This is a genomic window from Andreprevotia lacus DSM 23236 (assembly GCF_900176275.1).
In the GTDB taxonomy this organism is placed as follows: domain Bacteria; phylum Pseudomonadota; class Gammaproteobacteria; order Burkholderiales; family Chitinibacteraceae; genus Andreprevotia; species Andreprevotia lacus.
In genome coordinates, this window is record NZ_FWXD01000003.1 from 55047 (window position 1) to 112444 (window position 57398).

Genomic DNA, 57398 nt, shown 5'->3' on the forward strand with positions numbered 1-57398 from the left:
ACGCTCTACGGTTTCGCCCAGCACTTCTTCCTGCACGCGGAAGCCGAATTGTTGCGACACGATGCTCAGCGGCGCCTTGCCCGGACGGAAACCGTCGATCTTGGCAGTCTTGGCCACGCGCTTCAGGCGGGCATCCACTTGCTTGGCAATTTCTTCACGCGGAATGGCAAAGCTCAGACGGCGCTCGAGCTGGCCCAGGGTTTCCAGTTGTACTTGCATGTTCGTTCCTTGACTTGTCCGGCCGTCTCGCGTGACGGGATGGATGAGAAAACGGGAATCAATCAACAGGCGGTGCGGCGATAGCACCCAGGCGGGACGCATCGACCAGGCCGACGCGCTGCAATCTTGATGCTGGTGCGAGCGGAGAGACTCGAACTCTCACGCCTTACGGCGCTGGAACCTAAATCCAGTGCGTCTACCAATTCCGCCACGCTCGCACAATCATGTATCGCCAAGTCGACCAAACCGCTGCCTGACTCGGGAAAAGGAGGATTATAGGGAAAGCCTGACCAGATAACAAACCTGCCTCTGGTAAAGCAGGCGACGAGCGGTCAGTTCAGCAGCAGCCCCATCTGCGCCAGCGGCTGCGGCAGCGCATAAAGCAGGTAACGTTCCTTGTCATCGCCCGGCCGTGCCACCACCAGTTGCGGCTGCAATGGCTGGCTGAAATGCGGCGCCCAGCCGTTCTCGCTCTGCACCAGCAACCAGCGGCACTGGCCTGCGGCCGGCTGGGTTTCCAGCCGCAGGGTTTGCGCGCGGCCATAGTGCGACAGCAGCGCACGCTGCGGCTCGCCCAGTCGCAAACTGGCCACACAACCATCCTTCAGCGCCAGATGCAGCGGATGACGCAGCATGCGGAACGGCAGGCGATAGGCCATCTGCTCGTCCAGCGCCGGCAGATAGACCGTGCCCAGCATGCCCCAGATGCCCGCCAGCAACACCGCCCAGCGCCACAAGCCCCCGGACAGGCGCTGCGTCGGCGCCTGCTGCCACAGCGCGTACAGCCCCAGCAGCAGCAAGCCGGCCGCAACCCAGGCCAGCGGCACCCAATGCGGCTGCCAGCCGCCAAAGCGGCGCGACACCACTGCATAGACCTTGGCCGGCGCACCAGTCGCCAGCGCATAGCCGCCCAGCAGCAGCAGGCCGAGCACCAGCAATGCGATCAGTGCCCACAACACGCGCCCCGGCACGCGCAGCGTCGCCGTTTCGCGCACACCGGCCACGGCCAGCAGCGATAGCGGCACCAGCAAGGGCATGCCATACAGCTCGCGCGCGTCGGATGCAGCGCTCAGTACCGAAAAACCAATGATGAAGAACACACCCGGCGCCACCAGCCGCAGCAACTGTTTGTCGCGGAAATAGCACCACGCGCCGTAGAGCACCAGCGGCCAGGCCGGCAGCGCATACCAGGGCAGCAGCTTGAAATAGAAACCATGCGTGGCGCGCGGCCCCAGGTGATTGGTGCCAAAGAAGCGGCCGAAGTTGTTGTCCCACCACCAGGTGTGGAACAACTCGGGGCTGCGCTGATAGAGCGCGCTCATCCACAGCGCCGGCAAGGGCAGGAACACCAGCAGTGCAATCAGCAGGGTGAGTGCATGGCGGCGAGTACGATAGGCTGGTGACAGCGCGGGCAACAGCAAGGCCGTCAAGCCGACCACGCCCGGCCCGATCAGCCCCTTGGAGAGCAACGCCACAGCCACGCCCGCCCCCAGCAGCACGCCGGCCAGGCGCGGCCGGCGCGGCGCCAGCACCAGACCATAGGTCGCCCAGGCGATGCCGGCAAACAGCGCGGTATCGGTAATCAACTGGTGCGCACGCACCGGAAAACCGAGGCAGCCCAGCAGGATAATCACCGCCCAGCGGCCATAGCCGCGCCCGAACAGCTCACGCGCAGCCAGCGCAATGCCCAGCATGGCAAGGCCGATGTACAGACCAGTGGCCAGCCGCATCGCATCAACCGGCGCCAGCAACCATCCGCCCAGCGCATTGTTCAACAGCGCGGCGGTAATGAAATACAGCGGCGGCTTTTCCATGAACGGCTCGCCGGCCAGGGTCGGCACTACCCAGTCACCGGTATTGCTGATGTGGCTGATCAACCCGAAGGTATAAGCGCCATCGGGTTTCCACGGCTCACTGCCGAACAGGCCAGGCAGCAGCCAGACGAGGGCCAGCAGGCAAACGGCCCACAGCGGCGGCGAGGCCAGCAGTTGACGAGTATTGGTGAGGGACATGTAAAGAAAACGTTAAGCAGCGCAAACGGCGCAACGATAGCAGAGTCGCGCGCCGGGCGCGCGCGGCAAAGTTGCCACGAAGCGCGGGCGTACCGGCTCGTGGCAACACGCTGGCAAAGAAATGAAGGTCAGTGCTGATCGGCCAGCTTGCGCAGCACGCGCGATACGGCCGCGAAACCGAAGCTGCCGGTGACCGCCACGCTGGCGCCAAAGCCGCCTTCGCAGTCCAGCCGCACCGCACCCTCGCCCTCTACCCCCATATGCTGGGGCTTGTGCGCGCAGACCGTGCCATCAAGCTGCGGGTACAGCAGCTGCTCGGTCGAATACACGCAATCGACGCCAAATTTCTTGTCACCCTTGGGGAAACCGTATTCGCGCCGCAACAAGGCACGCACCTTGGACGCCAGCGGGTCCTGGATGGTGCGGGTGAGGTCATCAATGCGGATTTGCGTCGGGTCGGTCTGACCACCGGCACCGCCGGTGGTAATCAGCTTGACCTTGTGGCGCTTGCACCAGGCAATGATGGCCGCCTTGGTCTTGACGCTGTCGATGGCGTCGATCACGTAATCAAAGCCACGACCAAGGTAGTCATCGAGATTTTCCGCCACGACGAAATCTTCGACCGCGTGCACTTCGCAATCCGGGTTGATGGCGAGGATGCGTGCCTTGAGCACCGCCACCTTCATGCGGCCGTAGTTGCCCAGCATGGCCGGCAGCTGGCGGTTGGTGTTGGACACGCACACGTCATCGAGGTCGATCAGCGTGATCTTGCCGACGCCGGAGCGCGCCAGCGCCTCGGCCGACCATGACCCCACACCGCCAACGCCGATCACGCACACGTGCGCGGCGCGGAAGCGCTCCAGCGCCGCACGGCCATACAAACGGGCAATGCCGCCGAAGCGGCGCTCGTACGACTGTTCCATGCTCAAGCCGCGCCGATCAAAGCTGCTCGGCCCACAGATCGTGCTCGTCCGCATTGGTGATGCGCACTTGCACGAAATCACCCGGCTTCACGCCCGGTGCCGGGTCGAAATACACCAGGCCGTCGATTTCCGGCGCATCGGCATAAGTACGGGCCACGGCGCCTTCTTCGTCGATCTCATCGACCAGCACGGTGTACTCGCGGCCGATCTTGGCCTGCAGGCGTGCCGCCGAAATGGCCGCCTGCTTCTCCATGAAGCGGCGCTTGCGGTCTTCGGCAATGTCTTCCGGCACATGGTCAGGCAAGTCGTTGGCGGTGGCGCCATCGACCGGCGAATAGGTGAAACAGCCGACGCGATCAAGCTGCGCTTCATCCAGGAAGGCCAGCAACTCCTCGAACTCGGCCTCGGTCTCACCCGGGAAACCAACGATGAAGGTCGAGCGTATGGTCAGGTCCGGGCAGATGGCACGCCATGCCTTGATGCGCTCGAGTACGTTGGCGCTGTTGGCCGGGCGCTTCATCAACTTGAGGATGCGCTGGTTGGCGTGCTGGAACGGGATATCCAGATACGGCACGATCTTGCCTTCCGCCATCAGCGGAATCACTTCATCGACGTGCGGGTAGGGGTAGACATAGTGCAGGCGCGCCCAGATGCCCAGCTTGCCCAGTTCTTCGCACAGCTCGGTCATGCGGGTCTTGACCGGGCGGCCGTTGTGGAAGCCGGTCTTGTACTTCACATCCACGCCGTAGGCGGAGGTGTCCTGCGAAATGATCAGCAGTTCCTTCACGCCCGACTTGGCCAGGTTTTCGGCCTCTTTCAGCACGTCATGAATGGGGCGGCTGACCAGATCACCACGCATGCTCGGGATGATGCAGAAGGTGCAACGATGGTTGCAGCCTTCGGAAATCTTCAGGTAGGCATAGTGCTTGGGCGTCAGCTTGACGCCGGCCGGCGGCACCAGGTCAACAAAGGGGTCATGCGGCTTGGGCAGATGCTGGTGCACGTGGTTGAGCACCTCGTCGCGCGCATGCGCGCCGGTCACCGCCAGCACCTTGGGGTGCACTTCGCGGATCATGTCGCCATCTTTCTTGGCACCCAGGCAGCCGGTGACGATCACCTTGCCGTTTTCGGCCAGCGCCTCGCCAATCGCATCCAGCGACTCCTGCACGGCGGAGTCGATGAAGCCACAAGTGTTGACGACCACCAGATCGGCATCGTCATACGAAGGCGAAATCTCGTAACCCTCGGCACGCAGCTGGGTAATGATCTGTTCGGAGTCTACGAGGGCTTTCGGGCAACCTAAGGATACGAGCCCGACACGGGGAATCTTGTTCACGGCCATCTCTCTGCCATGGGAAAACCCGATAGTATACAGCGGTTTAGCACAAAACCGGCAATCGATCTTCCGTACGGAGCACACGGCGGCAGCTTTGCAAAGGGATCAAGCGCTTGCGAGGGCCGCGCCCCTGCAGCACGCCACCGCACACATCATGCATGCCGGCATGAAACCTGCTCATGCCCAAGCGGTGTTATTGCCCGGGCATGGCGCCCAAGCGCAATCAGCAGGATAATCCACACTGGACACACGCACAGGCGCGCAGCATGGCTGCGCGCATACAAGGCTTCAGAATGAGCAAACCCGGCATCACCCCCGAGCAACTGCTGGCCCTGCCGGCATCCGAGCGCATCCGCCGCCGCCTGCAGTCGGCCGGCGTGCGCTACCACGCCAATGACAATATCTCGGCCTTCATCGAAGGGGGCGAGCTGGATGAGCTGCAAGCCGAAGTGCAGGACAAGCTGCGCGGCGTACTGGAAAGCCTGGTGATCGACACCCAGAGCGACCACAACACGCAGGACACCGCCAAGCGCGTGGCCAAGATGTTCATCCGCGAGGTATTCCGCGGCCGCTACGATGCCATGCCGCCGGTAACCGAATTCCCGAACATCGAACGCCTGAACGAGCTGATGATCGTCGGCCCCATCACCGTGCGCAGCGCGTGCTCGCACCACCTGTGCCCCATCCTGGGCCGCGTCTGGGTGGGTGTGATGCCGAACGAGCACTCCAACCTGATCGGGCTGTCGAAATATGCACGACTGATCGAGTGGATCATGAACCGGCCGCAGATCCAGGAAGAAGCCGTCTCGCAGGTGGCCGATCTGCTGCAGGAGCGCCTGCAGCCCGACGGACTGGCCATCGTGATGGAAGCAGATCATTTCTGCATGCACTGGCGCGGCGTGAAGGATACCGATGCCAAGATGACCAATAGCGTGATGCGCGGCTCCTTCCTGCGCGACTCGACCCTGCGGCGCGAATTCCTCGCGCTGATGCCCAAACGAGGTTAAACCCCATGCTCGTCCGCTTGATCTACGCCAGCCGCGCCCAGGAAACCATCAGCAACGAGATGGTGGATGCCATCCTGCAATCGGCCCGCAAGCACAATGCCACCAACGGCATCACCGGTGTACTGGCTTATGGTAACGACGTATTCCTGCAAGCGCTGGAGGGCGGACGCGAGCAGGTCAACCTGTTGTACCAGCGCCTGGGCCGCGACGCGCGCCACACCGACCTGACCGTGCTCGACTACGGCGAAGTCGACGCACGCCAATATGCCGGCTGGAGCATGGGGCGCGGCAAGCTTGATCGCGTCAACCTCACCCTGCTGCTCAAGTATTCGCCGCTGCCGGTGCTGGACCCCTACAGCATGAACGGCCCGGCCGTGGCGGCACTGCTGCAGGAGCTGGTGTCGTCGGCCTCCTTCGTCTGCCGTGACTGAGTGAGCTGCCGGAAAACAAAAAGGGCATACCGCGGTATGCCCTTTTTGATGCCTGCGCGCCTTAGCTGCTGCGCTTGCGCGGCGCCTTGGCCGGCGCCGGGCTCGGTTCCTGCACGCCGGTAGGCGGTGTGGACGGCTGCGGCTCGCCCGGTTGTGGCTCGGTCGGCTTGGCATAGCCCGGCATGCCGAAACCGGTAAACAGGTGCTTGGCGCGGTCCTGCAGCTGCTGCTGCATGTCCACGAACAGGTTGGTGCTGCTTTCCAGATAGTTGCCCATCATGCTCTGCAGCGCCGGCCCCTGGAACTTCATGAACTCGCCCCACAGATTGGCGTTACCCAGCATCGGGTTCTCGCCATTCAGCGCGTGCTTGGCCTGATCCTGCAAGCGGGTCTGCATTTCGGCAAACAGTTGCAGGTTCTTTTCCAGATAGTTGCCCATCAGGCCCTGCATGGCGTTGCCGTAGAAGCGGATGATCTGCGTCAGCACTTCATAGCTGAACAGCGGCATGCCGCCCGCCTCTTCTTCCATGATGATCTGCAGCAGCACGCTGCGGGTGATGTCCTCGCCAGTCTTGGCGTCGGCCACCTGCAGGTCTATGCCTTCCAGCACCAGCTGCTTCACGTCGGTAAGCGTGATGTAACAGGAGGTGGCGGTATCGTAGAGCCGGCGGTTGGGATATTTCTTGATTACTCTTTTTTCGGCGCTCATGCCACGACCTTTGCGTACACGGATTGACTCTTAGCACGATAGCCGCCGTTCGTCGGCAACGCAACAGCACATGCTGCAACGCAACAAAAAAAGCTTGACGAAAGGATGAGGGCTTTCCACAATAGCCTCGTATTGTGCAAAGCAACATCGGCATCGTTCCACGCCGACAACCCCATCGTTAGGAGAACTGTCATGTCGCAAATTCAACAACAAGCCCAACAACAATTCAGCGATTTCGCCACCGAAAACGTTGAAACCTACCTGCGTTTTGCCCGCATCGGCCTGGATTCGGCCGAGCGCCTGCTGAAGCTGCAACTGGAAACTTCCAAGACCGCTCTGGAAGAATCGGCCAAGGCCGCCAAGGCATTCGCCGGCGTGAAAGACGTGCAGGAAGCCCTGGCACTGCGCAGCAAGCTGGCCGAAGCCAGCGTTGACCAAGCCAGCGTTTACTCGCGTCATTTCTACGAAATCGCTTCGCAAGCCCAAGCCGAAGTGTCGCAACTGGTTGAAGAGCGCACCACTGCCTTCAACAAGAACGTGGTTGCCGGCCTGGACCGCTTCGTGAAGACTGCCCCGGCTGGCGCTGATGTTGCCGTCGCTGCCGTGAAGTCGACCGTGCAAGCCACTGCTGCCGCTGTGGACAGCCTGACCAAGGCCGCCAAGCAAGTTGCCGACTTCGCCGATGCTTCGGTGAAGGCTGCCACCACTGCCACTACCGACGCAGTGAAGGCCGCTGCCAAGAAGACCGCTGCTGCTGCCTAAGTAGCCACGGTGCAAAACAAAAGGGAGCCGCAAGGCTCCCTTTTTTATTGCCATAGGCACTGGACCGCTCAGCCAATGGCACTGCGAAATTGCTGATCCTTGTTCAAATTGCAGGACACCGACTCCACCCCTTTAATCTTGACCCTGCTGGAGGAGGCGCTCAGCGCATCCACGCCAAGCCAAATCTCCCACCACGGGCAAAGCGTGGCCATGCTATCCAATAGCTCCGCTCTTGCAGCGCCCCACTCATCTGCCTGCAATTCGGAGAAAAACTCGACCAGATAGGTATGATTCACCCAGGTACGGTAACGCTCATCGCGTCCCTGCACCTCCAGTGCACGCGCTACTTTGCGGCGGCAATTGGCCGGATCGCTACCACGATATTGCACCGTCCATTGCACCAGCATGCCCATATACAACCTACCCCCTGCGCGGGAAACAGGCCGCTCAAGCAGCTGTATTCAACGCAACTGCAGCGAGAATCAGCACCTTGAAGGCATCTTCATCGATCTGATCACCCTCCGGGATATCAATCGCACGCCGCGCATTGCCATCCAGACTGGCATTGAACAGCCCGACCGGATCGGGCAATGACGCCCCCTTGGGAAAGGTCAGCTTCACCGCCTTCTTGTAGACCTCGCCGGTGCAGAGGATGCCGCCATGCGACCATACCGGCACGCTCCACTTCCATTCCTCGACCACGGCAGGGTCTGCAGCGTGGATCAGCGCACGCACGCGGGCCAGCACGTCACCGCGCCAGTCGGGATATTCGGCGATGCGTGCATCGATCAATTGAGCGGCCGGCAGTGCCGGGGCAATTGCGGCTTTTTTCAAAACTGCAGCTCCTTGTTCAGAAGACTTTCACAGCACCAAGCCACCTCGGGCGACGGCAGCACTATTCAGTCAGATTCGTAGCGCTCCGCCAGCCACTCTTTTTCAGTTACACCATCCGAATATCGAGTGTGTGCGCGAATATAGCGGCAAAGCGCCTCATCAGGTATTGCCAGCCAGGCAATGAAAGCGGGCAAGGATGCGCCAACGCAATCCACTTCGTAGCCATCGTGGTCAAATTCGTAAACCTTGCCAGCGTGCTCGCCGCGCACCACCAGCATGAAGTAGGTCGCCGCACGGGGAACACGCCCGAATACGATGGAATCATCCAAAGCAAACGGCATGACTTCATCCAGCTCATCGCCCTCAAGCCACTCCAGCCAATCCTGCACACTGTCCTTCAGGTCGTCCCACTCTTCCGGTGCGGCCAACAAAAAAGCGGTGGGATATTCATCCGATGACACACACAGTGTCTCAGCCACATAGAGCTCAAGGCTGCCAAACTCGGCATAGAAATCATGCAAGGCCGGCTGCTCTGGATAGTCCCGCTGCAAACGTGCCAGCTCTTCGCCGGTCAGGCGTTGCAAAACCCGGTGCGAGACTCCCGCAATCAACTGGCCGGGCTCATGGCCCCGCCCACAAATCATGCGCTGATTCTCACGCCGGAACAGCGCATGCAACTCGGCAAATTGCGACATCACCCCTCCCATGAACTCGACCATGACAGCGCGATACGAATCATTGCCACGCGCTTTGACTGCCCGGCAGCCTAACAGATTTAGATTGAATTTCGTAAGCAATAAAAAAGCCCGAGGATAAGCTCGGGCTTTTTTCGGCCAGGTAGCCAAAGCTACCACTTGCCATGCGGGCAATTACTCCGCGTCGACTGCCGGCGCAGCTTCTACCGGTGCAGCAGGTGCTTCGTCGTTCAGCACAGCCTTGATCGACAGGCGTACGCGGCCCTTTTCGTCTTGCTCCAGCGCCTTCACGCGCACGACCTGGCCTTCCTTCAGGTAGTCGCTCACGTTCTTGATGCGTTCGTTGGCGATCTGGCTGATGTGCACCAGACCATCGCGGCCCGGCATGATCGAGACGATGGCACCAACGTTGTTATCCAGGATCTTGACGACCGGGCCTTCGTAGATCTTGCCGATTTCGACTTCGGCAGTGATCTCGCTGATGCGGCGCTTGGCTTCGTCAGCACCTTCGGACGAGACCGAGGCGATGGTGATGGTGCCGTCTTCCTGGATATCGATCTGCGTGCCGGTTTCTTCGGTCAGCGCGCGGATCACCGAACCACCCTTGCCGATCACGTCACGGATTTTTTCCGGGTTGATCTTCATGGTGTAGAGGCGCGGAGCATGCTGCGACACTTCTGCATTGGCGCCAGCCACTTCGGCCTTCATGATGCCGAGGATGTGGATACGGCCCGACTTGGCCTGATCCAGCGCAACCTTCATGATCTCCTTGGTGATGCCGGTGATCTTGATGTCCATCTGCAGGGCGGTGATGCCGCTGTCGGTACCGGCTACCTTGAAGTCCATGTCGCCCAGGTGATCTTCGTCACCCAGGATGTCGGTCAGCACCGCAAAGCGGTTGCCTTCCAGGATCAGGCCCATGGCGATACCGGCCACGTGGTTCTTCAGCGGTACACCGGCATCCAGCAGGGCCAGGCAGCCACCACACACCGAAGCCATCGACGACGAGCCGTTGGATTCAGTGATTTCCGAGACCACGCGCATCGAGTAGGCAAAGTCTTCCGGGCTGGGCAGCACGGCGATCAGCGCGCGCTTGGCCAGACGGCCGTGGCCGATTTCGCGGCGCTTCGGCGTACCGACGCGGCCGGTTTCACCGGTCGAGTACGGCGGGAAGTTGTAATGCAGCATGAAACGGTCGGTGTATTCGCCGGCCAGTGCATCAATCTTCTGCTCGTCCAGCTTGGTGCCGAGGGTGGCAACCACCAGACCTTGCGTTTCACCACGGGTGAACAGCGAGGAACCGTGGGTGCGCGGCAGCACGCCGGTACGCACGACGATCGGGCGCACGGTGCGGGTGTCGCGGCCGTCGATACGCGGGAAACCATCCAGGATCTGGTTACGCACGATCTTGGCTTCCATGTCGTGGAAGATGCCGCGGATCTTGTTGGCAGTCAGCGTATCGGTTTCTTCGTTGATCAGCGCCGTCTTCACCAGGCTCCAGGCTTCGTTGAGCTTGATGGTGCGGGCCTGCTTTTGCGGAATGCGGAACGCGTGAGCGATCGCTTCGCCAGCGATACCGGCAATTTGCGCTTCCAGCGCTTCATCGCGGGTCGGTTCGTCCCAGTCGAACAGTTCCGGGTTCACCTCATCGGCCAGCGCGTTGATGGCGTTGATGACCTTCTGCATTTCGTCGTGACCATAGACCACGGCGCCCAGCATCACTTCTTCCGACAGCTCTTGCGCTTCGGATTCCACCATCAGCACGGCTTGCGAGGTACCCGCCACCACCAGGTCCAGCTGGCTGGTCTTCAGCTCGTCTTTGGTCGGGTTCAGCAGATACTGGCCATCGGCGTAACCGACGCGGGCAGCACCGATCGGGCCGGCAAACGGCACGCCGGCAATCGACAGCGCAGCCGAGGCGCCGATCATGGCCGGGATGTCGGAATCGATTTGCGGATCGAGGCTCAGCACGGTGGCCACGATCTGGATTTCGTTGTAGAAGCCTTCCGGGAACAGCGGGCGGATCGGGCGGTCGATCAGGCGGCTGGTGAGGATTTCCTTCTCGGACGGGCGGCCTTCACGCTTGAAGAAGCCACCGGGGATCTTGCCGGCAGCGTAGGTGCGCTCTTGATAATCAACGGTGAGCGGGAAGAAATCCTGGCCGGGCTTCACGCCCTTGGCGGCCACCACGGTCACCAGCACGACGGTGTCATCCATGGACACAACAACGGCACCGGAAGCCTGACGGGCAATTTCACCTGTTTCCAGGGTTACCGTGTGCTTGCCGTACTGGAACGATTTCGAGATTTTATTGAACACTAGCGTTTCCTTTGCGTACGCCGTGAGCCAGCGGCGCGGAGGGATTGGGTACATTCGATTACGACGCGGCCACGTCGCCGGCTTCGGCACAACGAACCCGGTTCAGCCGCCGAAGCCTGTTTGGGCAAGAACCGGATACAGAAACTGGGCAATCCACGCGGCATGGGCGCCGGACTGCGGCGGGCCTGGCGGCCCGAAAACAAAAAAGTCGCAGTACGGTGACTGCGACTTTTTTTGAGACTGGCTTACTTGCGCAGGCCCAGCTTGGCGATCAGATCGCGGTAGCTGTCGGCATTGGTGCGCTTGAGATAGTCCAGCAGGCGGCGGCGACGCGACACCATCTTCAGCAGACCACGACGCGAGTGGTGATCCTTGGCATTGGCCTTGAAGTGGGGGGTCAGGTCATTGATGCGCGCGGTCAGCAGGGCAACTTGTACTTCCGGGGAACCGGTGTCGCCTTCAGCACGTTGGTACGATTTGACGATGCCAGCTTTCTGGTCAACGGTAACAGCCATTTCTAAAACTCCAATTGATGATTATTGAGCCTTGCCTGCAAAACACAGGGACTCGCCGAGCAGAAGCCAGCATAAACCGGCATTTGCTCCCCTCACTGCCCCACCCCGTCAATCCGGGAAATGAGCCAGCAGTCGTTTGGGCCGCAGCACACCATCGGAAGCCACTTCGCCCAAACCGATGAATCGCGCATTATCCCTGTTTCCCACCGGGCCGTAAAGCCGGATTGCGCCGTCCGTCGGCACCTGGTCGGGCAAGGGCATGCCATGCAGAATCCTGTCGACCTGCTGGGCATCCAGTGCCAGTTGCGGCAAGTCGTTCACCAGACTATCCACCGGCAGCAAGGCAGCTTCGCGCGCCGGCAGTTCCATCTCGATCAGCGTATCGAGCGGCACCGCATCTTCCAGCAGGAAGCCGGCGGTGCGGGTACGGATCAAGCCGGCCAGATAGGCGCCGCAGCCGAGCGCCTTGCCGATGTCGTCGGCCAGCACCCGGATATAGGTGCCCTTGGAGCACAGCACATCCAGCACCAGCGTCGCACCGTCAAAGCTGAGCAGATTCAGTTCATAAAAAGTGATGCGGCGCGGCTGACGCTCGATCTCGACACCCTGGCGCGCATATTCATACAGCGCCTTGCCCTGGAACTTGAGCGCCGAATGCATGGGCGGCATTTGCTCGTATTCGCCAAGGAAGGATGCCAACACCGTACGCAGCCGGGCTTCGTCGCAATCGACCTCGCCACTGACCGTGATTTCGCCCTCGCCATCCAGCGTGGTCGAGACCTCGCCCAGCTTGATGGTGGCGCGATAGCCCTTGTCGGCATCCAGCATGCGTTGCGAGAACTTGGTCGCCTCGCCAAAGCACAGCGGCAACAGGCCGGTGGCAAACGGGTCGAGCACGCCGGTGTGGCCGGCCTTCTCGGCCGACAGCAGCCAGCGCGCCTTTTGCAGCGCATTGTTGCTGGAAATGCCGAACGGTTTGTCGAGCAGCAAGACACCGTCGATCTTGCGCTTGGCCATCAGGCATCGCCCTCGTCATCCAGCGCCTGCTGGCTGACGGCTTGCTGGATCAGGCTGTCGAGGTGCATGCCGTTCTCGACCGAGTGGTCATAGACGAAATGCAGCTCGGGCATCTTGAACAGCTTGAAGCCCTTGGACAGCGCGCTGCGCAAGAAGCCCTTGGCGTTTTCCAGCTTCACGCCGATGGCAATGGTGTCCTCGGCGGTGCCGAGAAAGGTATAGAAAATCTTGGCGTGCGAATAATCGCGCGTCACTTCCACATCGGTGACGGTAATCAGCGATGCCTTGGGGTGATCCAGCTCGGCGCGGATCAGCTCGGCCACATCGCGCTGCAGCTGCTGTGCAATGCGGTCGGAGCGGGTGAAATTCTTGGCCATGAAATGCCCTCTTTAAACATGTAGCGCGGTACGGCCAGAAAAGGCAAAAGGCGGATTACCCGCCTTTGCCGTATTTACAGCCGAATGCTGCGTAGAACCTGCTTTACGATCTCGGCGAGAGGAGCCTCAGCGGGGTGACGAGCAGCGCAAAAACCGGAATGTACTGTAAGTACATGAGGATTTTGAGCAGCGCATGAGCCCCGATCAGGCCCTCACAGCCAGATCGTAATCAGGTTCTTACAGGGTACGAGCTACCTCGATAATCTCGAACGCTTCCAGCTGGTCGCCTTCCTGGATGTCGTTGTAGTTCTTGATCTGCAGACCGCACTCGTAGCCCGACTTGACTTCCTTGACGTCGTCCTTGAAGCGCTTGAGCGTTTCCAGCTCGCCCTGGTGCACCACCACGTTGTTGCGCAGCACGCGCACACCGGCACCGCGCTTGACCATACCGTCGAGCACGTAACAACCGGCGATGGAGCCCACCTTGGACACCACGAACACCTGGCGGATTTCCAGCAAGCCAATGATCTGCTCGCGCTTCTCCGGCGCCAGCATGCCGGTCAGCGCAGCACGCACATCGTCCACAACGTCATAGATGATGTTGTAGTAGCGGATGTCCACGCCTTCGGCCTCGGCCAGCTTGCGCGCTGCCGCATCGGCACGCACATTGAAGCCCACCACCACCGCCTTGGAAGCCAGTGCAAGGTTGATGTCCGATTCGGAAATACCGCCCACGCCCGAGTGCAGGATCTGCACGCGCACTTCCTCGGTCGACAGCTTTTGCAGGCTGCCGCTGAGCGCTTCCAGAGAGCCCTGCACGTCGCTCTTGATGATGATGGGCAGGTTCTGCACCTCGCCCTCGGCCATCTGCGCGAACATGTTTTCCAGCTTGGCGGCTTGCTGTTTGGCAAACTTGACGTCGCGGAACTTGCCTTGACGGAACAGCGCGATTTCGCGCGCCTTCTTTTCGTCGGCCAGCACCATGGCATCGACACCGGCTGCCGGCACTTCGGACAGGCCGAGGATTTCCACCGGAATCGACGGACCAGCCTCGTTGATCGACTTGCCGTTCTCGTCCAGCATGGCGCGGACACGGCCGTACACACTGCCGGCCAGCACCACGTCGCCCTTCTTCAGCGTACCCGATTGCACCAGCATGGACGCCACCGCACCGCGACCCTTGTCCAGACGGGCTTCGATGATGATGCCCTTGGCCGGGGTATCGATGGCGGCCTTCAGCTCAAGCACTTCGGCCTGCAGCAGAATCGCATCCAGCAGGCCATCGATGTTGATGCCTTGCTTGGCGGACACTTCGACGAACTGGGTATCGCCACCCCAGTCTTCCGGCACCACTTCCTGCGCCACCAGCTCCTGGCGGATACGCTCGGGGTTGGCACCCTGCTTGTCGATCTTGTTGACCGCCACCACGATGGGTACACCCGCCGCCTTGGCATGGTGGATCGCTTCGATGGTTTGCGGCATCACGCCGTCGTCGGCAGCCACCACCAGCACCACGATGTCGGTCGCGCTGGCACCACGGGCACGCATGGCGGTAAACGCTTCGTGGCCCGGGGTATCCAGGAAGGTGATGATGCCCTTGTCGGTTTCAACGTGGTACGCACCGATATGCTGGGTAATGCCGCCGGCTTCGCCCGCAGCCACCTTGGCGCGACGGATGTAGTCCAGCAGCGAGGTCTTGCCGTGGTCGACGTGACCCATGACGGTCACCACCGGGGCACGCGACAGTTGCTCGTGCTCGCCCTTGGCTTCTTCTTCCAGATAGGTATCCGGATCGTCGATCTTGGCAGCAACCGGGGTATGGCCCATTTCTTCCACCACGATCATGGCGGTTTCCTGGTCCAGAATCTGGTTGATGGTGACCATCATGCCCAGCTTCATCAATGCCTTGACGACTTCGACGCCCTTGACGGCCATCTTGTGCGCCAGATCGGACACGGAAATGGTTTCCGGCACGTCCACGGTGTGGACGATCTTCTCGGTCGGGGTCTGGAAGCCGTGGGCATTGTCGGCATCGTTACCGCCGCCCTTGCCGTGCCTGCCACCGCCCTTCTTGGATTTCCAGCCACCTGCGGAAGCATCGCCACCGCGTGTCTTGATGCCGGCACCGCCCTTCTTGCCGCGCGTGTCTTCCCAGCCGCCGCGCTTGTCGCCGTCCTTCTTCTTCTCGCCCGGCTTGCTGGCGGTGTTCGCCGATGGCGACGGCGCAGCAGCGGCTGCCGGAGCAGCAACCGGCGCTTCAGCCTTGACCGGCTCCGGCGCACGCATCGGGGTATCGCGCGGCTTGCGCAGGTCAACGCGCATGCCGATACGCGGACGATCGCCGCTCACCGAGGGCACTGGCGACGGCGCAGGCGCCGCAACCGGTGCAGGTGTCGGGGCCGGCGCGGGTGCCGGGGCAGGCGCAGCAGCGACCGGGGTCGGTGCGGGTGCCGGTGCAGCAACAGGCGTCGCCACTTCCACGGCAACAACCGGCGCTTCGGCCACGACTTCAACCGCGGCCACGATTTCGGGTACGGCCACGTCGTCACGCACGGTAGCGCGATCCTGCTTGGCGCGCATGTCGGCAGCCTGGCGCTCGCGCAGCGCATTGCTGCGCTGGGCATCGGCTTCGCGCGCTGCGCGCTCCGCATCACTCAAGGCCACCGGGGCCGCTGCCGGCTCGGGCGCACGCTCGATCACCGGCATATCGGTCGGCAGTACGCGCTTCTTGCGCGTTTCCACCGGAATCGTCTTGGTCTTGCCGGTCGAATCGGTTTTCTTGATTTCGGACGTCTGCTTGCGGGTCAGCGTGATCTTCTGCTTGTCGCCGCCGGCAGCGCCGTGCTTGTGTTTGAGGTGATCCAGCAGACGCGCTTTGTCGTCTGCGGTCACCGGGTCCGATTCGTTCTGCTTGACCACGCCGGCCGCGCGCAGCTGCTCCAGCAGCTCCTGCGGCGGCATTTTCAGCTCGGCAGCAAATCGACTGACGTTCAGTTCACTCATGCATTTCTCCCAGCCCTCTACGAGCAATTACGCGAACCAATGCTCGCGGGCCTTCAGAATCAGTTGCTTGGCCGACTCGTCATCGATACCGGTGATTTCGGTCAGCTCATCCACGGCGAGTTCAGCCAGCTCGTCGCGGGTATGGATTTCCTTCTCTGCCAGCGCGGCGGCGATATCTGCCGTCATGCCTTCGAGATTCTTCAGGTCTTCAGCCTGGTGCTCGAGTTGCTCTTCGCGCACGATGGCCTGTGTCAGCAGCGCATCACGGGCACGCGAGCGCAGCTCGTTGACGGTTTCTTCGTCGAAACCTTCGATTTCGAGCATTTCCGCCAGCGGCACATAAGCCACTTCTTCCAGCGTGTTGAAGCCTTCCTGCACCAGCACGTCGGCCACATCCTCGTCCACGTCCAGTGCCTTGACGAACAGTTCGCGGATCTTGGTGAACTCTTCCTCGTGCTTCTCTTCGGCCTGGGTGACGGTCATGATGTTGAGCTTCCAGCCCGTCAGCTCGGACGCGAGCTTGACGTTCTGGCCGCCACGGCCGATGGCCATGGCGAGGTTGTCCTCATCAACGACCACATCCATGCTGTGGTTGTCTTCATCGACGATGATCGAGTTGACCTCGGCCGGGCTCAGCGCGCCAATGACGAACTGCGCCGGGTCATGCGACCACAGGATGATGTCCACACGCTCGCCGGCCAGCTCGTTGGTCACCGCGTTGACGCGGGTACCACGCACACCGATACACGTACCTTGCGGATCGACACGCTGGTCATTCGACTTGACGGCGATCTTGGCGCGGGCGCCGGCATCACGTGCCACGCCCTTGAGTTCGATCAGGCCGTTTTCGATTTCCGGCACTTCCATTTCAAACAGCTTGGCCATGAATTCCGGCGTGGTGCGCGACAGCACCAGCATCGGACCACGGCCCAGGCGGTCAATGCGCAACAGGAAGGCACGCACGCGGTCGCCCACGCGCAGGTTTTCCTTCGGGATCATCTGGTCACGCGGCAGCACGGCTTCCAGCTTGCCGATCTCGATGATGGCGTTGCCGCGCTCGATGCGCTTGATGGTGCCCGACACGATATGCTCGCGGCGTTGCAGGAAATCATTCAGATTCTGCTCGCGCTCGGCATCGCGGATCTTCTGCAGGATGACCTGCTTGGCAGTCTGCGCGCCGATACGGCCGAATTCGATCGGCTCCAGCTCTTCTTCCCACAAGTCGCCCAGCTTCAGGTTCTTGTCGTAGTCCGGTGCATCGGTAATGGCAATCTGGCGGCTGGGTTCTTCGTGGTCATTGTCTTCCACCACGGTCCAGACGCGGAACGAGCGATAGTCGCCGCTGTCGCGGTCGATATCGACGCGGATATCCACTTCATCGTCGTAACGCTTCTTGGTCGCCGAGGCCAGCGCCATTTCCAGCGCCATGAACACGACGTCTTTCTCTACATTCTTTTCACGTGCCAGCGCATCGACCAGCAACAGGATTTCACGGCTCATTGTCTTTTACACCTTCAGCAAAAGCTCGCAAACGCGTTTTCTAAAATCAGAACTGCGGCTCGAGCCGCACCTTGTCGATCTGTGCCAGGGGCAGCGTCAGGCGCTCGCCCTCGACGTCCACGATGACCGCTTCGTTCTCGAAACCGATCAGCGTGCCGATAAATCGCTTGCGTTTGTCCGGCAGCGGCAAGCGCAGCTTGACCTTGACCTGCTGGCCAGCAAAGCGCTCGAAATCAGCCGGTTTCCTCAGTGCCCGGTCCAGCCCGGGCGAGGACACCTCCAGCCGCTCGTACGGGATGTTCTCCACCATGAACAAGCGTGTGAAGTGATTGCTCACCGTCACGCAATCTTCCACGGTGATGCCGCCCGGCTTGTCTATGAACAAGCGGACCAGCCCGTTTTGCGCCAGCTCCAGGTCTACCAGCTCGTAGCCGAGACCGGGCAGCGTGGATTCCAGCACATCCTGCAGATTGGCCATATCTTCCTTTCAACAAACGCCACAAACAAAAAATGGGCTGCAAAACTGCGCCCATTTCAAAAAGGACTTCCCGGCTGACGCCAAGGGCCGCGCACACTGCTTTTGCCGACACGGCAACCCAGTGTTCACACAGCTCTATAGGGAATACCCCCGATTCTAACAGAAACAACCACTTGGCGAAACTAGCGATGCTCAAAGCTTGAGCCTTGTAACTGACCTCACTACAGTTACAAATTACCGACAAGGAGACTGTGCAATGGATCGACCGTGGTTTGAGAGCTACCCGCAAGGCGTGCCGCATGATATCGACGTGCACGAATTCGGCTCGATACCCGAGGTGATCGCCCGCACGGTCGAGCGCTTTCCCGAACGTGCCGCCTTCATCAACATGGGGCGCAGCATCAGCTACGCCGAGATGAACCGGCTGTCGGATGCGTTCGCCGCCTACCTGCAGCACGACCTGAAGCTGCAGCGTGGCGCGCGTGTGGCGCTGATGATGCCCAATTTGCTGCAATACCCCATCGCGCTGTTCGGCGTCCTCAAGGCCGGCATGGTGGTGGTCAACGTCAACCCGCTGTACACCCCGCGCGAGCTGGGCCACCAGCTGCACGATGCCGGTGCCGAGGCCATCGTCATCCTGGCCAACTTCGCGCACACGCTGGAGAAAGTCAGCGCGGCAGAAAAAGCCTCGCTCAAGCGCGTGATCATCACCGAGGTGGGCGACCTGCTACCCATCCCCAAGCGCTGGCTGGTGAATCTGGTGGTCAAGCACGTCAAAAAGATGGTGCCCGCCTACAGCCTGCCCGGCCACGTGCCGTTCAACAGCACGCTGGCCAGCGGCAGCAAACACAAACTCACGCCGGTGGTGCTGACGCACGACGACATTGCCTTCCTGCAGTACACCGGTGGCACTACCGGTGTGGCCAAGGGCGCCATGCTGACCCATGGCAACATCGTCGCCAACATGCAGCAGGCACACGCATGGATCAAGGATGCGGTGACCGAGGGTGAGGAAATGATCATCACCGCGCTGCCGCTATACCATATCTTCTCGCTCACCGCGAACGGCATGGTGTTTACCAAGATCGGCGCCACCAACCTGTTGATTACCAACCCGCGCGACATTCCAGGCTTCGTGGCCGAAATCGCCAAATACCCGGTGACCTGCATGACCGGCGTGAACACGCTGTTCAACGCACTGGCCAATAACGAAGCGTTTGCCAAACTCGACTTCAAGCGCTGGAAGCTGGCGTTGGGCGGCGGCATGGCGGTACAGCACGCGGTAGCCGACAAATGGAAGCTGATTACCGGCGTGCCGCTGGTCGAAGCCTATGGCCTGACCGAAACCTCGCCCGCAGCAGTCATCAACCCGATGACGCTGAAGGAATACAACGGCATGATCGGCCTGCCGATCCCGAGCACCGATGCGCAAATCCGCAACGAAGACGGCCAGGTGCTGCCGGCCGGCGAAGCGGGCGAGCTGTTCCTCAAAGGTCCGCAGGTGATGAAAGGCTACTGGCAGCGCCCGGAGGAAACCGCCAAGGTGCTGGGGGCCGACGGCTATCTGGCTACCGGTGACGTGGCGGTGATGTCCCCCGCCGGCTTCTTCCGCATTGCCGACCGCAAGAAGGACATGGTGCTGGTGTCGGGCTTCAACGTGTACCCGAACGAGGTCGAGGACGTGATTGCCGAGCATCCGGGCGTACTGGAAGTGGCCTGCATCGGCGTGCCGGACGAGAAATCCGGCGAGGCGGTCAAGGTATTCGTGGTGCGCAAGGACAACAAACTGACCGAACAGGATATCGTGGCATTTGCCCGTGAGCGCCTCACCAACTACAAGGTGCCGCGCCAGGTTGAATTCAGAGATCAGTTGCCGAAATCAAATGTGGGTAAAATCCTGCGCCGGGAACTAAGGCCAAAATAAACTGGAACCACCACCATGAACCTGTTGCCGTTTTTCAAACTGATGGCCGAACACAAGGCGTCCGACCTGTTCTTGTCGGCGCAATCGCCGGTCATCATCAAGATAGGCGGCAACTGCCGGCCCGTGAACAACCAGGTGCTGAACGCCGAGCACGTGCAGCAACTGGTTTACCAGTTGATGACCCCCAAGCAGATTGCCGATTTCGAGCGTGATCTGGAATCGAACTTTGCCATCTCCGTGCCGGGTGTTGGCCGCTACCGGATCAACGTGTTCCGCGCGCGCGGCGCAGTGGCCATGGTGGCACGCTATATCCGGGTTGACCCGCCATCGCTGAAGGAACTGCGCATTCCCGAGGTGCTGCAGGAACTGGTGATGCAAAAGCACGGCATCATCCTGATGGTGGGCGCCACCGGCTCGGGCAAGAGCTCGACCATGGCGGCCATGCTCAACTACCGCAACGAGAACCACGCCGGCCATATCCTCACGCTGGAAGACCCGGTCGAGTTCATGCATCCGCACAAGAAGTCGCTGTTCAACCAGCGCGAGGTCGGGCTCGACACCAAGAGCTATGGCGAGGCGCTGAAAAACGCCATGCGCGAGGCCCCCAACGTGCTGATGATCGGCGAAATCCGCGATCAGGAAACCATGCTGCACGCCATGCAGTATGCGCAGGCCGGCCACCTTTGCCTGTCCACGTTGCATGCAAACAACAGCTATCACTCGATGAGCCGCATCGTGAACTTCTTCCCGCAGGATGCGCGCGAAGCCCTGCTGTACGACTTGTCGACCTCGCTCAAGGCCATCGTCTCGCAACGCCTGGTGCGCACCACCGATGGCCGTCTGGTGCCGGCGGTGGAAATCATGCTCAACACCCCGCGTATTGCCGAGCTGATCCGCAACGGGCAGCTGTCGGAGATCAAGGAAGCCATGGAGCAATCGCTGACCGATGGCTCGGTCACCTTCGAGCAGGCGCTGTTCCGCCTGTACAGCTCGGGCGAAATCGAGCTGGACGAGGCGCTGCACAATGCCGACTCGGCCACCAACCTGTCGTGGATGATCAACAACGCCAACGCTGGCGGCGGCGAAGCGCCACCGGCACGTCCCAAGGCCTCCGAGTCAGCACTCGCGCCCAAGCCCGAGGCAGCGGAAGACCCTAATCTGAATTTCAACATCGACCTGCACTGATTGCGGTCGAAACGCCAACCTTTTCCTGGGCCGCACTGCGGCCCATCACCGTTTATAGAGACCCCCATGAAGCTGTACGGCATTCCCAACTGCGACACCGTCAAAAAAGCACGTACCTGGCTGAATGACGCAGGCCTTGCCTATGATTGGCATGATTTCAAGAAGAACGGCGTCAGCGCTGAATTGCTGCAAGGCTGGATCGCGCAGGCCGGTTGGGAAAAGCTGGTCAACAAGGCCGGCACCACCTGGCGCAAGCTAAGCGATGCAGAAAAAGCCGCCGTGGTTGACGCCGACAGCGCCATTGCGCTGATGCTGGCGCAGCCCTCTGTCATCAAGCGGCCGGTGCTTGACAGCAATGGTACGATTTCAGTGGGCTTTTCCACCGACCGCTACGAGGCTTTGTTGAAATAATGGCTGCTCCACTGCATGACGATCCAACCCTGGCGCTGACCATACAGTTGCTCAAGCAAGCCTCGGTCACCCCGGATGACGCTGACTGCCAGCAAATCATGGCGCGCCGCCTGGCAGCGCTTGGTTTCAAGATCGAGCCGATGCGTTTCGGCGACGTCGACAACCTGTGGGCACGCCGTGGCACCAGCGGCCCGGTGCTGATGTTTGCCGGCCACACCGACGTGGTACCGACCGGCCCGCTCGACCGCTGGCACTCCGACCCGTTCGAACCCGATCTGCGCGATGGCCACCTGTATGGCCGTGGCGCGGCAGACATGAAGGCCTCGCTGGCGGCCTTCATCACTGCTTGCGAAGCCTTTGTTGCCAAGCACCCCAACCCCAAGGGCTCGATCGCCTTCCTGATCACCTCGGACGAAGAAGGTCCGGCGCACGACGGCACGGTCAAGGTCATCGAAGCGCTCAAGGCACGCGGCGAAGCCATCGACTATTGCATCGTCGGCGAACCGACCAGTGCGGAAGTGTTTGGCGACACCATCAAGAACGGCCGCCGTGGCTCGCTGTCCGGCCATCTGTATGTGCACGGTGTGCAGGGCCATATCGCCTATCCACACCTGGCCAAGAACCCCATCCACCTGCTGGCCCCGGCGCTGACCGAGCTGGCCGGCACCGAATGGGACAAGGGCAACGCCTACTTCCCGCCCACCACCTGGCAGGTATCCAACATCCATGGCGGCACCGGCGCCACCAACATCATTCCCGGTACAGTAGAAGTGCTGTTCAACTTCCGCTTCAGCACCGAAAACACCGCCGCCACGCTCAAGGCCAGGGTCCACGCCATTCTCGACGCACACGGTCTCGACTATGAGCTGAACTGGTCGTTGTCGGGCGAGCCCTTCCTCACCGATGAGGGCGAGCTGACGCACGCCATCAAGGCGGCGGTCAAGGATGTCACCGGCGACGAGCCGCAACTGAACACCACCGGCGGTACCTCGGACGGCCGTTTCATCGCCAAACACTGCCCGCAGGTGGTCGAATTCGGCCCGATCAACAAGACCATCCACAAGCTCAACGAGTGCGTGGCAGTCGAAGACGTACCCAAGCTGTCGCAAGTATATCTGGGCGTGCTGGAGCGGCTGATCGCCTGATCGGGACGGGCTGATCAACCGCCGATCAGCCCGACGCCACTTGCAGGCCGCCCATCCCTGCGGCGTGCATTGCGGTCATGCGCTCGTTGCATGCGGGGCTACGATGGGTAGCCCAGCAACGCAACAAGGAACACCGCCATGCGTTATCTGATGCAAGTTCGCATTCCCAGCGAAGCAGGCAACCGGGCGCTGCGTGACCCGCAGTTTGGCGAGCGTATGGCCGGGCTGCTGGCCGACATCAAGGCCGAAGCCGCCTACTTCAGCACCCTGGATGGCCAGCGTGGTGCATACATCGTGGTGCAATTCGATGATGCATCCGCAATGCCCCGCCTGGCCGAGCCCTTTTTCCTGTGGCTGAATGCCGACGTGACCTTCCTGCCCGTCATGCGGCCCGAAGACCTGGGCGCCGCAACACCGTCCATCCGCGCCGCAGTCCAGCAATGGGGGCAGACGTAATCAGCCCTTGCCCGCCGTGCGCCTGCGGCGGGCAACATTGCGCTACTGCGGCCTGAACACCCGGTGACAGGCACTGCAGCTGTCCTCTACACGCCACATCGGCGCACGCACATCGTCCACCCGGCCACTGGCCGCAGCCTTGTTCAGCTGGTCGGTCGCAGTCTCGAAATCGCTGGCGGCCTTGTTGAATGCCCTGGCGGCATCCGCATCCAGCGGCTTGGCAGCCGTGTATTCCGGGAAATGCTGCCACGGCGTGCGCGCTGCCTGTTGCAGCAACTGCGCAGTACGGGAGAAATCCGCCGCCACATAAGGTTGCCGCCCGCGTGCCATGCCGGACAGCGTTTCGGACAGGTGCAGGATCTGCTTCATGCTGGCCTGGCGCTTGCCCTGCGGTGAGTTGGGATCGACGCGCTGACAGGCGCTCAGGGTGACAATGGCAAGCAACAGCAGAACAGGCAGACGCATGGGTAATCGATAAGGCAAAGGTGAAACGGCAAGTACCGCTGTGGTAGTAACGCGGCCGGCCGCAACTGGCCGACCGTTGACCGGTCTTGATCAATGCAGGGGTGGCCGGTCGACCGCATGCAACACCAGCGTTTCCAGCGAAACCTGGTCCAGTATAGACTCATCACTGGCGGCCAGTACGATGGGCGGCGCCATGCCGTCCAGCAAGGCCTCTACCCAGCGCAGCGCGCACAAACACCATTGGTCGCCCGGTTTGAGTCCGGCAAAGCCGAACTCGGGGCACGGCGTGGACAGGTCGTTGCCGCGCGACTTCGAATACGCGAGGAAGCTGGCGCTCATTTGCGCGCAAACGGTGTGCTTGCCGTGATCATCATCGCAATCGCTGCAGCAGCCATCGCGCATGAAGCCGGTCAGCGGGTCCAGGCTGCACGGAATGAGTGGCTGGCCGAATACATTCAGGCGGGACATGGTGATACTCCTGCTCAATCGGCCGACAGCCGCATGCCGTCATAACCCACCTGCATGCCGGCTGGCATGCGGGCAGACAGCGCGTGGTATTCCAGCTCGTGCGTCATGTGGATGAATACGGTTTGCCGCGCGGCAATGCGGGTGGCCGCGTCCAGCGCCTGCTGCACGCCGAAATGCGTGGGGTGCGGCACTTCGCGCAGGCAATCCAGAATCAGCAGGTCCAGCCCTTGCAGGCGCGCAAAGCTGGCCTCGGGGATTTCCGATACATCGGTGATATAGGCCGCATTGCCAATGCGGAAACCCTGGATCGGCCACTTGCCGTGCAGCACCGGAATCGGCGTGACGGTAACACCAGCAAACTCGAACGGCTCGTCGTCGATCTCGGTCAGTTGCAGCACCGGCTTGTCCCAGTAATTATTGGGCGACAGCAGCGTGTAGGAGAAACGGCTGCTGATATGTTCAGACAGCAGCGCATTGCCAAACACCGGGATCGGCGCCTTTTGCAGCCAGCAAAACGCGCGCAGATCATCGATGCCATGCAAGTGATCGGCATGCGGGTGGGTATAAAGCACCGCATCGACGTGCAGCAGCTGCTCGCGCAGCGATTGCTGGCGCAGGTCGGCACCGGTATCAATCAAAAAAGTCTGCCCGCCGGCACGGAACACGGCCGAGGCACGGGTACGGCGGTTGCGTGGATCGGTCGAAGTGCAGGTCGGGCACGGGCAGCCCAGCGCGGGCGTGCCGCCGGACGAACCGACGCCGAGCAGGGTCACTTCAACCGGCAAGCTCATTGCAGCGGCCCGGCCTTGGCAAACAAGGTGAAGAAATTGCGCGTGGTGGCCTCGGCCACCTCGGCCACCGAAATACCGCGCAAATCGGCGATATGCTCGGCCACATGCTTCACCCACGCCGGCTCATTGGTCTTGCCACGGAACGGCATCGGCGCCAGATACGGTGAATCGGTCTCGATCAGCATGCGCTCCAGCGGTACCAGCTTGGCCACTTCCTTCAGCTCCTCGGCCTTCTTGAAGGTGACGATGCCGGAGAACGAGATATAAAAGCCCAGCTCCATCGCTTGCTGCGCCACTTCCCAGCTCTCGGTAAAGCAGTGCATCACGCCATTGACCTTGCCCTGCCCTTCTTCGCGCAGGATGCGGATGGTGTCCGCCGAGGCCGAGCGGGTATGGATAATGAGCGGCAGGCCGGTCTGCTGCGCAGCCCGGATATGCACGCGGAAACGCTCGCGCTGCCATTCCAGATCACCCTCCAGCCGGTAGTAATCCAGCCCGGTTTCACCAATGGCAATCACCTTTGGATGCTGCGCTTCGCTCACCAGCCATTCAACGGTCGGCTCGATGGTGTCTTCATAATCAGGGTGCACGCCCACCGAGGCAAACAGGTTGTCATGCTGCGCAGCCAGTGCCAGCACACTGGGATAATCAGGCTGATTCACCGACACTACCAGCGCATGCGACACCTTGTTGGCGCGCATATTGGCCAGCTTGCCGTCCAGATCGGCAACGAGGTCGGGGAAATTGATGTGGCAGTGCGAATCGACGAACATGGTTTGCTTGCAATGAGGGGCTAGCGGGGATTTTAGCACTGCATGGGGGATGGGCAGTGGGTGAATCATGGTTAGCGCCAGCCTCAACACCAAAAACAAAAATGGCCGGAGCAGCCTCCAGCCATTTTGCGGCAAACTCACCCGTCACATCGTATGCGTCGTCCGTGACGACTGCAGATAGCCACCCAGCAAGCCTTCTATCTTGTTGCGTGCCTGTGCGCCGGCCTCGTTGGCCGAGAACTGCACCCCCACACCCTGCTGGTGGTTGTTGTGCGCGCCACCCGGCGTAATCCATACCACATTGCCCGATACGGCGATCTTGGCGGGGTCGTCCAGCAGGGACAGCAGCATGAATACTTCGTCGCCCAGCTTGTAAGGCTTGGCGGTGGGGATGAAGATGCCCCCGCCTTTCACAAAGGGCATATAGGACGCATACAGCGCGGCCTTTTCCTTGATATTCAGCGAGAGTACACCCGGGCGGTTTACGGGTGCTTTGGGTGCGTCGATCATCGGGGGCTCCCGGCGCTTTTCAGCGCGGCGAGGTAATCAAACAGCAGCGACTCGATCACGAGCCGCGCATTCAGCGGGTGGTGTGCCAGTTTTCTGGCTTCGAGCAAGCGCTCGGCATAGGCAGTCATGCCCGCAGCACGCGGCGCCAGTCGGGCCAAGGCTTCGCGGCAATCTGGATAATAGCGAATTTTTCCTGACAGCCCCAAGCTGACCAGGTCATGCACCCATTTTTGTAACCATTCCACCAACAACGCCATGTCTACCTTGGCACGATCAAACTCGGTGGCCACGGCCAGTACGTCCAGCGCGCCGGGGTTGCCCAGATGCGCCAGCAGGCTGTTGCGCTGCGGCAGCCACTCGGCGGCGGCATCGTCCAGCGCCGCCAGTGGTGCGCCACCGGTATGGGCCAGATGCAGCGCCGGATCAACCACGCCCTGCGCGGTCAGCCAGCTGGTGGCAACATCCTCGTCCGGCTGCGGCAAGGCAAACACGCGGCAGCGGCTGCGGATGGTGGGCAACAAGCGACGCCAGTGGTTGGACACCAGAATGAAGCGCGCGCCCTCGGGCGGTTCTTCCAGCGTTTTCAGGAAGGCATTGGCGGCGGCGGTATTCATCGTTTCGGCCGGCACCACCAGGGTGACGCGGCTGCCGCGCCGGTGCGAGGTGAGCTGTACGAAGTCGGTCAGCTCGCGCACGTTCTCGACATTGATGATGGCCGACTTTTTCTTGGCCTTGGCCCCCTCCTCGCCTTCTTCTGCCTCGCCCTCTTCGGGTGAGAGCAGGCGAAAGTCAGGGTGATTGCCGGCCAGTTGCCAGCGGCAGCCTTCGCACACGCCACAGGGCGCCAGCGCCTTGTCGGCGGCCTCGCACAGGAACCATGCGGCCAGCCGTTCGGCAAAGCGGCGCTTGCCGATGCCCGGCTCACCGGTCAGCAACAAGGCATGCGGCAGCCGCGCCGGGTCGTGCAGCAGTTGCGCCCAGGCTTCGTGTTGCCACGGATAAAGGTCGAGTGCACTCATGCAGCCAGCCACTCCGGCAAGCAGGCCGTCAGCTCGGCCTGAATGGTGGCAATGCCGCGATTGGCATCAATCACCTTGATGCGCGCAGGGTCGGCCGCTGCACGGCGCAGATAGGCATCGCGCACGCGGGTATGAAAATCGGCGGCCTCGCGCTCAAAGCGGTCCAGCTCGCGGCCGTTGGCCATGCGCGCGGCGCTGACTTCGGGCGGCACATCGAACAGCAAGGTCAGATGCGGTTGCAGCAGGCCGTCGCCGCGCTGCTGCACCAGCGTCTCCAGTGCGGCAAACTTGGCCAGGTCCAGCCCGCGCCCGCCGCCCTGGTAGGCATAGGTCGCGTCGGAGAAACGATCACACAGCACCCAGTCGCCGCGCGCCAGCGCCGGCTCGACCACCTGTGCCAGATGCTCGCGCCGCGATGCAAACATCAGCAGTGCCTCGGTTTCCAGATGCATGGGTTCGTTCAGCAGCAAGGCGCGCAGCTTTTCACCCAGCGGCGTGCCACCCGGTTCGCGCGTGCTGACAAAGCGGATACCCTGGCCGGACAGCCAGTCGGCCAGCCAGGCCAGTTGCGTGCTTTTACCGGCGCCGTCGACGCCTTCAACACTGATGAAGCGGCCTTGCGGGCCTTGGGAAATCTGAGCAGACATCCCGCCATTTTGACAGCTCGGCCGCAGGATGGCGACGGTTTTACCCGGCAACGTTCAGGCCCGCAGCGATTGCATGCTGCCCGCCAGCGACTGTACCGACTCATCCAGCCGCGCCACCGCCCCGCTGATGGCCTCGGTGGATGCGCTGGCTTCCTGCATGCCCGCCTGCAGTGCCGCCACCTCGCGGGTAATGCCAGCAAAGCGCTCGGCCTGGCTGCGCTCGTGCCCGGCCACGGCATTGGTCAGCTCGGTCACGCGCTGGCCACCGGCAATGATGTCGCGCAGCGTGTCGTCAGCCTCGCGCGCGGTCTGCGTGCTGACGGTCATTTTCTCGCTGCCGCTGTGCATGGCCTGCTGCGCCTCGGCCGTACCGGACAGGATGGCGCTGATCTTGCTCTCGATCTCGCGCGTGGCACCACCGGTGCGCTCGGCCAGCTTGCGCACCTCGTCGGCCACCACGGCAAAGCCGCGCCCGGCTTCACCGGCGCGCGCCGCCTCGATGGCCGCGTTGAGCGCCAGCAGATTGGTCTGGTCGGCAATGCTGCGTATCACCTGCACGATATGGCCGATCTCGCCGCTGCGTTGTGCCAGCTCCTCGATACGCTGGGCCGAAGCCAGCATGACCTGCGTTGCCTCTTCCAGGCTGCGCATGGTCTGCGTCATGGCCGCACCACCGGCACGCGCCAGGCTGCCGGTGCTGGCGGCCTCGGCAGCAGCGTCGGCCGATTGTGCTGCACTGTCGGCAGACGCCGCTGCCATCTGTGCCAGCTCCTGCGCCATGCGGGCAGACTGGCCGGCCTGTTGCTGCATGGTGCCACTGATGGAGCCGGTGCGCGCACTGATCTCGGCCGACTGGCTCGATGCAGTGCTCACCGCGCGCTGCACGTCGGCCAGCATCTGCCGCACCGCCGCCTGGCTGGATTCGGCCTGCTCGCGCGCCACACTGATCTTGGCAAAGCTGCGCGCCTTGCCCAGTTCGAACATCACCCCCAGCGCCAGCAGCACGACCGACAGGCCGATCAGCGAGCGGGTTACCAGGCTGGCGTGCAGCGCATGCGGAATCGGGCTTTTGGGCAGCGCCCAGCCCTGCGCATACGCGGCAGAAAACAACACGATGGCGATCACGCTCAGCACCGTCCACACCACGCCGCTGCGCAGGCCGCCAATGAAGATGGCCGCCACCGGCAGCAGCAGGAACCACGGCGCGCTGGATGATTCGATGCCGCCGTTCACGTAGCACATCCACACCACCATGCCGTAGAACACGGCAATCAGGAACTCGCGCACCAGCAGCAAAGCCCCCGTGGCCTTGAGCAGCAACGCCGCAACGAACATCAGCGCCCCGGCAGTGAGGATGCCGCCGGCCATCGGATAATGGCCCAGCTTGAAATAGTGGATGGAAAACACCGGCACGATCAGCGCGGCCAGCACGGCACAGCCGACGATATTGCGCGCACGCATCAGGTCGAACGGGTTCTGCCGCAAGGCATCCGGGATGAACCACTCAAAGATGGCGCTTGTTGTTTTGCTTGCAGACATGATGACTCCGGTTCGCCGCACAGGCGGTGTGCCAATGGCAAAGTCTAGTTGCCCCGGCATGGCCTATGAATACAGGAAGTCCGCCACAGCGGCATTGCACCGACCAAAGGCAAACCACGGACAAATGGCCGGCTGCATGTAAACCCCAATACCGTTTGCCCGCCGGCATGATAGCGTGTTTTAAAACAATCGTTTTATGGAGCAATCGATGCCTGCCTACCTGCACCTGTTGGCCCCGCTCGACCTGGGCTTTACCACGCTGAAGAACCGCGTGCTGATGGGGTCCATGCACACCGGCCTTGAAGAGGCCGACGACGGCCCCGAAAAACTGGCCGCCTTCTACGCCGAACGCGCGCGCGGCGGCGTGGGGTTGATCGTCACCGGCGGCATCGCCCCCAACCCGGCTGGCCGCATCTATCCGGATGCCGCCATGCTGGCGAGCGAGGCCGATGTGCCCCGTCACACCCCCGTCACCCGTGCGGTGCACGAGGCTGGCGGCAAGATCTGTCTGCAGATATTGCATGCCGGGCGTTATGCCTATCACCCCGAGTCGGTCGCGCCGTCGGCCATCACCGCACCGATTTCGCCATTTACCCCGCACGCACTGAGCGTGGCCGAGATCGAAGCCACCATCGCCGACTTTGCCAACTGTGCACGGCTGGCGCAGCAGGCCGGCTATGACGGCGTCGAGATCATGGGCAGCGAAGGCTATCTGCTCAACCAATTCCTCGTCGCCCGCACCAATCAGCGCGATGACGAGTGGGGCGGCAGCCTGGCAAACCGCATGCGGCTGCCATTGGCCATCATGCACGCGGTGCGCGCAGCGGTCGGCACGGACTTCATCGTGATCTTCCGCCTGTCCCTGCTTGATCTGGTCGACAACGGCGGCGTGCTGGCCGAAGCCATCACGCTGGCGCAAGCGCTGGAGGCAGCGGGCGTCAACATCATCAACACCGGCATCGGCTGGCACGAGGCGCGCATCCCCACCATTGCACAGGCCGTGCCGCGCGGCGGCTTTGCCTGGGTGACGCGCCAGCTGCGCCCGCATGTGAAGGTGCCGGTGGTGGCCGTGAACCGCATCAATACGCCGGAAGTGGCCGAGGGCATCCTCGCTGCCGGCGATGCCGACATGGTGTCGCTGGCGCGCCCGCTGCTGGCCGATGGCGAGTTCGTCGCCAAGGCTGCCGCCGGCCTGCCGCAGGCCATCAATACCTGCATCGCCTGTAATCAGGCCTGCCTGGATCATGTATTCGAGGGCAAGAAGGCCTCCTGCCTGGTCAACCCGCGCGCCTGTCGCGAAGATGAACTGGCCATCCGCCCGGCAGCGCAGCCCAAGCGCGTAGCGGTCATCGGTGCTGGCCCGGCCGGGCTGTCGTGCGCGCTGACTGCCGCGCAGTGCGGCCATGCGGTCACCCTGTTCGAGGCCGGTGATGCCATCGGCGGCCAGTTCCGCCTGGCCAGCCATGTGCCGGGCAAGGACGAGTTCAAGGAAACGCTGCGTTACTTTGATTACCAGTTACAGCAAGCCGGGGTGACGGTGCACTTGAATTGCGCCATCGAAAGTCCGGACCAACTGGCCGGTTTCGATGAAGTGATCGTCAGCACCGGCGTGCGCCCGCGCGTGCCGGCCATCACCGGTATCGACCACCCCATGGTGGTGCGCTATCCAGACCTGATCAGCGGCAAGGTGGCACCGGGGCAACGCATTGCCATCGTTGGCGCGGGTGGCATCGGTGTGGATACGGCGGTGATGCTGTCCGAACCGGCAGTTGAAACCACGCCGGTCAGCGATTACCTGACTGAATGGGGCATCAATGCGCAGCTCGACAGCGCGGGCGGCTTGCAAAAGCCGCAGCATCATCACAATCAGCGCACCATCTGGCTGCTGCAGCGCCGCGCCGGCAAGCCGGGCAGCGGGCCGGGCAAGACCACGGGCTGGGTGCACAAGATCGCGCTACAGCAGCGGGGCGTGCAGTTGCTGGGCAATGCCGAGTATCTGCGCATCGACGATGCCGGCCTGCATGTACGCATCAAGGGCGAGGAACAATGCCTGCCAGCCGATCAGGTGGTGATTTGCGCCGGACAGGAATCAGTGGCCGAGCTGTTCGACACACTGGCCGCCAGCGGCGTGCGCGTGCACAAGATCGGCGGGGCCGAGCTGGCAGGTGAGCTGGATGCCAAGCGGGCCATCGAAGCAGGCACACGACTGGCCCTGAGCCTGTAATCGTCAGCAACACCAGGCGGCGTTGTTGCACCGGCAATCAAGGTGCGGCAACGCCGCTTTGCTTTGTGCGCAGGAAAACACCGAGCGTGGCGCCTGAAGCGCGATGCCTATCTCTGTCAGATTCAAAACAGCTTTGGGGGATTTACTGCAGGAGGGGGTAAATGGTGCACCCGGAGCGATTCGAACGCCCGACCCTCTGGTTCGTAGCCAGATACTCTATCCAACTGAGCTACGGGTGCACTATTTAGTTACTGCTTTACTACTTGCCCAGAACCACCCGAAGGAGGTCTTGGCGGAGACGGAGGGATTCGAACCCTCGATACAGGTTTAAGCCCGTATGCTTCCTTAGCAGGGAAGTGATTTCAGCCACTCATCCACGTCTCCGTCAAGGGAAGCCGGATAATACCTAGGGTTCCGGCTTCCGTCAAATGACAGATGCACTAAAGCGCGAATTTATTTCGCGCGGGTAGCGCAATCCCGCAATTACTTGACCTGATCGAGGCCAAAGGCACGGTGCAGCACGCGCACAGCCAGCTCCAGATACTTCTCGTCCACGATCACGGAAATCTTGATTTCCGAGGTCGAGATCATCTGGATGTTGATGCCTTCTTCAGCCAGGGTGCGGAACATGGTGGAAGCCACGCCCACGTGCGAGCGCATGCCCACGCCAACGATGGAGACCTTGCAGATCTTGTCGTCGCCGTTGACGCTCTTGCCGCCCACGTGCGCCTGCACGCCTTCCAGCACCTTGATGGTGCGGGCGAATTCGCCCTTGGGCACGGTGAAGCTGAAATCGGTGGTGCCGTCCTGGCCGACGTTCTGGATGATCATGTCCACGTCGATGTTGGCGTCTGCCACCGGGCCGAGGATCTGGTACGCGATGCCGGGCTTGTCCGGCACGCCGATCACGTTGATACGGGCTTCGTCACGGTTGAAGGCGATGCCGGAGACGACGGGCTTTTCCATGTTCGGGTCTTCCTCGAAGGTAATCAGCGTGCCCTCGCCTTCTTCCTGGAAGGACGACAACACGCGCAGTTTCACGTTGTATTTGCCGGCGAATTCAACCGAGCGGATTTGCAGCACTTTGGAACCAAGGCTGGCCATCTCGAGCATTTCCTCGAAAGTGATGGTCTTGAGCTTCTTGGCTTCCGGCACCACGCGCGGGTCGGTGGTGTAAACACCATCGACGTCGGTATAGATCTGGCACTCGTCAGCCTTGAGCGCGGCGGCCAGCGCCACGCCCGAGGTATCCGAGCCACCACGGCCGAGGGTGGTGATGTTGCCTTCGGCATCCACACCCTGGAAACCGGCGACGATCACGACGCGGCCGGCATTCAGGTCGGCACGCATGGCGGCATCGTCGATCGACTGGATGCGCGCCTTGGTGTGCATGGAATCGGTCAGGATCTTCACCTGGGCGCCGGTGTAGGACTTGGCTTCAATGCCCAGTTCCTTCAGCGCCATGGCCAGGAGGCCGATGGTGACCTGCTCGCCGGTGGAAACGATGACGTCGAGCTCGCGCGGGTCCGGATTGGCCTGGATATCCTTGGCGAGTGCGATCAGGCGGTTGGTTTCACCGCTCATGGCCGACAGGACGACGACCAGGTCGTGGCCCTGGGCCTTGAATTTGGCGACGCGGCGGGCGACGTTCTTGATGCGGTCGGTCGTGCCGACCGAGGTGCCGCCGTATTTCTGGACGATCAATGCCATGATGCAACCTGTGTGGTTGGTAAGACGAAATTTGTTAAGGGCACAATTGTAATGAAACCTGTTGCGCTTTACGAGCGTGCGAGCATCCCATCGGCAACTTGCATGGGCACACGCGGTGCAACGGCACACATCAATTCATAGCCTATGGTGCCGGCGGCGGCGGCCACCTCATCAATGGAAAGTTGCCGCCCCCACAGCTCGACCGGGCTATCCACGCCGGCCTGCGGCAGATCGGTAATGTCTACCGCCAGCATATCCATCGATACCCTGCCGATCAGGCGCGAGCGCTGGCCTGCCACCACTACCGGGGTGCCGGTGGGGGCGTGGCGCGGATACCCATCGGCATAGCCACAGGCCACTGTACCGATGCGCATGCTGCGCTCGGCAACGAAGGTGGCCCCGTAACCGACTGCATCCCCGGCCTGGAGTTCCTGCACGCCGATGATTTTTGATTCCAGCGTCATGGCCGCCTGCAAATCCAGCGACTGTGCGGTGCGCGCAAGGCCAAACGGGCTGCTGCCATAGAGCGCGATACCGGGGCGCACCCAGTCCTGATGCGTGTGCGGATAGGCCAGTGTGGCAGCAGAGTTGGCCAAGGTGACCGGCAACTGCAGCCCGGCACAGGCAGCATTGAAGCACGTCATCTGCGCTTGGATACCCTTGGCAGGCTCATCGGCCGTGGCAAAGTGTGCCATCAAGGTAATGCCGGCCACATTCGGATTGCCCTGCAGCCGGGCCACCAGCGCAGGTGCCTGTTCGGCGGGGAAACCCAGCCGGTTCATGCCGGTATTGAGTTTGAGAAACACCTGCACCGGTGCAGCCAGCCGCTGCGCCTCCAGTCGCGCCAGCGAGGCCTCGTCGTGCACCGCCAGCCAGAAATCATGCGCGGCGGCACCATGCAGTTCGTCGGCATCGAACACGCCCTCCAGCAGCAGGATGGGCTGGTGGTAACCGGCATCGCGCAAACGCAGCGCACTGGCAAACTCCACCGTGCCAAAGCCATCGGCATCGCTGATCGCTGCCGCCACATTCAGCAGGCCGTGGCCGTAGGCATTGGCCTTGACCACCGCGAATGCACGGCTGCCTGCCGCACCGGCCTTGAGCACGTGGTAGTTGTGACGCAGCGCGTCGGCGTGGATGGTGGCAAGTATGGGGCGCGGCATGAATACTCCGGTCAGGATGGACGGCAACGGGCACGGTGACGGCGCCAGGCCCAGATGGCCACGCCGACCAGCACAACGAGGATGACCAGCAGCAGGCCGCCCTGGCCGCGCTTGATCCACATCATCAGCCAGTCGCGCTTGTAGGCGCCGTAATAACCGAGATAGACCCAGACCGGCACGCTGATCAGCGCGGCAGCACCATCGAGCGCCAGAAAGCGCCAGTAAGGGATTTTCTTGCTCATGCCCGCAGTGAGAAAGATGGGCGAGCGCAGGCCGGGCAGAAAACGCGCCACGAACAGCACGCGGTTGCCATAGCGGCAGAATTTGTCCTGCACCGCCGCATAGCGGGCCGGCGTCAGCAGCCGCGCCACCCAGCGCCAGCGCAATACGCCCTCGCCCCAGTGGTGGCCGGCAAAGAACATGAAGGTATCGCCCACCAGCACGCCGGCCATGCCCACCGCAAACATCCAGTGCACATTGGCAAAGCCCAGTCCGGCAATGATGCCGCCGGCCACCAGGGTGATGTCCTCGGGGATGGGCACGCCAAGACCGCAAATGAGCAGAACGAGAAAAACAGCCAGATAACCGTAGTCGGTAAACAGCGGCAGCAGGTATTGAAGGGTTTCCATGTACTTCCAGGGACAGGGGGCGTAACGCCCCGGCGTCAGTTTAACATGCAGCTTACAAGCTCTCGTTCGGACATTCCCGCATCGAATCGGTTCAAGCCCGCCGCAATTGCCAGACAAACGTGTTATAACCGCGTGATTCGCCTTCACTGACAGCATTAATGGACCGTGGTTTCTTTCTGATCCTCAGCGCACAGTTTCTTTCCGCGCTGGCGGACAACGCCCTCTTCATTGCCGCAATGGCGCTGCTTAAAGAGCAGATGGCGCCCAGCTGGCATCACTCGATGCTGCTGGAGTGCTTCACGCTCTCCTACGTCATCCTCGCCCCGTTTGCCGGCTCGTTTGCCGATTCGATGCACAAGGGCAAGGCGATGATGATCTGCAACGGCATCAAGCTGATGGGCTGCGTGGCCATGCTGGCCGGAATGGACCCGTTGCTGGCCTATGGCATCGTCGGTTTCGGCGCGGCGGCCTACAGCCCGGCCAAGTACGGCCTGATCACCGAATACCTGCCGCATGAAAAACTGGTGGAAGCCAATGGCTGGCTGGAAGGCGCCACCGTGGGTGCCATCATCTTCGGCACCGTACTGGGTGGCGCACTCACCGGCCAGGCTGTCGGCGACTGGCTGGATGCGATGGAGTTCATCCCGGAATGGTTCTCGCCGGCACCATTCGCCATCTGCATCATCCTGCTGCTTTATCTTTGTGCGGCCTGGCTGAATATCTATATCCCCAAGCTCAATGTGCAGCTCAAGCCGCTGGAATGGCGGCCGATGGCGCTGATCCACGAGTTCTCCGACTGCGTGAAGCGCCTGTGGCAAGACCCGCAGGGGCAGCTCTCGCTGGCGGTCACCACGCTGTTCTGGGGGGCTGGCGCCACCATGCGGCTGGTGGTGCTGAACTGGGCGGTGCTCTGGCTCAATTACTCCATCCAGCAAGCTACCTTGCTGGTGGCCACCGTTGCCGTCGGTACCGCCGTGGGCGCCGTGCTGGCTGGCCGCTTCATCCCGCTCAAGAAGGCATTCAACGTGCTGCCGGCCGGGGTCGCCATGGGCGTGCTGGTGATGAGCATGCTGCTGATCCACACGCCGGGCGCCGCCGCCGGACTGATGTTCGTGGTCGGCATCCTGTCGGGCTTCTTCGTCGTGCCGCTCAACGCCATGCTGCAGCACCGGGGCTATTTGCTGATGGGCGCCGGCCATTCGATCGCGGTGCAGAACTTCAACGAGAACCTTGGCATCCTGGTCATGGTCGGACTGCATGTGCTGCTGGTGAAGTATCTGAGCAGCCCGGTCCCGGCCAATGCTCAAGAAATTGTAAAGGACCAGTTTGCTGTAAACGGCATGCCACCGATGCACGTTATCGTGCTCGGCTTTGGATTGTTTGTAGCCGTGAGCATGGTGCTGGTGATCTGGCGCTATCGCCGTGGCGTTCGCGCTGGAATCATGCATGACTAAAGTAGTCTCTCCGCTGTTGCTTGCCCTGCCCGTCGGGGCCGTCCTGCTGGTTGCGCTGTCCGGCTGCCAGCGTGCCGATGACGCGGCGGCGGCAGCCGCCAAAAAACCGCGCCCGCAACAGGTACGCGCGGTCAAGACTGAAACCACCGATGTGCCGCTGCGCCTCTCCGCGCAAGGGCACGTGATGTCGCTGAATCAGGTTGATCTGCGCCCGCAAGTCAGCGCCGTGCTGCGCGCCATCCATTTCAAGGAAGGCGACGATGTAAAGGCCGGCCAGCTGCTGTTCAGCCTGGATGACCGCGACGCAGCCGCCAGCCAGCAGAAAATGGATGCCAACATCGTCCAGTATCAGGCACAGCTGGTGCAGGCCGAGCGTGATCTGCTGCGCTCGCGCGATCTGGCCACCAAGGGCTTTGTCTCGCCGTCGGCCATCGATACCGCACAAGCCAGGGTCGATACGCTGAAGGCGCAGATTGCCGCCGCCAGGGCCGATTCGACCAACGCACGCGTAGCGCTGACCGACCGCCGCATCGTCGCGCCGTTCTCGGGCCGCACCGGTGCGCTGAATGCCTACCCCGGCAGTCTGGTGCAGCCGGGCAACACGCAACCCCTGGTCACCCTGACCCAACTCGACCCGATTTCCATCCGCTTCACCCTGCCCGAAGCCGAGCTGAATGCCGTGCGCGCCGCGCAGGCAGAGGGCCCGGTCACCGTCACTACCGATCTGGGCAAGGGCGGCAAGCTGGAAGGCAAACTGACCTTCATCGACAACACCATCGACACCACCAGCGGCACCATCGTGATGAAGGCCGAGTTCGCCAACCCCAAGCATCTGCTGTGGCCGGGCATGTATACCCCGATCAGCATCGAAGCGGGCGTGACGCACGATGCGGTGGTGCTGCCGGCACAGGCATTGCAAAGCGGCCCGGCCGGGCGTTTCGTCTACCGCATCCAGCCGGACCAGACCGTGGCCAGCCAGCCGGTGCAGCTGGTGCGCGTGTTCGACGAGCGCGCCATTGTCACCGGCGTGCAGCCGGGCGTGAAAGTCGTTTCTGAAGGCGGCCAGAACCTGCGGCCCGGTGTGCAGGTGCAGGAAGCCAGCGGCCCGGCCAGCAAGGGCGGCAACGGCCGTGCCAGCAGCGCCAGCCAGAGCAAGAGCGAATAAAGCCCGTTGCGGCGGCGCGCCCTGGCGTTGCCGCAACCACCCGCCCCGGCGCGGGCCCCGATGTAGCGCCTAGCCTTTACGAGCTGCCATGAATCTCTCTACGCATTGCATCCATCGTCCGGTCGCCACCCTGCTGCTGTGGCTGGCCGTTGTCGTCGCCGGCATTGCCGCCTGGTTCCAGCTGCCGATTTCGGCGCTGCCCACCTACGACACCCCTACCATCAGCGTGCAGGCCAACCTGCCCGGCGCCAGCCCGGAAACCATGGCCACCTCGGTGGCTACCGCGCTGGAAAAGCAGTTTTCGACCATTCCCGGCGTCAACACCATCACCTCGACCAGCTCGCTGGGCAGCACCTCGCTCACGCTGGAGTTCGACCCGGACCGCAATATCGATGCCGCCGCGGTGGACGTGCAGGCCGCGCTGTTCCGCGCCAGCCGCAGCCTGCCCAAGGACATGACCAGCCCGCCGAGCTATCGCAAGGTCAACCCGGCTGACGCGGCCATCCTGCTGATCGGCATCAATTCGCCGTCGATGAGCCTGGCGGACCTCAACGCCTATGGCGACAACCTGATCTCGCCCGCCCTTTCCACCATCAACGGCGTGGCGCAGGTGCAGATTTTCGGCCAGATGCGCTATGCGGTGCGCGTATCGGTCGACCCGGAACAGCTCAACACGCGCGGCCTGAGCCTCACCCAGGTATCGGATGCGCTGCAGGCCGCCAACGCCAACGCGCCGGTAGGCCAGCTGGACGGCAAGCGCCAGACGCTGATCCTGCGCGCGGATGCCAACCTGAAGCACGCAGCCGATTTTGCCAGGGTCATCATCGCCACCCGCAATGGCGATCCGGTACGCTTGGGCGATGTGGCCAAAATCGAAGACAGCGTGGAAGACCTGCGCACCAGTGCGTGGATCAATGGCGAACGCTCCATCGTGCTGGCGGTGCAGCGCCAGCCGGGCGCCAATACCGTAGCCACCATCGACGCCATCCGCAAGATGCTGCCGCAGCTGAAGGCGCAGATGCCCGCGTCGGTCAACATCCAGGAAGTGAACGACCGCTCGATCTCGATCCGCGAGGCCATCCACGATGTCACGCTGACCATGGGGCTGACCATTGCGCTGGTGATCCTGGTCATCCTGCTGTTCCTGCGCCGCGCCAGCGCCACGCTGATTCCATCGGCCAGTTTGCCGGTGTCGCTGCTGGGCACGTTTGCACTGATGCTGGCGCTGGGATTCAGCCTCGACAACATCTCGCTGATGGGCCTGACCATTGCCATCGGCCTGGTGGTGGACGATGCCATCGTGGTGCTGGAAAACATCGTGCGCCATGTCGAGGAAGGCATGAAGCCGATGGACGCCGCCATCAAGGGCGCGCGTGAAGTAGGCTTTACCGTGATTTCGATCTCGGTATCGCTGGTGGCGGTGTTCATTCCCATTTTCTTCATGCCCGGCACCATCGGCCGCCTGTTCCACGAGTTTGCCGTGGTGGTGACGCTGGCGATTGCCGTATCGGCCGCCGTATCGCTGACCCTGATTCCGCTGTTTGCCAGCCGCTTCCTCAAGCACGAAGCGCCAGATGCCAAGATACCGGCATGGAGCCGGCTGTTCGAGGCCGCCTTCGACAAGACGCTGGGCGGCTACGCGCGCTCGCTGGACTGGAGCCTGCGCCATCGCGGCCTGATCATGCTGGTGGCACTGGCCACCGTGGTCGGCACCGTCTGGCTCTACCTGATTTCGCCCAAGGGCTTCTTCCCGCAGGAAGACATCAGCCAGATCCAGGTCACCGTAGAAGGCCCGCAGGATGTGTCCTACCCCGCCATGCTGAACGCGCAGACACGCATTGCCGGCAAGGCGCAGGCCGACCCCAGCGTGGCCACCGTGGTCTTCAGCGTGAACAGCAGCAACAACGGCCGCATGTTCATCACACTCAAGCCGCGCGGCAAGCGCCCGGACATGCAGACCGTGCTGGCCAGCCTGCGCAAGATCACCGCCGGCTCGCCGGGCTTCAACGTCTATTTCCGCCCGGTACAGAACCTGTCGGTGGGCGGCCGCACATCCAAGAGCGCCTATCAGTACACGCTGCAATCGGTGCATGCCGACGAGCTGGACCAGTGGGGCGACAAACTGCTGGGCGCATTGCGCCAGTCCAGCGTGCTGGCCGACGTGAACACCGATGCACAGAAGAACGGCCTGCAGGCCAATGTGAAGATCGATCACGACAAGGCACAGCTGCTCGGCGTCGATACGCAGGCGCTGCAGGACACGCTGTACGCCGCCTATGGTGGCCGCCAGGTCTCGACCATTTATGACCCCGAGGACAGCTATCAGGTCATCATGGAGCTGGCACCAGAGGCGCGCCGCGATGAATCGGCGCTGGACAAGCTCTATGTGGCCAGCAAGGCCGGCACGCTGGTGCCGGTGAGCGCGATTGCACACATCGAGCGCGAACGCGTCACCACCGCCGTCAACCATCAGGGCCAGCTGCCGGCGGTCACGCTGTCGTTCAACCTGCAGCCGGGCAAATCGCTGTCAGACGCCAGCGCAGCCATTATTGACGCGCAAAAACAGATCGGCATGCCGGCCTATGTGTTCGGCGCATTTGCCGGCGAGGCAGCGGTATTCCAGTCATCGCAAAGCAGCCAGCTGTGGCTGATCGTGATTGCCATTGCGGTGATTTACGTGATCCTGGGCGTGCTGTACGAAAGCTGGATTCACCCCATCACCATTCTGGCCGGCATTCCGTCTGCCGCGATTGGCGCCTTCCTCAGCCTGCGCATCGCCGGGCTGGAGCTGACCTTCATTGCCATGGTCGGCATCCTGCTGCTGGTGGGCATCGTGAAGAAGAACGCCATCATGATGATCGACTTCGCGCTGGAATCGCAGCGCACACAGGGCCTGCCGCCGCATGAGGCGATACGCCAGGCCTGCGTGCTGCGCTTCCGTCCCATCATGATGACCACCGTTGCCGCCATCGCGGGTGCATTGCCCATCGCGCTCGGCCTGGGCGCCGGTGCCGAGCTGCGCCAGCCGCTGGGCGTGGCCGTGGTCGGTGGCCTGCTGTTCTCGCAGCTGATCACGCTTTACGTCACCCCGGTGCTGTTCCTGGGCTTCGACGCGCTGATCCACAAGCTGGGCGGTCAGGGCTTCACGCCTGAAGCGGTGCATGACGACGACCAGCGCTAAGGCCTGGTTTTACCCCCTACCCTGATCCGCTCCATGCGGCACCCAGAACCCGGCCCAGCCGGGTTCTTGCACGTTTGGCGGGGAAGAACCCCGTTCACCGTGATCGCTCCCGCAAATGCAATGGAGCCTGCCTCAGCCCGCTTGCGCGAACTCCCCTGCCGCCACGCGCGCCAGCAGCGCATCCAGCTCATCCTGCCGGAACGGCTTGGCGAGAAATTCATCCATGCCGGTGCGCAAGCAGGCATCCCTGTCCTCGCTGTTGACGTTGGCCGACAGCGCAATCACCGGCAGATGCGGCAGTTGCAATTGCCGTTCACGCCGCCGCAGCCTGGCAGTGGCAGCAAGGCCGTCCAGCACCGGCATCTGCACGTCCATGAACACCACGTCGAAGGGCTGCACAGTCTGTTCGATCAGCGCGAGCGCCTGCTCGCCATTCTCGGCCATGACCACGTGATGGCCAGCCATGCTGAGGAAACGCTCGGCCACCAGCCGGTTCACCGGGTTGTCCTCGGCCAGCAGCACATTGAGCGGCCCGGAACGCGGCGCCGGCGATGGCACGGACGCCAACGCTTCGGCCGGCTGGAGCGGCAGCGTAAAGCGGAAGATGCTGCCGCCACCGGGGTTATCGTCCACCCAGATGCGCCCGCCCATCAGCTCGATCAGCTTGTGTGAAATCGACAGCCCCAGGCCGGTGCCGCCAAAGCGCCGCGTGATTGAGTTGTCGGCCTGCGCAAAGGCCTCGAAGATGGCCTTGCGCTTCTCCTGCGGCACGCCGATGCCGGTATCGCGCACGGCCACGGCCAGCACCACATCGCCATCCTTGCCCGGCCAGCATTCAGCCTCGATCGACACCTGCCCCTGCGGCGTAAACTTGAGCGCGTTACCGATCAGGTTGACCAGCACCTGCTTGATGCGCACGGCGTCGCCAATCAGATTGCAGGGTGCATTTGCCGCCAGCTGGAAGTGCAGCTCAACGCCATGCAGTGATGCCTGCGGCCTGAACATCTGCGCCAGATCGTTGAACAGCCGCGCCGGGGCGAATGGCGCCGGGTCCAGCCCGAAATGGCCGGCTTCGATGCGCGAAAAGTCCAGCACGTCGTTGACCAGCGACAGCAAGGCATCGGTCGACGCCTGGATCACCGCCACCTGCTGACGTGATTCCGCATCCAGCGGATGGTGTGCCAGCAACTGCGCCATACCGACAATGCCATTCATGGGGGTACGGATTTCATGGCTGATATTGGCGAGGAACTCGCTCTTGGCGCGGCTGGCTGATTCGGACACCTCGCGCGCCTCTTCAAGATCGGCCACCAGACGGCGCTGATCCTGCGCCACCTTGATCGAGTCGGTCAGCATTTCATTGAAAAACTGGGCACTGCGCAGGATGCCGAACAGGAACAGCAGCGACATCACGCTGAAAATCGCCCCGTAGTAGCCACCATGGAACAGGTTGGCGATGGTCTCGGGCACGATCATCAGGAAGGCATAGCTTTGCAGCACCGGCAGCACGGCCGACAGGATGGGCACCGCGCCGGCCACCATGCCGCCAAGCACGAAGGCAATAAAGAAACGCAGCGTATCGGTGCCGCCAACCATGAAGGGCACCACCCCCACGCCCCAGATCAGGCCCGAGACCGGCGCACTGAGTACGTAGCGCCGCAGCCAGTCATCCACGGTGACTTCATTGATCTCGGCGCGATGAAAGTCGCGCGCCAGCCGCAGGCGGTAAGCGGCAGTCAGCAGCGCCAACCCCCACCACACCAGCACATAGGGCCAGCGGAACTGCGTCATCGCCACGCCGGCCAACAGGGTTGCGTTGACGATGCTCATCCACTGCCCCACCGCCACGTTGCGATACAGCAACTGGGTGGTATGCAGCTTTACGGCCGGGCTTTGATCGGGCAAACGGAACATGACGACGCTTTCATGGGCAACGTGCAGCAGTATAGCCAGTCCACCTTGCTGATAGCAGGGTCAGGGCTTGCCATCGCTGGGAAGCACAGCCACCTCGTCCTTGCTGTCGGCAAGAATGTTGAGTGTCACGCGCCGGTTACGCGCACGCCCCTCGACCGTGTCGTTGCTTTCCTGCGGGCGGAACTCGCCATAACCGATGGCCACCAGTCGCTGCGGCGCCACCCCCGTCTGCACGAACAGCCGCACCACGCTGGCCGCCCGCGCGGCCGACAGTTCCCAGTTGGACGGAAACTGCGGCGAGGCAATCGGCTGGTTGTCGGTGTTGCCCTCGATCTGGATCAGGTTGTCGCTGCTTTTCACCAGCTCGGCCACGCCACGCAAGGTGGCCACCGAGTTGCTCTCCAGATCGGCACGGCCGGTCTGGAACAGCACCGAATCGCTGATTTCCACCGCAATGCCGCGCTTGGATTGCGTCACGCGCACCTTGCCCTGATCAATCAGCGCGCCCAGCGACGTACGGATATCGCTGGCCATGCTTTGCATCTTCTGCGTGGTTTCGGCCAGTTTGGGATTGGGCTGCTGCCCTTTGGCGTTGTTGTTCTGCGGCGGCGTCAGTTTTTGCGGAGCCCCCGGCACGATCTGGTTGGGCAGGCGCACCGGGTTCTGCGAGGTGGTCGGGTCGTTGCGGAAGGCATTGACCAGCGATTCGGACAACACCTTGTACTTGCCCTCGTTGAGCGACGACAGCGCATACATCACCACGAAGAATGCAAACAGCAGCGTGATGAAGTCGGCATACGACACCAGCCACCGTTCGTGGTTGTCGTGCTCTTCCGGATGTCTGCGCCGTTTCGCCATGCCTGCCCTGCCCGTTTACTGCACCGACAGGCGCAACTGGCTGGCGATGTGCGCCGCGGCCGTCACGCCGACCTTGCGCGCAAAGCGGTCCAGATAGCCTGGCTGCGGGGTAAAGTCGACTACGTCATCGGCCTTGATCACATCGCGTGCCACGCTGTCGACCGAACCAAGGCCATCGATCAGGCCCATCTTCACGCTTCGGGCACCGCTCCATACCAGCCCGGTGAACAGGTCCGGGTCGTCGCCCAGGCGCTTGCCACGGCCGGTCTTCACCACGTCGATGAATTGCTGGTGGATTTCGCTCAGCATGTCCTGCGCCTTGGCTTTCTGCTCATCATTCACCGGCGAGAACGGGTCAAGGAAGCCCTTGTTCTTGCCAGCAGTCAGCAGGCGGCGCTCGACACCCAGCTTTTCCATCGCGCCGGTAAAGCCGAAGCCATCCATGCGTACGCCGATCGAACCCACGATGCTGGCCTTGTCGGCATAAATCTTGTCGGCCGCCACGGCAGCGTAGTAGCAACCGGAGGCACAAATATCGCCCACCACCACGTACAGCGGCGTCTTGGGGTGTTTTTGCTTGAGGCGCACCATCTCGTCATGCAACTGGCCGGCTTCGACCGGGCTGCCGCCCGGGCTGTTGACCGACAGGATCACGCCCTTGGTGTTCTTGTCGTCAAACGCGCGCGTCAGGCCGTCGATGATGACCTGCACATTGGCCTCGCCACCGGCAGCAATCACGCCATCCATATTGACCATGGCGGTGTGCGGGCCGCTGGATGCGCTTTCCATTTCGCGCGAGCTACCACTGCCCACCAGCACCAGCGTCACCAGCAGCAGGTAGCCAAAACCCAGCAGCTTGAAAAAAATGCCCCAGCGCCGCTTCAGGCGCTGTTCCTTCACACCGGCCTGCAGCAGATCGTTGAGTACCTGGCGTTCCCAGTTTTCTTGCATGGTTCAGTCTTTCCTCGCGGGGTAATAGAAAACCTGCTCGTCTTCCTCGACCACATTGAGCTTGGTCAGATGGCGGCCCGGGCACGGCCCGCCCAGGCACAAGCCGGTCTGTGGCGCATAGTATGCACCGTGCGTGGCACAGACCAGATAATTCTGGCTCAAATCAAAAAAATCACCCGGCTGGTAATCCAGCTCGATGGGAATGTGCGCGCAGCTGTTCAGATAGGCATGCACATGGCCGCGATAGCGCACCACGAAAGCCGCCTGCGTGCGGCCATCCCACTCCACTTCAAAGCGTACACCCAAACCGCGATCGGGCAGCTCGCTGCCGGCACAAATGCGGATGCGCTGTGGCGTGTTGTCCTCAACCATGCTGCAGTATCCAGGCCGACAGTTGCTTGAAATCGTCAAAGTGCGCCAACGGCGACAGTGCCAGCAATTCGTCCAGCGGGTGCGCGCCATAGCTCATGGCCAGGCTGGCGCAGCCGGCATTGATCGCCAGCTGCAGGTCGTGCGTGGTGTCGCCGATCATCACTGCCCGCTGCGCCGGCACCATGGTTTCGTCGAACAGGTATTCGAGCATGGCCGGGTGCGGCTTGGAAAAGCTCTCGTCAGCGGTACGCGTGGCCACAAAGTGGTACCCCAGACCGGTCGATGCCAGCGCCCGATCCAGCCCCACGCGCGATTTGCCGGTAGCGACCGCCAGCTGGAAACCAGCCTCGCCCAATGCCTGCAGCCCTTCACGCACGCCGTCGAACAGCACCAGTGCCTCGTCCCGTGCCAGATAATGGTGGCGATAGGCATCGACGATGGCGGTAATGGTGGCCGCATCGGCAGCAGGCGCCAGATGCTGCATGGCCTCGCGCAAGCCGTAACCGATGACGAAACGCGCATCGCTGTCGGTCGGCACCGGCAGGCCCAGCTCGCCAAATGCCAGCTGGATGGCATGGGCTATGGTACCGGTGGAATCCATCAGGGTGCCGTCCCAGTCGAACACCAGCAGATCGAAACGGCGCGCCGGGTTGGCAAAATCAGCAGCAGGCATCAGTTCAGGGTATCCAGATAGGTTTGCAATTCTTTGGCCAGCGGTGCTTCAAGTTGCAGCTTGTCGCCGCTGAGCGGGTGAATCAAGGTCAGCCGCCACGCATGCAGGAACAGCCGACGCAGGCCGGCACGCGGCAACAGCCGGTTGATGGCCGGATCGCCGTATTTGTCGTCACCCAGGATGGGGTGGCCGCTTTCAGCCAGATGCACGCGGATTTGATGGGTGCGGCCGGTTTTCAGTTCGCATTCCAGCAAAGATGCATCGGCAAAGGTCTGGCGGCGGTTGACCACGGTATGCGAGGTCAGGCCGTCGGCCGATTTCTTCACCCGGCGCTCGCCATCGGGCGTCTCATACTTGAGCAGCTTGAATTTGACGTGGCTGCGCGGCTCGGGCCATACCCCCTGCACCAGCGCCAGATAGCGTTTGTCGATCTGGTGGTTGTCACGCAGCATCTCGTGCAGCTTCACCAGCGCGCTGCGCTTCTTGGCCACCAGGAGGATGCCCGAGGTATCCCGGTCCAGCCGGTGCACCAGCTCGAGGAATTTGGCCTGCGGCCGCTGCGCACGCAAGAGCTCGATCACGCCGAACGACAGGCCCGAGCCACCATGCACCGCCACGCCCGATGGCTTGTTGATGGCAATCAGCGCGTCATCCTCGAACAGGATAGGCAGCTCGACCTGTCCGCTGGCAGCCAGTGCCGGCGCATTATCGGGTTTCTCGGCCACGCGCACCGGCGGCACGCGCACGACGTCGCCCGCCTCAAGCTTGCGGGTGACATCGGCGCGGCCCTTGTTTACCCGCACCTCGCCGGCGCGCACGATGCGGTAGACATGGCTCTTGGGCACGCCCTTGAGGTGGCGCAGCAGGAAATTGTCCAGCCGCTGGCCCGCGGTCTCTTCGGTGATTTCGATGAAGGTGACAGACGCTTTGCTCGTCTCGGTCATGTTGACATATACTCTGTGTTGCGCTGCGATTCCGACCGGCAGCGTGGTGGCACCAGGATAAGTGCGTGCTGCCGGCCTTCGTGGCCCTGATTATCCTGCTCTTTGGTTTCTGATGCGCCGTTCACGCCGGCGACTGCCTTCCCGCCGCCCAGCAGTTGGGCCCCTTCCGGAGTCATTATCAATCTTCGGGAGCGCGAGCGCGGGACTCGCCAGACGTACGTTGCATACAGACCATGCTGGGATGCGGTTATTTCAGCTCACCGCAAAAAAAGTAGCGATGGTAATTGATTCGACCATACAACGCACTCACACGGCTTTTTACCGTTCTGCCCTTGCACCTGGTTGCCCGGCAGGATGGCTCACCGGCCTTTAAGGCCTCGGCTTAATCCGCGAAATTCAGGATGTACAAAACCCGCGCCAGATTCCCCTGATCCCGTTCTGCCATCCCCTGTTCCCCAACCCGGGAATGCGATTGCGACCCCGATCGGCTGCTGTGCCGTGCCGAGGCGCCCCTGCCGTATGAGTGCGTGCAGGAGCCTAAATGAAACGTATGCTGTTCAACGCGACGCAAGCCGAAGAGCTTCGCGTCGCGATTGTCGACGGTCAGAAACTGATCGACCTCGACATCGAAACCGTTGGTAAAGAACAACGGAAATCGAATATCTACAAGGGTGTCATCACCCGCATCGAGCCCAGTCTGGAAGCCTGCTTCGTCGACTACGGCTGCGAGCGCCACGGTTTTCTGCCGTTCAAGGAAATCTCCCGAAACTACATGCAGGAAGATGGCGGCCGTGGCCGCGTGGCCGACCAGCTGCGCGAAGGTCAGGAAGTCATCGTGCAGGTGGAAAAGGACGAGCGCGGCAACAAGGGCGCAGCGCTGACCACCTACATCAGCCTGGCCGGTCGTTACCTGGTGCTGATGCCGAACAACCCGCGTGGCGGTGGCGTATCGCGCCGCATCGAGGGTGACGAGCGCCAGGAACTGCGCGCCGTCATGGACCAGCTCGAAACCCCGCACGGCATGAGCCTGATCGCGCGCACCGCTGCCATCGGCCGTGAAGTCGAAGAGCTGCAGTGGGACCTCAACTACCTGCTGCAACTGTGGCGCGCCATCGAAGGCGCCGGCAACGGCCAGTCGGGCGCCTTCCTGATCTATCAGGAATCGAGCCTCGTGATCCGCGCCATCCGTGATTACTTCCAGCCGGACATCGGCGAACTGCTGATCGACAAGGTCGACATCTACGAGCAGGCCCGCCAGTTCATGAGCCACGTGATGCCGGGCAATGTGCAGCGCGTGAAGCTGTATCAGGACGACGTGCCGCTGTTCTCGCGCTTCCAGATCGAACACCAGATTGAAACTGCATTCGCACGTGAAGTGGCCCTGCCGTCCGGCGGCGCCATCGTCATCGACAAGACCGAAGCGCTCTACTCCATCGACGTGAACTCGGCCCGCGCCACCAAGGGTTCGGACATCGAGGAAACCGCTGCACGCACCAACCTGGAAGCGGCCGACGAAATCGCCCGCCAGATGCGCCTGCGCGACGTTGGCGGCCTGATCGTCATCGACTTCATCGACATGGAAAACCCGAAGAACCAGCGGGAAGTCGAAAACCGCCTGCGCGAAGCGCTGCACCACGACCGTGCCCGCGTGCAGACCGGCAAGATCTCGCGCTTCGGCCTGATGGAACTGTCGCGCCAGCGCCTGCAGCCGTCGCTGGAAGAAACCACCCATATCGCCTGCCCGCGCTGCCATGGCACCGGCTTCATCCGCGGTACCGAATCGTCGGCACTGCACATCCTGCGCATCATTCAGGAAGAGGCCATGAAGGACAACACCGGCGCCATCCACGCGCAGGTGCCGGTCGATGTGGCCACCTTCCTGCTGAACGAGAAGCGTGCCGAACTGTTCGCCGTCGAAGCCCGCCTCAAGGTTGGCGTGGTGCTGATCCCGAACGTGCATCTGGAAACGCCGAACTACAGCGTGACCCGTCTGCGCCACGACGATCTCAACCACATCGAGGAAGTGCTGCCGTCGTACAAGATGGTGGAAACCCCGGTCGAGGAAACCTACCAGCCGGGCAAGGCCAAGGAAGATCTGGCCAAGCGTCCGGAAGCCGCCGTCAAGGGCATCACCCCGGCACAACCGGCGCCGGTTCGCGAAGAGAAGCCCGAGCCGGTCAAGGTTGCGCCGAGCACCCCGTCGCTCTGGGGCCGCATCGTGGCCTGGTTCAGCGGCAAGTCCGAGGAAGCACCGGCTCCGGCCGAGCAGCCCAAGCGCAGCGAACGCTCGCGTGACGGCCGCCGCGACGGCCGCCGTGACCGCAACGAAAACCGTGGCGAAGGCCGCCGTGAACGTGGCGACCGTGCAGAGCGTGGCGAGCGCAACGACAAGAACGCCGAACGTGGCGAACGCAACGACAACAATCGCCGTGGCGGCAAGCCGCGCATCGAGGAAGACCAGGCAGCGCGCAGCGAGCGCCAGCAGGGTCGTGGCGAGCGCGAGCAAAACCGCGAACCGCGCGCAGAGCGTGCTGAACGCGCCGAGCGCCCGGAACGTCAGGAACGCCAGCAACAGGCAGAGCGCGCCCCGGCCGCCGAGCGCAGCGAAGGCCAGCAGCAACGCGCCCCGCGCGCCGAGCGCCCGCCGCGCGAACCCCGCGCCCCGCGCAACGAGCAGAAAGCCAAGCCGGTCGAGGCTGAACAGCTTGAACCGGCCGTGATCGAGCCGACCGCCGTGGTGGAAGGTGCGCCGGAAGCCGCAGTGCCGGCCGAAGGCGAAGGCCGCAGCCGTCGTCGTCGTGGCCGTCGTGGTGGCCGTGGTGGTGAACGTGGCGAAAACGGCGCACAAGAGACCGCAGGCGAAGGCAGCAATGCCGAGGGTGCGGAAGTTGCTGGCGAAACCGGCGTTGCCGAAGTGGCACCCGCTGCTGTTGCCGTTGCAGCCGTGGCTGCAACCGTCGCCGTCGAAGCTGCCGCCGTTGCAGAACCTGCGCCGACAGCCGCGCCGGTTGTGGCCGAAGTGGCCGCACCGGTCAGCGTAGCCGCTGTGCCGGCAAGCGAACCTGCTCCGGCGGCGGCCGCCGAAACCGCAGTGGCCGAAGCCCCGGCAGTCGAAGCTGTTGAAGCCGTTGCAGCACCGGTCATCGCGCCAGTAGCTGAACCGGTTGTGGTGGAGCCGGCACCTGTAGTGGCCGCAGCGGTGGAAGCCGTGGCAGCCCCGGTTGCCGAAACCGTCGCACCTACACAGGCCTCGCTGCCGCTGGAGGCTCCGGCCGCCAGCCCGGCGCTGCACGTGGTCACGCCGGAAGAAGCCGGTCTGGTGATGGTGGCAACGCGCAACGACACGCCGGCCCCGGTGGTCGACGTACCGGCAGCACCACAGCGCCGTCGCCGTCGTGATACCCAGGCGCAGGCCGCTGAAGCCGCTGCAGCCAGCGCACCGCTGGTACTGGTGGAAACACAGCAGGTCGAGGCTGTGGCCGCAGAAATCGCTCCGGCACCGGCCCGTCCGAGCCGTCGCGATCAGGCCCCTGCAGCCAGCAATGGCCAGTCTGGCGACCAGTCGCTGGTGCAGGTGGAAACCCGCAACGACTGATCGTTGTTCCGGGCCAGAAAAAAGCCGCTCATCCGAGCGGCTTTTTTCATATGCGGCGCGCTCAAGGCGCAAAAAGCACGGCGCAAAAGTGGAAAGGCCGGCAATGCTGAACTAGCATTGTTTTGCAGTGCACATAAAAGCCAGCCTAGAGGGAGGCATCACTTATGAAGCTAGAAGAACTGTTTGAACAAACACACAAGCTGCCGACCATTCCGCGCGTCGTACAGGAATTGATCGACAGTTTCGGCCAGGACGACATCGACATCGAGACCATTGCGAAGAAGATTTCGCTGGATCAGGTCATCACCGCCAAGGTATTGCGGCTGGCCAATTCGGCACACTTCGGCGCATCGCGTCTGGTCGGCTCGGTCAATGAAGCCGTCATCGTGCTCGGCTTCAACACCGTGCGCACCCTGGTGGTCGCCTCGGGCGTCACCGGCGCCTTCGTCGCCATTCCCGGCTTTGACCGCAAGCAGTTCTGGAGCCGCAGCTTCCGCGTCGCCAATACCGCGCGCGCCTTTGCCAAGGCGGTCAAATACAATCCGGAAATCGCCTTTGCCAGCGGCATGATCCACAACATCGGCGAAATGATGATCCATATCGTGGCGCCCGAAATCGCGGTCAAGATCGACCGCTTTGTCGAGAGCGGCGGCAACCGCGTGCTGCTGGAAGACAACAACATCGGCTTCGACTATGTGATGGTGGGCGAGGAACTGGCACGCCGCTGGAACTTCCCGGACGAAATCCAGGCGGCCATCAAGTTCCAGAACGACCCCACCGCGCAGCCCAAGCCATCCAAGCTGACCGCAGTGCTGCATCTGGCGATCAAGCTGGAAGAGGCCGGCATCGACCAGCCCGCGACAGAATGGCCGCAAGGCGTACTGGAGCTGCTGGGCCTGAACCCGGAGCAGGCTGCCGCGCTGTGGGACACGGCACGCGCCGAACCGGGCGGGCTGGAAGAGCTGCTGGGCTGAACGCTGCCGACCAAAATCCTGCCGGCCGTATCGTGCAGGATTTTGCCGGCATGACCAAGGCATTAAACGGCCGTTTAGGGTTTGCCCCAATTGTTGAAGCTTACAGCGCCACCTACGCTGCGGGCGAGTTGTAAGTGGTGGTATCACCTGTACCGCTGCTGATCGCGTTAAAAATTCAAACTGAGGGGATTTACCATGAAGCTGCGTCAACTGGGTCTGATTGCCGGTGCGCTCTGCGCCGTTATTGCCTCGACTACGCTGGCGGCCGACAAGCCGCTGCAGGTAGCCACCGATGCAGCCTATGCGCCGTTCGAATCGCAGAACGAAAAAAAGGAAATCGTCGGTTTCGACGTGGACGTGCTGACCGCAGCAGCCGCCAAGTCGGGCCTGCACCTCAAGTTCGTCAACACCCCGTGGGAAGGCATTTTCGCCACGCTGGGCACGGGTGACCGCGACATTGTCTCCTCCGCCGTCACCATCACCGACGAGCGCAAGCAGTCGATGGACTTCTCCGACCCCTACTTCGAAGCCAAACAGCTGATCGCCATCGGCCCGAAAAGCAAGATCACCAAGTTTGCCGACCTGAAGGACAAGAAGGTTGGCGTGCAGACCGGCACTACCGGCGACGAAGTAGTGCAAAAGCTGCTGGGCAAGACCAACCCCAACATCAAGCGCTTTGAATCGACCCCGCTGGCACTGAAAGAACTGCTGAACGGCGGCGTGGATGCCGTGGTGGCCGATAACGGCGTGGTGGTGAACTTCATCGCCAACAACAAGAACGACAAGCTCAAGACCATCGACGATGCCTCGTTCGCCAAGGAGTATTACGGCTTTGCGGTGAAGAAAGGCAACAAGGCCCTGCTGGAGAAGCTGAACAAGGGTATCGCCGCCATCAAGGCAGACGGCACCTACGCCAAGATCTACAAGAAATACTTCGGCAACTGATCCAGCCGGCCGGGCCATGCCCATAGAGAAGCGCACGGCTCGTGCGCTTCTTTTTACGTCGGCCCTTGCATTCAATATTGTTTGAAAAGAAGAAATAATGGACTTCATCCATTTCTGGGAAGGCGTGCAACACGCCGTCCCGCCCCTCGCCCACTTCCAGTTGCAGATGATCTGGGAATACCGCGAGCTGTTTGTCGACGGCATCAAGATGACCTTGATGATCACCCTGATCTCCGTGGTACTGGGCACCCTGATCGGCCTGTTGATGGGCATGGCCCGTCTGGCCGACGTGCCGCACGGCCCGTGGAAATACCCGCTGCGCTTTTTCGTGCGCTGGCCGTCCGGCGCCTATGTAACGTTTTTCCGTGGCACACCGCTGTTCGTGCAGATCCTGCTGATCCATTTCGCGCTGATGCCCATGCTGGTGCACCCGGACGACGGGCTGCTGATCAGCGGCGAGCTGGCCGGCACCCTGCGGCAGGATTACGGTGCTTTCATGTCCGGCCTGGTGGCGCTCACGCTCAATGCCGGTGCCTATATCACCGAGATTTTCCGCGCCGGCATCCAGTCGATTGCGCGTGGCCAGTTCGAGGCCAGCCGCTCGCTGGGCATGAACTACTGGCAGACCATGCGCTGCGTGATCATCCCGCAGGCCTTCCGCCGCATGCTGCCGCCGCTGGGGAACGAGGCCATCATGCTGCTGAAAGACAGCTCGCTGGTCTCCGCCATCGGTCTGGCCGAGCTGGCTTATGCCGCGCGCACCGTAGCCGGCGCTTATTCGCGCTACTGGGAGCCCTATCTGACCATCTCGCTGATCTATCTGGTGCTCACCCTGTTGATGGCCAGCGGCGTGCATGCGCTGGAGCGCAAGTTCAAGGCCAGCGGCGGCGTCTGACCTGCGCACGACAATAAAAAACGGCGGAATCTTCCGCCGTTTTTTATTGTGTGGCCTGCATGCTGCACCTCGGCAACACAGCCAAGGCTTTACGCGCCAGTGTCATCCACCGGATTGCCTGCCGCAGCCTGCTCGGCCAGATAACGGGCACGCCGCGCCTCCTTCTCCACCTGCTTTTCCGCGCGCTTGGCATCGCGCTCGGCCTGCAGCGCAGCCTCCTTGGCGGCCTTGGCCTGTGTGGCCGCTGCCGCAGCGGCTTTCTGCTCGGCCTTCACTGCCTCACGCAGCGCCAGTTCGGCCGCTTCCATTTCAGCGACCTCGGCCTTGGTCAGACCAGGGCCGGTTTTCTCGAACCAGGCGATGGATTCAACGTGCGCAGTATGCGGGAACATATTGATCACGCCGGCCGACTTGAGCGTATAGCCCTTCACGTTCACCAGCACATTGGCGTCACGTGCCAGCGTGGACGGGCTGCACGACACGTAAACGATGCGCTTGGGGCCGTGCTCGGCGCTGATGGCCTTGACCAGATCGATGGCGCCATCGCGCGGCGGGTCGATCAGCATCTTGTCGAAGCGGCCCAGCCTGTCCAGCCACTCCTCGGTCATTTCAAACAGGTTGGCCACGGCAAAGTCGGTCATGTGATCGAGCTTGTTGTGACGTGCACCTTCAAACGCACGCTCCACCAGCTGCTTGCTGCCCTCCATGCCCAGCACCTTGGCGCCACGGCGTGCGATCGGCAGCGTGAAGTTACCCAGACCACAGAACATGTCGGCAATCACCTCGCCCGGCTGCGGGTCGAGCATCTTGATCGCACGCTCGACCATCACGCGATTGACCGCATGGTTGACCTGGGTGAACTCGGTCGGCTTGAACGGCATTTCGATACCGAACTCGGGCAACACATAGGTCAGCGCCGGCGCATCAAGCGGATACAGCGGGTATGCCGTGTCCGGCCCCTTGGGCTGCAACCAGATCTGCACGTTCCAGCGGTCCGCATATTCCTTGAACAGTTTTTCGTCGGCCGCGTTGATGGCTTCCATATTGCGGAACACCAGCACGGTGACGTTCTCGCCCATCGCCAGCTCGATCTGCGGCATGCGGTCGAAAATCGACAGCTGGCCAACCAACTTGCGCAGGTGCGGCAACTGTTCGGAAATCGATGCCGGCATCACCTTGCACTCAGTCATGTCGGCAATGAAGCTGGAGCGCTTTTCATGAAAACCCACCAGCACCGTGCCCTTCTTGGCCACATTGCGCGCCGACAGCCGTGCGCGGTGGCGGTAACCCCATTCAGGGCCGTAGATGGCCGGCAGCATGGCCTCGGCCTTGACGTTGCCGATGCGCTGCAGATTGTCTTCCAGCACGCGTTGCTTGGCAGCCACCTGGGCCGAGAACTCCATGTGCTGGATCGAACAGCCGCCACACACGCCAAAGTGCGGACAGGCCGGCTCGGTGCGCATGAAGCTCTCGGTATGGATTTCGGTCGCCTGGGCGTTTTCGAAATTCGGCTTCTTGCGGTAGCTGCTGTAGGTCACCGTCTCGAACGGCAAGGCACCATCGATGAAAATGGTCTTGCCGTCGACGCGCGCGACGCCGTGACCTTCAAAGTCCAGCGATTCGATTTTGGCTATGGGCATGTTGCGGAAAACTTGCGTAAAAACCGGTAATTATACGCGTTTGGCGGCCTCAGCAGCAGCCGCAAGCACTGCATGCAACACCGATAGACCACTGTGAACATGCTGACATGGAAATTTTTCACATACCTCACTAACATAGCGAAGATCCTGAAAATAATTTCCCATAACTTTCACGCTTGGTTGACATGCCAGATACCGCCATCATCACGCGCTCCAATGCCATGTCGCCGGACCATTTCTCTTGGCTGCGGCTGGAACAGTGGATACTCAGCAGCGATTGGGAACGCTTCTGCATCGAGCTTGCCAACCGCACACTGCAGGCTTTTCAGGGTCGGCGGGTGTTCCTGATCCTGCCTGCGGCGGGCCAGCCGGAAATCCATGCGCAGGCAGTCACCGGCCAGCGCGCGCTGGCCTTTGCCCAGCCGCAGCAGCCGGAGCACTTCTTCGGCCTGGCTGGCGAGGAGCTGATACGGCAAATGAGCGAGCCGGTGTTGTCCATCCAGCCGGTTGACTATGCGCCACACGATATCTGGGATGACGTCACCGCCAGTTCGTCGCTGTACCGCGTTACCTTGCCACTGATGCATGCCAATACACTGGTCGGGCTGCTGTACGTCGAGTTCGGCGATCTGGATCATGTCGCCGCCATACTCGACTCGGCCGCATTTCACCTGGAGTGCGAGGCCATTGCCTCGCTGCTGCTGGAGCGCCATGTCGCGCACAACCACGGCCGCGACAGCTCGCCCGACGAGATCACCGAACGCCTGCGCGTGGGCCTCATGCACGCGGAGGAAGACCGCGCGCGGCTGCAAAAGCTGCATCAGGTCACGCTCAAGCTGACCGATGCCCCCGATCTGGACGAGCTGTACCGCCGTGCCGTCAGCCTGTCCCTGTCCGAGCTGGACCTGGACCGTGTGGCGATCTTCGAGACGGATTTCGACAAGAACGAAATGCGCGGTACCTATGGCACCGATAACAATGGCCAGCTGACCGACGAGCACTGGTTCATCAGCACGCTGCCGGTGCACCCGCTGTTCGAGGAAAGCCTCAAGCGCCCCGGTGAGGTCATCGCCAACGAAGATGCGGCGCTCTATTACAACAAGGTAGTAGTCGGGCGTGGCTGGAATGCCATGATCGGCCTGTGGCTGGATGGCCGCATGATAGGCTGGATCGCCACCGACAACTTCCTGCGCCGCCGCCCGCTGCAACCGTCGCAGCGGGAAATGCTCAAGCTGTTTGCCGCCATCCTGTCGCAATTGATCGGCGTGAAGCGCGTCGAGCAGGAAATGCGCACGCTCAACCTGCAGCTGGCCGCCGCCCGCGACCACGCCGAGGCCGCCAACCGCGCCAAGAGCGAATTCCTGGCCACCATCAGCCACGAAATCCGCACCCCGCTCAATGGCGTGCTCGGTTTTGTGCAACTGCTGCGCGAAACCCCGCTGACCGGCGAGCAAACCGATTATGTCGATACCATCGCCCACTCCGGCGATACCCTGCTGTCGCTGATCAACGATCTGCTGGACTTCTCCAAGATCGAGGCCGGCAAATTCGTACTGGAAAGCAAACCCTTCGACCTGCGCGTGGCCGCAGCCGAGGCGTGCACCATGCTGGGCGCCCGCGCCGCCGAAAAGCGCCTGGCCTTGCGGCTGTCCATTGCTCCCGATCTGCCGGCCGGTTATCTGGGCGACGCCATCCGCATGAAGCAGGTGCTGGTCAATCTGATCGGCAATGCGCTCAAGTTCACCGAGCAGGGCGAGGTCCACGTAACCCTGGCACCAGCCCCACAGGGCATCCGCATCGCCGTCAGCGATACCGGCATCGGCATCGCGGCGGACAAGCTGCCGCAACTGTTCCAGCGCTTCTATCAGGTTGATTCGACCTCGACGCGCCGCTACGGCGGTACCGGTCTGGGGCTGGCCATCTGCAAACTGCTGGTCGAGCAGATGGACGGCGAAATCGGTGTGGAAAGTTGCGAGGCACACGGCACCACCTTCTGGTTCACCCTGCCCGCCAGCCCGGCCGATGCCGGCCCGCTCTGGGCCGCACACTGGCAAGCCTTGCCGGCCGACCTGGCCACCCTGGCCGGCTGCAAGCTGGGCTGGGACAGCAAGGCCCCCTACCACGATGACATCCGCACCGCGCTGGCCGGTGCCGAAGTCACCTGGGTGCCACCCGAGCAAGCCGACATCGTGTTCTGCGACAATGGCACCCGGCATGCGCATGCGCGCGGCATCATCATCCCCAGCTGGGATGTGCTGCGCGATCTGCCGCTCAACAGCAGGCCGCTCAAGCTGCCGCTGCTCAACCCGCAATACCTGGCGCGGCAACTGGCCACGCTGCTGCGCCCCGTGCTGCTCGGCCCGCCCCGTGCCGCCCCTCACAGCAGCGATGCCGGCCCCTTCCGCCTGCTGCTGGCCGAGGACAGCAGCGTCAACCAGCGCGTGATGAGCTATTTCCTGGCCAAGCGCGGTTATGAGGTCGTCGTCGCCCAGGATGGGCAGGAAGCCGTGCAACTGGCCAGCCAGTTCGATTTCGATCTGGTGCTGATGGACTGGCAGATGCCGCGCATGGATGGCCTGGCCGCCGCGCAGGCCCTGCGCGCGCAACCGCGCAGCCGCCACTGGCCCATCATTGCGCTGAC

At 62.3% G+C, this 57398-nt stretch carries 50 protein-coding genes and 3 tRNA genes (2 of these 53 cut by a window edge); 17 read left to right on the plus strand and 36 right to left on the minus strand.

Annotated elements, in window-relative coordinates; translation table 11 throughout:
* The 5 genes from tig to rimO form a co-directional block, all read right to left on the minus strand.
* On the minus strand, positions 1 to 219 hold the start of the coding sequence (gene tig / locus B9A19_RS03355) for a trigger factor (protein ID WP_084089136.1). It extends 1089 nt beyond the left edge of the window; the window shows 219 of its 1308 coding nt (coding positions 1-219); it begins with the start codon at positions 217 to 219; its stop codon lies beyond the left edge, outside the window.
* A 133-nt stretch (positions 220 to 352) separates the two neighbouring features.
* Positions 353 to 437 (minus strand) — tRNA-Leu (locus tag B9A19_RS03360).
* 114 nt (positions 438 to 551) lie between these two features.
* A complete protein-coding gene (locus tag B9A19_RS03365; RefSeq protein WP_084089137.1) occupies positions 552 to 2231 on the minus strand; it encodes an ArnT family glycosyltransferase in 1680 nt (559 codons plus the stop codon).
* A 128-nt stretch (positions 2232 to 2359) separates the two neighbouring features.
* On the minus strand, positions 2360 to 3154 hold the full coding sequence (gene tcdA / locus B9A19_RS03370) for a tRNA cyclic N6-threonylcarbamoyladenosine(37) synthase TcdA (RefSeq protein WP_084089138.1): 795 nt from the start codon (positions 3152 to 3154) through the stop codon (positions 2360 to 2362).
* Between the two features lie 16 nt (positions 3155 to 3170).
* Complete coding sequence (gene rimO, locus B9A19_RS03375; RefSeq protein ID WP_245804255.1) at positions 3171 to 4490, minus strand: 30S ribosomal protein S12 methylthiotransferase RimO; 1320 nt, start codon at positions 4488 to 4490, stop codon at positions 3171 to 3173.
* Between the two features lie 179 nt (positions 4491 to 4669).
* Between rimO and folE the strand changes: the two genes are divergently transcribed.
* Both folE and B9A19_RS03385 read left to right on the plus strand, forming a co-directional pair.
* Positions 4670 to 5497: a GTP cyclohydrolase I gene (gene folE / locus B9A19_RS03380; RefSeq protein ID WP_245804256.1), complete on the plus strand. Its 828-nt coding sequence runs from the start codon at positions 4670 to 4672 to the stop codon at positions 5495 to 5497.
* Positions 5498 to 5502: 5 nt separating this feature from the next.
* Positions 5503 to 5928, plus strand: coding sequence for a BLUF domain-containing protein (locus B9A19_RS03385; RefSeq protein WP_084089140.1), 426 nt, complete (start codon positions 5503 to 5505; stop codon positions 5926 to 5928).
* 61 nt (positions 5929 to 5989) lie between these two features.
* Here the strand turns inward: B9A19_RS03385 and phaR are convergent, their stop codons facing one another.
* Positions 5990 to 6637: a polyhydroxyalkanoate synthesis repressor PhaR gene (gene phaR, locus B9A19_RS03390; RefSeq protein WP_084089141.1), complete on the minus strand. Its 648-nt coding sequence runs from the start codon at positions 6635 to 6637 to the stop codon at positions 5990 to 5992.
* A 192-nt stretch (positions 6638 to 6829) separates the two neighbouring features.
* Here phaR and B9A19_RS03395 point away from each other — a divergent pair, with 192 nt between their 5' ends.
* Positions 6830 to 7399, plus strand: a complete 570-nt coding sequence (locus B9A19_RS03395; RefSeq protein WP_084089142.1) for a phasin family protein — start codon at positions 6830 to 6832, stop codon at positions 7397 to 7399.
* 68 nt (positions 7400 to 7467) lie between these two features.
* On the opposite strand, the gene B9A19_RS03400 is transcribed toward B9A19_RS03395, so the two are convergent.
* The 10 genes from B9A19_RS03400 to rimP all read right to left on the minus strand — a co-directional run bounded on the left by B9A19_RS03400 (position 7468) and on the right by rimP (position 18137).
* Positions 7468 to 7806: a hypothetical protein gene (locus B9A19_RS03400; protein WP_139798629.1), complete on the minus strand. Its 339-nt coding sequence runs from the start codon at positions 7804 to 7806 to the stop codon at positions 7468 to 7470.
* 40 nt (positions 7807 to 7846) lie between these two features.
* Positions 7847 to 8233: a DUF1801 domain-containing protein gene (locus tag B9A19_RS03405; protein WP_084089144.1), complete on the minus strand. Its 387-nt coding sequence runs from the start codon at positions 8231 to 8233 to the stop codon at positions 7847 to 7849.
* 65 nt (positions 8234 to 8298) lie between these two features.
* Positions 8299 to 8928 (minus strand): SMI1/KNR4 family protein, encoded by a 630-nt coding sequence (locus B9A19_RS03410; protein ID WP_139798630.1) that lies wholly within the window; start codon positions 8926 to 8928, stop codon positions 8299 to 8301.
* A 174-nt stretch (positions 8929 to 9102) separates the two neighbouring features.
* The gene (pnp, locus tag B9A19_RS03415) at positions 9103 to 11247 is read right to left on the minus strand and encodes a polyribonucleotide nucleotidyltransferase (RefSeq protein WP_176216749.1); all 2145 of its coding nucleotides are present in this window, start codon (positions 11245 to 11247) and stop codon (positions 9103 to 9105) included.
* Positions 11248 to 11492: 245 nt separating this feature from the next.
* Complete coding sequence (gene rpsO / locus B9A19_RS03420; RefSeq protein ID WP_084089147.1) at positions 11493 to 11762, minus strand: 30S ribosomal protein S15; 270 nt, start codon at positions 11760 to 11762, stop codon at positions 11493 to 11495.
* A 108-nt stretch (positions 11763 to 11870) separates the two neighbouring features.
* On the minus strand, positions 11871 to 12779 hold the full coding sequence (gene truB, locus B9A19_RS03425) for a tRNA pseudouridine(55) synthase TruB (RefSeq protein WP_084089148.1): 909 nt from the start codon (positions 12777 to 12779) through the stop codon (positions 11871 to 11873).
* The gene (gene rbfA / locus B9A19_RS03430) at positions 12779 to 13156 is read right to left on the minus strand and encodes a 30S ribosome-binding factor RbfA (RefSeq protein ID WP_084089149.1); all 378 of its coding nucleotides are present in this window, start codon (positions 13154 to 13156) and stop codon (positions 12779 to 12781) included. Before rbfA ends, truB begins: the two co-directional genes overlap by 1 nt.
* 237 nt (positions 13157 to 13393) lie before the next feature.
* On the minus strand, positions 13394 to 16159 hold the full coding sequence (gene infB / locus B9A19_RS03435) for a translation initiation factor IF-2 (protein ID WP_084089150.1): 2766 nt from the start codon (positions 16157 to 16159) through the stop codon (positions 13394 to 13396).
* Positions 16160 to 16186: 27 nt separating this feature from the next.
* Positions 16187 to 17659: a transcription termination factor NusA gene (gene nusA / locus B9A19_RS03440; RefSeq protein ID WP_084089151.1), complete on the minus strand. Its 1473-nt coding sequence runs from the start codon at positions 17657 to 17659 to the stop codon at positions 16187 to 16189.
* Positions 17660 to 17705: 46 nt separating this feature from the next.
* Positions 17706 to 18137, minus strand: coding sequence for a ribosome maturation factor RimP (gene rimP / locus B9A19_RS03445; protein ID WP_084089152.1), 432 nt, complete (start codon positions 18135 to 18137; stop codon positions 17706 to 17708).
* Between the two features lie 256 nt (positions 18138 to 18393).
* Here rimP and B9A19_RS03450 point away from each other — a divergent pair, with 256 nt between their 5' ends.
* The 5 genes from B9A19_RS03450 (at position 18394) to B9A19_RS03470 (ending at position 23258) form a co-directional block, all read left to right on the plus strand.
* Positions 18394 to 20061, plus strand: coding sequence for an AMP-binding protein (locus tag B9A19_RS03450; RefSeq protein ID WP_084089153.1), 1668 nt, complete (start codon positions 18394 to 18396; stop codon positions 20059 to 20061).
* Positions 20062 to 20076: 15 nt separating this feature from the next.
* Complete coding sequence (locus B9A19_RS03455; protein ID WP_084089154.1) at positions 20077 to 21246, plus strand: PilT/PilU family type 4a pilus ATPase; 1170 nt, start codon at positions 20077 to 20079, stop codon at positions 21244 to 21246.
* 66 nt (positions 21247 to 21312) lie between these two features.
* Complete coding sequence (locus tag B9A19_RS03460; protein WP_176216757.1) at positions 21313 to 21657, plus strand: ArsC family reductase; 345 nt, start codon at positions 21313 to 21315, stop codon at positions 21655 to 21657.
* Between the two features lie 11 nt (positions 21658 to 21668).
* Positions 21669 to 22802 carry a succinyl-diaminopimelate desuccinylase gene (gene dapE, locus B9A19_RS03465; protein WP_373277993.1) on the plus strand — a complete coding sequence of 378 codons (1134 nt, stop codon included), beginning with the start codon at positions 21669 to 21671 and terminating at the stop codon, positions 22800 to 22802.
* 138 nt (positions 22803 to 22940) lie between these two features.
* Positions 22941 to 23258, plus strand: a complete 318-nt coding sequence (locus B9A19_RS03470; protein ID WP_139798631.1) for a DUF3303 family protein — start codon at positions 22941 to 22943, stop codon at positions 23256 to 23258.
* A 42-nt stretch (positions 23259 to 23300) separates the two neighbouring features.
* On the opposite strand, the gene B9A19_RS03475 is transcribed toward B9A19_RS03470, so the two are convergent.
* The 8 genes from B9A19_RS03475 to B9A19_RS23240 form a co-directional block, all read right to left on the minus strand.
* Entirely contained in the window at positions 23301 to 23723 is a 423-nt protein-coding gene (locus B9A19_RS03475) for a c-type cytochrome (protein WP_084089156.1), read from the minus strand.
* Between the two features lie 90 nt (positions 23724 to 23813).
* Positions 23814 to 24191: a DUF2237 family protein gene (locus B9A19_RS03480; protein WP_084089157.1), complete on the minus strand. Its 378-nt coding sequence runs from the start codon at positions 24189 to 24191 to the stop codon at positions 23814 to 23816.
* A gap of 14 nt (positions 24192 to 24205) precedes the next feature.
* On the minus strand, positions 24206 to 24982 hold the full coding sequence (locus B9A19_RS03485; RefSeq protein WP_084089158.1) for an MBL fold metallo-hydrolase: 777 nt from the start codon (positions 24980 to 24982) through the stop codon (positions 24206 to 24208).
* Complete coding sequence (locus B9A19_RS03490; protein WP_084089159.1) at positions 24979 to 25755, minus strand: TatD family hydrolase; 777 nt, start codon at positions 25753 to 25755, stop codon at positions 24979 to 24981. Before B9A19_RS03490 ends, B9A19_RS03485 begins: the two co-directional genes overlap by 4 nt.
* Before the next feature lie 144 nt (positions 25756 to 25899).
* Positions 25900 to 26265: a PilZ domain-containing protein gene (locus tag B9A19_RS03495; protein WP_084089160.1), complete on the minus strand. Its 366-nt coding sequence runs from the start codon at positions 26263 to 26265 to the stop codon at positions 25900 to 25902.
* Positions 26262 to 27284 (minus strand): DNA polymerase III subunit delta', encoded by a 1023-nt coding sequence (gene holB / locus B9A19_RS03500; RefSeq protein WP_084089161.1) that lies wholly within the window; start codon positions 27282 to 27284, stop codon positions 26262 to 26264. Before holB ends, B9A19_RS03495 begins: the two co-directional genes overlap by 4 nt.
* Positions 27281 to 27931, minus strand: a complete 651-nt coding sequence (tmk, locus tag B9A19_RS03505) for a dTMP kinase (protein ID WP_084089162.1) — start codon at positions 27929 to 27931, stop codon at positions 27281 to 27283. The genes holB and tmk overlap by 4 nt, the downstream gene beginning before the upstream one ends.
* Before the next feature lie 54 nt (positions 27932 to 27985).
* Positions 27986 to 29470, minus strand: a complete 1485-nt coding sequence (locus B9A19_RS23240; protein WP_176216750.1) for a methyl-accepting chemotaxis protein — start codon at positions 29468 to 29470, stop codon at positions 27986 to 27988.
* A 208-nt stretch (positions 29471 to 29678) separates the two neighbouring features.
* Between B9A19_RS23240 and B9A19_RS03515 the strand changes: the two genes are divergently transcribed.
* A complete protein-coding gene (locus B9A19_RS03515) occupies positions 29679 to 31694 on the plus strand; it encodes an NADPH-dependent 2,4-dienoyl-CoA reductase (protein ID WP_084089278.1) in 2016 nt (671 codons plus the stop codon).
* 162 nt (positions 31695 to 31856) lie between these two features.
* Here B9A19_RS03515 and B9A19_RS03520 read toward each other — a convergent pair.
* The 5 genes from B9A19_RS03520 to B9A19_RS03540 form a co-directional block, all read right to left on the minus strand.
* Positions 31857 to 31933, minus strand: a tRNA-Arg gene (locus B9A19_RS03520).
* A gap of 51 nt (positions 31934 to 31984) precedes the next feature.
* A tRNA-Ser gene (locus tag B9A19_RS03525) sits at positions 31985 to 32078 on the minus strand.
* A 99-nt stretch (positions 32079 to 32177) separates the two neighbouring features.
* A complete protein-coding gene (locus B9A19_RS03530; RefSeq protein WP_084089164.1) occupies positions 32178 to 33404 on the minus strand; it encodes an aspartate kinase in 1227 nt (408 codons plus the stop codon).
* Between the two features lie 68 nt (positions 33405 to 33472).
* Positions 33473 to 34567, minus strand: a complete 1095-nt coding sequence (gene alr, locus B9A19_RS03535; RefSeq protein ID WP_084089165.1) for an alanine racemase — start codon at positions 34565 to 34567, stop codon at positions 33473 to 33475.
* Between the two features lie 11 nt (positions 34568 to 34578).
* A complete protein-coding gene (locus tag B9A19_RS03540) occupies positions 34579 to 35196 on the minus strand; it encodes a DedA family protein (RefSeq protein WP_084089166.1) in 618 nt (205 codons plus the stop codon).
* Between the two features lie 158 nt (positions 35197 to 35354).
* Between B9A19_RS03540 and lplT the strand changes: the two genes are divergently transcribed.
* The 3 genes from lplT (at position 35355) to B9A19_RS03555 (ending at position 40996) form a co-directional block, all read left to right on the plus strand.
* Positions 35355 to 36650, plus strand: a complete 1296-nt coding sequence (gene lplT, locus B9A19_RS03545; protein ID WP_084089167.1) for a lysophospholipid transporter LplT — start codon at positions 35355 to 35357, stop codon at positions 36648 to 36650.
* Positions 36643 to 37815, plus strand: a complete 1173-nt coding sequence (locus tag B9A19_RS03550; RefSeq protein WP_084089168.1) for an efflux RND transporter periplasmic adaptor subunit — start codon at positions 36643 to 36645, stop codon at positions 37813 to 37815. The genes lplT and B9A19_RS03550 overlap by 8 nt, the downstream gene beginning before the upstream one ends.
* A gap of 88 nt (positions 37816 to 37903) precedes the next feature.
* Entirely contained in the window at positions 37904 to 40996 is a 3093-nt protein-coding gene (locus tag B9A19_RS03555; protein WP_084089169.1) for an efflux RND transporter permease subunit, read from the plus strand.
* Between the two features lie 132 nt (positions 40997 to 41128).
* Here the strand turns inward: B9A19_RS03555 and B9A19_RS03560 are convergent, their stop codons facing one another.
* Genes B9A19_RS03560 through rluC form a run of 6 tightly spaced genes read right to left on the minus strand, consistent with a single transcriptional unit; the run spans position 41129 to position 46708 of the window.
* Positions 41129 to 42910, minus strand: a complete 1782-nt coding sequence (locus B9A19_RS03560; RefSeq protein ID WP_084089170.1) for an ATP-binding protein — start codon at positions 42908 to 42910, stop codon at positions 41129 to 41131.
* Positions 42911 to 42970: 60 nt separating this feature from the next.
* Positions 42971 to 43768: a flagellar motor protein MotD gene (gene motD / locus B9A19_RS03565; protein ID WP_084089171.1), complete on the minus strand. Its 798-nt coding sequence runs from the start codon at positions 43766 to 43768 to the stop codon at positions 42971 to 42973.
* Between the two features lie 15 nt (positions 43769 to 43783).
* A complete protein-coding gene (locus tag B9A19_RS03570; RefSeq protein WP_084089172.1) occupies positions 43784 to 44719 on the minus strand; it encodes a S49 family peptidase in 936 nt (311 codons plus the stop codon).
* Positions 44720 to 44722: 3 nt separating this feature from the next.
* Positions 44723 to 45091 carry a Rieske (2Fe-2S) protein gene (locus tag B9A19_RS03575; protein ID WP_084089173.1) on the minus strand — a complete coding sequence of 123 codons (369 nt, stop codon included), beginning with the start codon at positions 45089 to 45091 and terminating at the stop codon, positions 44723 to 44725.
* Positions 45084 to 45764, minus strand: a complete 681-nt coding sequence (locus B9A19_RS03580) for an HAD-IA family hydrolase (RefSeq protein WP_084089174.1) — start codon at positions 45762 to 45764, stop codon at positions 45084 to 45086. Before B9A19_RS03580 ends, B9A19_RS03575 begins: the two co-directional genes overlap by 8 nt.
* The gene (gene rluC, locus B9A19_RS03585; RefSeq protein WP_084089175.1) at positions 45764 to 46708 is read right to left on the minus strand and encodes a 23S rRNA pseudouridine(955/2504/2580) synthase RluC; all 945 of its coding nucleotides are present in this window, start codon (positions 46706 to 46708) and stop codon (positions 45764 to 45766) included. Before rluC ends, B9A19_RS03580 begins: the two co-directional genes overlap by 1 nt.
* Before the next feature lie 541 nt (positions 46709 to 47249).
* Here rluC and B9A19_RS03590 point away from each other — a divergent pair.
* From B9A19_RS03590 to B9A19_RS03605, 4 genes are all read left to right on the plus strand, one after another.
* Positions 47250 to 50303 (plus strand): Rne/Rng family ribonuclease, encoded by a 3054-nt coding sequence (locus tag B9A19_RS03590; RefSeq protein WP_084089176.1) that lies wholly within the window; start codon positions 47250 to 47252, stop codon positions 50301 to 50303.
* 164 nt (positions 50304 to 50467) lie between these two features.
* Positions 50468 to 51277: an HDOD domain-containing protein gene (locus tag B9A19_RS03595; protein WP_084089177.1), complete on the plus strand. Its 810-nt coding sequence runs from the start codon at positions 50468 to 50470 to the stop codon at positions 51275 to 51277.
* 195 nt (positions 51278 to 51472) lie between these two features.
* Complete coding sequence (locus tag B9A19_RS03600; RefSeq protein ID WP_084089178.1) at positions 51473 to 52222, plus strand: basic amino acid ABC transporter substrate-binding protein; 750 nt, start codon at positions 51473 to 51475, stop codon at positions 52220 to 52222.
* Positions 52223 to 52319: 97 nt separating this feature from the next.
* The gene (locus B9A19_RS03605) at positions 52320 to 53117 is read left to right on the plus strand and encodes an amino acid ABC transporter permease (RefSeq protein WP_084089179.1); all 798 of its coding nucleotides are present in this window, start codon (positions 52320 to 52322) and stop codon (positions 53115 to 53117) included.
* 89 nt (positions 53118 to 53206) lie between these two features.
* On the opposite strand, the gene rlmD is transcribed toward B9A19_RS03605, so the two are convergent.
* Positions 53207 to 54757 carry a 23S rRNA (uracil(1939)-C(5))-methyltransferase RlmD gene (gene rlmD / locus B9A19_RS03610; RefSeq protein ID WP_084089180.1) on the minus strand — a complete coding sequence of 517 codons (1551 nt, stop codon included), beginning with the start codon at positions 54755 to 54757 and terminating at the stop codon, positions 53207 to 53209.
* Positions 54758 to 54942: 185 nt separating this feature from the next.
* Between rlmD and B9A19_RS03615 the strand changes: the two genes are divergently transcribed.
* A protein-coding gene (locus B9A19_RS03615) for a hybrid sensor histidine kinase/response regulator (protein ID WP_084089181.1) crosses the window boundary here: on the plus strand, positions 54943 to 57398 show its 5' portion. The gene runs 133 nt beyond the window's last position; 2456 of the gene's 2589 nt are visible here — the first part of the coding sequence; the start codon lies at positions 54943 to 54945; the stop codon falls past the right edge of the window.

Excerpts from the sequence above, each read along its gene's own strand:
- B9A19_RS03365 (WP_084089137.1), bottom strand. The coding sequence starts at position 2,231 with ATGTCCCTCACCAATACTCGTCAACTGCTGGCCTCGCCGCCGCTGTGG.
- tcdA (WP_084089138.1), bottom strand. The coding sequence starts at position 3,154 with ATGGAACAGTCGTACGAGCGCCGCTTCGGCGGCATTGCCCGTTTGTAT.
- folE (WP_245804256.1), top strand. The coding sequence starts at position 4,670 with ATGCCCAAGCGGTGTTATTGCCCGGGCATGGCGCCCAAGCGCAATCAG.
- B9A19_RS03385 (WP_084089140.1), top strand. The coding sequence starts at position 5,503 with ATGCTCGTCCGCTTGATCTACGCCAGCCGCGCCCAGGAAACCATCAGC.
- phaR (WP_084089141.1), bottom strand. The coding sequence starts at position 6,637 with ATGAGCGCCGAAAAAAGAGTAATCAAGAAATATCCCAACCGCCGGCTC.
- B9A19_RS03395 (WP_084089142.1), top strand. The coding sequence starts at position 6,830 with ATGTCGCAAATTCAACAACAAGCCCAACAACAATTCAGCGATTTCGCC.
- B9A19_RS03400 (WP_139798629.1), bottom strand. The coding sequence starts at position 7,806 with ATGCTGGTGCAATGGACGGTGCAATATCGTGGTAGCGATCCGGCCAAT.
- B9A19_RS03410 (WP_139798630.1), bottom strand. The coding sequence starts at position 8,928 with ATGTCGCAATTTGCCGAGTTGCATGCGCTGTTCCGGCGTGAGAATCAG.
- rpsO (WP_084089147.1), bottom strand. The coding sequence starts at position 11,762 with ATGGCTGTTACCGTTGACCAGAAAGCTGGCATCGTCAAATCGTACCAA.
- truB (WP_084089148.1), bottom strand. The coding sequence starts at position 12,779 with ATGGCCAAGCGCAAGATCGACGGTGTCTTGCTGCTCGACAAACCGTTC.
- rbfA (WP_084089149.1), bottom strand. The coding sequence starts at position 13,156 with ATGGCCAAGAATTTCACCCGCTCCGACCGCATTGCACAGCAGCTGCAG.
- infB (WP_084089150.1), bottom strand. The coding sequence starts at position 16,159 with ATGAGTGAACTGAACGTCAGTCGATTTGCTGCCGAGCTGAAAATGCCG.
- nusA (WP_084089151.1), bottom strand. The coding sequence starts at position 17,659 with ATGAGCCGTGAAATCCTGTTGCTGGTCGATGCGCTGGCACGTGAAAAG.
- rimP (WP_084089152.1), bottom strand. The coding sequence starts at position 18,137 with ATGGCCAATCTGCAGGATGTGCTGGAATCCACGCTGCCCGGTCTCGGC.
- B9A19_RS03450 (WP_084089153.1), top strand. The coding sequence starts at position 18,394 with ATGGATCGACCGTGGTTTGAGAGCTACCCGCAAGGCGTGCCGCATGAT.
- B9A19_RS03455 (WP_084089154.1), top strand. The coding sequence starts at position 20,077 with ATGAACCTGTTGCCGTTTTTCAAACTGATGGCCGAACACAAGGCGTCC.
- B9A19_RS03460 (WP_176216757.1), top strand. The coding sequence starts at position 21,313 with ATGAAGCTGTACGGCATTCCCAACTGCGACACCGTCAAAAAAGCACGT.
- B9A19_RS03470 (WP_139798631.1), top strand. The coding sequence starts at position 22,941 with ATGCGTTATCTGATGCAAGTTCGCATTCCCAGCGAAGCAGGCAACCGG.
- B9A19_RS03475 (WP_084089156.1), bottom strand. The coding sequence starts at position 23,723 with ATGCGTCTGCCTGTTCTGCTGTTGCTTGCCATTGTCACCCTGAGCGCC.
- B9A19_RS03480 (WP_084089157.1), bottom strand. The coding sequence starts at position 24,191 with ATGTCCCGCCTGAATGTATTCGGCCAGCCACTCATTCCGTGCAGCCTG.
- B9A19_RS03485 (WP_084089158.1), bottom strand. The coding sequence starts at position 24,982 with ATGAGCTTGCCGGTTGAAGTGACCCTGCTCGGCGTCGGTTCGTCCGGC.
- B9A19_RS03490 (WP_084089159.1), bottom strand. The coding sequence starts at position 25,755 with ATGTTCGTCGATTCGCACTGCCACATCAATTTCCCCGACCTCGTTGCC.
- B9A19_RS03495 (WP_084089160.1), bottom strand. The coding sequence starts at position 26,265 with ATGATCGACGCACCCAAAGCACCCGTAAACCGCCCGGGTGTACTCTCG.
- holB (WP_084089161.1), bottom strand. The coding sequence starts at position 27,284 with ATGAGTGCACTCGACCTTTATCCGTGGCAACACGAAGCCTGGGCGCAA.
- tmk (WP_084089162.1), bottom strand. The coding sequence starts at position 27,931 with ATGTCTGCTCAGATTTCCCAAGGCCCGCAAGGCCGCTTCATCAGTGTT.
- B9A19_RS23240 (WP_176216750.1), bottom strand. The coding sequence starts at position 29,470 with ATGTCTGCAAGCAAAACAACAAGCGCCATCTTTGAGTGGTTCATCCCG.
- B9A19_RS03515 (WP_084089278.1), top strand. The coding sequence starts at position 29,679 with ATGCCTGCCTACCTGCACCTGTTGGCCCCGCTCGACCTGGGCTTTACC.
- B9A19_RS03530 (WP_084089164.1), bottom strand. The coding sequence starts at position 33,404 with ATGGCATTGATCGTCCAGAAATACGGCGGCACCTCGGTCGGCACGACC.
- alr (WP_084089165.1), bottom strand. The coding sequence starts at position 34,567 with ATGCCGCGCCCCATACTTGCCACCATCCACGCCGACGCGCTGCGTCAC.
- B9A19_RS03540 (WP_084089166.1), bottom strand. The coding sequence starts at position 35,196 with ATGGAAACCCTTCAATACCTGCTGCCGCTGTTTACCGACTACGGTTAT.
- lplT (WP_084089167.1), top strand. The coding sequence starts at position 35,355 with ATGGACCGTGGTTTCTTTCTGATCCTCAGCGCACAGTTTCTTTCCGCG.
- B9A19_RS03550 (WP_084089168.1), top strand. The coding sequence starts at position 36,643 with ATGACTAAAGTAGTCTCTCCGCTGTTGCTTGCCCTGCCCGTCGGGGCC.
- B9A19_RS03555 (WP_084089169.1), top strand. The coding sequence starts at position 37,904 with ATGAATCTCTCTACGCATTGCATCCATCGTCCGGTCGCCACCCTGCTG.
- B9A19_RS03560 (WP_084089170.1), bottom strand. The coding sequence starts at position 42,910 with ATGTTCCGTTTGCCCGATCAAAGCCCGGCCGTAAAGCTGCATACCACC.
- motD (WP_084089171.1), bottom strand. The coding sequence starts at position 43,768 with ATGGCGAAACGGCGCAGACATCCGGAAGAGCACGACAACCACGAACGG.
- B9A19_RS03570 (WP_084089172.1), bottom strand. The coding sequence starts at position 44,719 with ATGCAAGAAAACTGGGAACGCCAGGTACTCAACGATCTGCTGCAGGCC.
- B9A19_RS03575 (WP_084089173.1), bottom strand. The coding sequence starts at position 45,091 with ATGGTTGAGGACAACACGCCACAGCGCATCCGCATTTGTGCCGGCAGC.
- B9A19_RS03580 (WP_084089174.1), bottom strand. The coding sequence starts at position 45,764 with ATGCCTGCTGCTGATTTTGCCAACCCGGCGCGCCGTTTCGATCTGCTG.
- rluC (WP_084089175.1), bottom strand. The coding sequence starts at position 46,708 with ATGACCGAGACGAGCAAAGCGTCTGTCACCTTCATCGAAATCACCGAA.
- B9A19_RS03590 (WP_084089176.1), top strand. The coding sequence starts at position 47,250 with ATGAAACGTATGCTGTTCAACGCGACGCAAGCCGAAGAGCTTCGCGTC.
- B9A19_RS03595 (WP_084089177.1), top strand. The coding sequence starts at position 50,468 with ATGAAGCTAGAAGAACTGTTTGAACAAACACACAAGCTGCCGACCATT.
- B9A19_RS03600 (WP_084089178.1), top strand. The coding sequence starts at position 51,473 with ATGAAGCTGCGTCAACTGGGTCTGATTGCCGGTGCGCTCTGCGCCGTT.
- B9A19_RS03605 (WP_084089179.1), top strand. The coding sequence starts at position 52,320 with ATGGACTTCATCCATTTCTGGGAAGGCGTGCAACACGCCGTCCCGCCC.
- rlmD (WP_084089180.1), bottom strand. The coding sequence starts at position 54,757 with ATGCCCATAGCCAAAATCGAATCGCTGGACTTTGAAGGTCACGGCGTC.